The following is a 57,671-nucleotide window of genomic DNA, read 5'->3' as shown; positions in this document are numbered from 1 at the left end:
CCGGAGGGGACGGGGACCCGGATCGAGCCGGGCACCAGGCTGATCGTGCAGGTGCACTACAACACGCTCTCGGCGGGCAAGCTGCCCGATCGCTCCGCGATCGACATGACGCTCGAGAGCTCCGTGGAGCGGGAGGGCTCCACCCAGCCGTGGACCAACCCGGCCTGGCTCAACGGCGACGCCATGTTGATCCCCGCCTTCGAGGCCGACGTCGCCCACCGCTGGGGGATCGATCCCACCCGGCCGCTCTCGGACGGCGCGCCGATCGAGCTCCACATCGCGGGCCTCCACATGCACACGCTCGGCCGTCGCGCGCGCCTCGAGATCGAGCGCGCCGACGGAAGCTCGGAGTGCGTGCTCGATATCCCACGCTGGGATTTCCACTGGCAAGGTAGTTATACGCTCGCCGCGCCCAAGGTGCTCAATCCAGGCGATAAGCTCTCGATCGAGTGTCACTGGGACAATACGCCGGAGAACCAGCCGTTCATCGACGGACAGCCGCGGGTGCCGACGGATGTGGTGTGGGGAGAAGGCACGAACGACGAGATGTGCCTCGCCGCCTTTTATATGACCGGGCTCTGAATCCCCGCCGCGCCGCGTCGCGTCTGGAATCCACCCCACGCGCGCGAATCGACGCCTCGCCACGGCGGCGACACCCCACATCTCAGGACATATGGACATTTGCCGCGCATCGCGCGTTTCATGCGTCCCCGTCGATTTCGACGCGGAACGTCTCCCCGCGAGGCGGGTATAGTCGTCCGGCATTAACGGGCGCGTCACGTCACCGTGAAACACAGCTCAGCCCCCACCCTCACGCAGGCCGCCCTCCGGCCCGGCGGCGCCGACACGCGGCCGCGGGCGGCGGACGCGTCGCCCCCGCCCAGCCTGGGCCCGGAGAGCCTGAGCCCGCCGAGCTTCGTCCCGCCGGCCCGCGTCGAGGAGTACCGGCTCGTCCAGAAGCTCGGCAGCGGCGGTATGGGGGACGTCTACCTCGCGCACGACGCGCTGCTCGACCGGATGGTCGCGGTGAAGTTCATCCGCGCGGCGACGGCGGACGCCGGGGTGCGCGCGCGGCTGCTCGCCGAGGCGCGCGCGGCCGCCCGCATCCAGCACCCCAACGTCGTCGCCGTCTACCGCGTCGGCGAGCTCCGCGGCCAGATGTTCATCGTCTCGGAGTTCGTCCGCGGCCAGAGCCTCGATTGCGTCGACATCCCGATGCCCTGGCACCGCGTGCTCGAGCTCGCCGCGGGGCTCGCGCGCGGCCTCGCCGCCGCCCACCGCCGCGGGGTGCTGCACCTCGACATCAAGCCGGGCAACGCGGTGCTCACCGAGGAAGGCGAGGCGAAGCTCCTCGACTTCGGCCTCGCGAAGCTCCTCGACCCGGTCGCGCGGCCGGAGCCCGCCGAGGCGCTCGACGGCGAGATCGTCCGGGAGGCCGAGATGGCGGCGCGGCTGCTCGACGGGACGAAGCACGTCAGCGGCGGCACGCCCCATTACCTGCCGCCCGAGCTGTGGCGCGGCGATCTGCCGACGCGCCGCTCGGACGTGTACTCGCTCGGCGCGCTGCTCTTCGAGCTCTGCGCCGGCTCGCCGCCGCACGGCGACGTGGCGCCGCAGGATCTCCCGCGCGTCGCCGTGACCTTCAAGCCGATGCCCCTCGCCGCGCTCGCGCCGGGCGTCGACGCGCGGCTCGCGGCCGTCATCGAGCGGTGCCTCGAGATCGACCCCGCCGCCCGCTTCGCCTCGGGCGACGAGCTGCGCGACGCGCTGGAGGAGCTGCTCGCGAGGAGCCGGCACGCCTCGATCGCCCCGGAGGGCAACCCGTACCGCGGGCTGCTCGTCTTCGACCTCGAGCACCGCGCGATGTTCTACGGGCGCAGCTCCGAGACCGGGACGATCCTCGACAGGCTGCGCTCCGAGCCCATGATCGTCGTCGCGGGCGACTCGGGCTCGGGCAAGTCGTCGCTCTGCCGCGCCGGCGTGCTCTCGCGCGTGCTCGAGGGCGCCCTCGGCGGCGGGCGCGACTTCCAGGCGGCCATGATGGTCCCCGGCCGTCACCCGCTCGCCGCCCTGGCCGCCGCGCTGGAGCCCGTGCTCGGCGCCCCCGCCGAGCGCATCGCCGACGGGGTGCGCGCGGCCCCGGGATCGCTCGTCCGCGACCTCCGCGCGCGCCTCGGCGAGCGCGGCGGGCTCGCGCTGTTCGTCGACCAGATGGAGGAGCTCGCGACGCTGAGCAACCCGGGCGAGGCGGCGCTCGTCGGCGAGGTCCTGAGCGCGTTCGCGGCGCGCTCGCCCTCGCTGCGCCTGCTCGCCACGGTGCGCGGCGACTTCCTCGCGCGCGTCGCCGGCATCTCGGGCCTCGGCGACGAGATCGAGCGCGCGCTCTACCTGCTCCGCCCGATGTCGGCGGACAAGCTCCGCGAGGCCATCACCGGGCCGGCGCGGGCCAAGGGCGTCGCGTTCGAGTCGGACGCGGTCATCGACGCGCTCGTCGAGTCGACCGCGCGCGCCGAGGGCGGGCTGCCGCTGCTCCAGTTCGCGCTCGCCGAGCTGTGGGACGCCCGCGCCGCGCCCGACGCGCCGCTCAGCAGCGCCGATCTCGCGCAGATCGGCGGCGTCGAGGGCGCGCTCGCCCGCCACGCCGATCGCGTGCTCGGCCGCATGGCGCCGGCCGTGCACGCGGCCGCGCGGCGGCTGCTCGGCGCGCTCATCACCCCGCAGGGCACGCGGGCGCGGCGCGTCGAGGGCGAGCTCGCGCAGCCGGGCGGCGACGAGGCGGCGCGCGCGGCGCTCGACGCGCTCGTGCAGGGGCGCCTCGTGTTCGCCCGCGAGGGCGAGCAGGGGACGGTCTACGAGATCGCCCACGAGGCGCTGATCCACGGCTGGGGGACGCTGCGCCACTGGCTGGAGGAGCAGCGCGAGCAGCGCGCGACGCGCCAGCGCCTCGAGGCGTCCGCCGCCGAGTGGGAGCGGCTCGGCCGGCGCCGCGACGCGCTCTTCAGCGCGCGCCAGCTCAAGGAGGCGAAGGGCCTCGATCCGGGCGATCTGCCGCCGCGCGAGGCGGCGTTCCTGAGGGCGTCGCGGCGCGCCGTCCTGACGCAGCGGGCGATCCGGTGGGCGCTCGTCGTGGGCGTGCCGCTCGTCGCCGCGCTGCTCTACGGCGCGCTGGAGCTCAGGGCGTCGCGCCAGCTCGCCGCGCGCGCGGACCGGAAGATCCAGGAGGCGTCCGTCACCACGGCCGCCGCGGCGCGCGAGAGCGCCGCGGCCGAGGCGCTCGCCGCGGAGGCGCTCGCGGCGTTCGACGACCGGCGCCGCGAGGAGGGCGAGGCGCTCTGGGACCGCGCGCGCCGGCGCGCCGCCGAGGCCGAGGGGCTCTACCTGCAGGCCAGCCAGAAGCTGGAGGCGGCGCTCACGCTCGACGGCGCGCGCCGCGACGCCCGCGACCGGCTCGGCGACATCCTCTACGAGCGCGCGCTCGCCGCCGACCGGCGGGGCCACACCTCGCTGCGCGACGAGCTGCTCCAGCGCATGAGCACCTACGATCCCGACGGCGCGCGCCAGCAGCGGTGGAACGCGCCCGCCGAGGTCGCCATCGAGACCGATCCTCCCGGCGCGGAGATCACGATCGAGCGGTACGAGGGCGACGCGGACGGGCGCCGGCTGCTGGTCGACCGGCGGCTCCTCGGCGCGACGCCCCTGTCGCGCATCGCGCTCGCGCAGGGCTCTTACCTGCTCACCTGCGAGGCGCGAAACCGCACCATCGTCCGCTATCCGTTCCTGGTCCGCCGCGGGGAGTCGCTGCGGTTCTCCTTCCCGCTGCCGCACGCCGGCGACGTCCCCCCCGGGTTCATCTACGTCCCGCCGGGACGGTTCCTGTTCGGCGCCTCGCTGGACGACATGTACCGGTGGGCGTTCCTCTCCACCGTCCCGCTCCACGAGATCAGCACGGGCGCTTACCTCATCGCGCGTCACGAGACGACGTTCCAGGAGTGGCTCGACTACATCGAGGCGCTCCCGAGAGAGCCCCGCGGGCGCCCCTCGATCCAGGCGGGCAACGGCGCCATGACGGGCGCCCTCGGGCTGCGCCAGCTCCCCAGCGGGGTCTGGCAGCTGACGATCCAGCCCACGGTGCAATCCTACACGGCGCGCGCCGGGGAGCCGCTCGTCTATGCCTCCCGGGAGGCGCGGGCGCAGCAGGACTGGCTCCGTTTTCCGGTCACGGGCATCTCCTTCGCTCAGGCCACCGAGTACGCCGCGTGGCTCCACCGGACAGGCCGCGTCCGCGGGGCCCGCCTCTGCACCGACCACGAGTGGGAGCGCGCGGCGCGCGGCGCCGACAGCCGCATCTTCCCGCACGGGGACAGCCTCTCTCCCGGCGACGCCAACTTCGATGAGACCTACGGCAAGGAGAGCTCCACGATGGGCCCAGATGAGGTGGGCTCGCACCCCGCCTCACGTAGTCCCTTCGGGGTCGACGACATGGCGGGCAACGTCCTCGAGTGGGCGATTTCGTCGATCGAGGTTGATAAAGTACTTTTACGAGGCGGCGCTTACCTCTACGATCAAACATCGGTCCGGAGTGACAATCGGACCGTCGTTGACGGTACCTTCCTCGACCCGGTGATCGGTCTCCGCATCTGCGCCTCGTTCCCTCCGCCGCCGTGAGGGGCGAGGAGGCCCCGCGGCGCCAGGCGCCGCCGCAGCCCTCGTTCCTCACGCGGCCGGGGCCCGACCGCCGGAGGGGAGATCGTCAACGCAGCGACGTCACCGTTTCAGCGCTGGCTTCGGAGGCGATCATGGTGCAGCGAGGGTTCCTGGCAGTGGCGATGGTCGGGCTCTTGTCCCTGGGTGTCGGGTGCGCCGCGGAGAGCGGCGGCGGCGAGGGCGAGGAGGAGCCGGCGGAGAGCGCGCTCGCGCTGAGCGCGCTCAACAACCTCACCCTCAACGGCACGCGCCTGAACGGCACCCAGCTCAACGGGGTCCGCTTCAATGGGGTCCGCTTCAATGGGGTCCGCTTCAACGGGGTCTCGCTGAGCGCGACGACGCTGGTCGGGACGCGCGCGACCGACGGCCGGCGCTTCCAGGGGGCCGATTTCATCGGGGTGGACATCGAGGCGGTCCTGGACGACCTGTCGACCATGACGGTCCGCATCACGGACATCGTCGAGCGCGGCGGGCTCTCCTATTATACGGTGAAGTACGACGTCGGCGGCGGCCTCTGGGCGAACATCTGCGGTGAGGGCCTCGAGGCGATCCCGGTGCGTGGGACGTGGGACGCGGCGACCGGCGACCACTCGGACGACGGGAGCAGCTTCACCTTCGGCTGCCAGGGCGCGGCGATCGGGAAATGCGCCGAGTGGGGTTACAACGGGTGGGCGCCCCGGGCGGAGTGCAACGGGACCGTCTGCGCGAGCCGGGACCTCTCGTATCTTCATCAGGCGTGCGTCCGCCTCGTGCGCGCGGACTACTGCGGCGACGGCGTGCCGCACACGAGGGCCGGGACGGCGATCGACGTATGGGACGCGCTCGGCATCCAGACGGAGACGGTAGGCTCCGGTATGGGCATCGAGGCGGAGTGGACCGTGGACGGCGCCGCGTGCGTCCGGCACACGCGGTGGAAGGGTGTCGGGAGCAGCAACCCGGACCGCGACTACATCATGACGCATTGCCCGGAGCGGTGGGCCGGGAACGACATGATCTGCGGCGGGGGCACATCGACGTTCCACAAGGCGAACGGGTTCGCGACGCCGCTCGGCCAGCGGCGCCTCCTGCGGAACGCGTCGTTCACGACCAACGTGAGCCTGCTGTAGGCCCGCGCCGCGCCGCCGGGCGCGATGACGCCCGCGCCCGGGCGGGAGTGCCGGAGTGTGTCAGCGCCGCGCGCGAGGGACGATGGGAGTGCGCCGCTCGCCGCGCAGAGCCGGTCGGCCTCGACGTGCTGGAGCCCCGGTCCGCGTGGCACATGGCTTGCGATGGGATCTGGCACAAGCCGCCATGTCGCGAGCTGCTCGCTGTGCTCACGAGGCAGCGGGCATGGGGCTGGAGGTGCACGCCATGCTGCTCGACCGATCTTTTCGACGAACGCTCATCGCCCGTCTCTTGCTGAGCGCCGGCCCCTCCACGGCGGCCGCGCTGCTGGTCGCGGCCCCGGGCTGCGGGGGGGAGCCCGAGGCCGCCGAGGCGGCCGCCGCGATCCGCTGCTTCGCTTGGTTTGACGAGCTCGGAGCGTGCCTGAACCGCGAGCAGGCGCTCGATGAGTTCAGGACCCTCTACCAACCTTGCGACGGCATGAACAGGGAGCTGGAGAAAGAGACGATCGTGTCGGTGGAGGGCGACGCGACGCAGCGTGACGACGCGTGTTGTTACGAGGTGGTCGTCGAGGAGAACACCCTGGACTGCGCCGCGGTGGGCCGGCCTTTCACGCTCGAGGGGCACCGTCTCACGGCGGCCCCGCGACCGGCCGAGGCGGGGTGGCTCGCGCGCGGGAAGGCGGCCGGTCCCGGCGAGATGAAGCCTTCGCTCGCGGATCTGACGGACGAGGAGCGGGAGACGCTCGCGGAGGGCTGGCTCCGGAGCGCGCTCGGGGAGCACGCGTCGGTGGCCTCTTTTGCGCGCTTCGCGCTGGATCTGATGGCGCTCGGGGCGCCGTCGGCGCTCGTGGAGGCGGCGCACATCGCGGCGCTCGACGAGGTCGGCCACGCCCGGCTCGGCTTCTCGCTCGCGTCCGCGTACCGTGGCGAGCCCGTCGGCCCCGCCGCGCTGCCGATGCCGGGCGGGGTGCCGGTCGCCGCGGACCTCGTGTCGCTGGCGCGCGCCGCCGCCGAGGAGGGCTGTGTGGGCGAGACGGTGGCGGCGCTGGTGGCGGCGGAGCAGCGCGCCCGCGCCGGGGACCCCGCGGTGCGCGCGGCGCTCGAGGCCATCGCGGACGATGAGGCGCGGCACGCGGAGCTCGCGTGGCTGACGGTGGCGTGGGCGATCGGGGCCGGGGGCGAGCCGGTCCGCCGCGCGGTGGAGGAGGTGTTCGAGGCGGCGGCGGTATCGCTCGGGCGGCCGCATCCGGCTGCGGCCGAGCCGCCGCGGGGCCGCGCGGCGGCGCTGGCGGCGCACGGCCACCTCGGCGGGGCCGAGCTGCGCGCGCTGCCCCGCGCGGCGCTCGCCCAGGTGGTGCTGCCGTGCGCGCGCGCGCTCGGGCTCTGGAGGCCCACGGCCGACGGAGGGGCGGTGGCGCCGACGGCGAGCGCCTAGGGCCGACTCGCCTCGATCTGCGCCGTGGCCTCGCGAGGCGAGGTGCAGGAATTCAGGTCGTCGCCGGCTTGTGGGTGGCGAAGAAGAGGCCCGGTAATACCAGCGCCGCGCCGAGCCAGTGGTAGAGGGCAAACGCCTCGCCGAGGAGCAGCCAGGCCATCACGGCGGTATAGACCGGCGACAGGTAGAGCAGCAGCCCGGTGCGGCCGGGGCCGAGATGCTGGGTGATATAGCCGTAGGTCGCGTAGGCGCCGACGCCCGGCACGAGGACCAGCGTCAGCACGGCCGCGATGGTGCGTAGATCGAAATCCGGCGGACCGCGGCTGGCCAGCTCCCAGCCGAGCGCCGGCAGCAGCAGGATCACCCCGGCGAGCGCGATCGCGGTGAGCCGCGCCGTGACCCCCAGCGGATCGGGCCAGCGCTTCAGCAGCACGGTGTACAGCGCCCAGGAGATCGCGGCGGCGAGGATGATCAGGTCTCCGGCGCTGAAGTCGAGCGCCAGCAGCGCCGCCGGGTCGCCGCGCAGCACGATGATCAGCACGCCGGTCAGCGCCAGCGCGGCGCCCAGGCCCTGGCGCCGGCTGAGCCGGTCGCCGAACATGGCCCGTGACAGCAGGATGATGATCACCGGCGAGACGGCGTAAATCAGGCCGATGTTGGTGGCCGTGGTGCTGGCGGCGCCCAGATAGACGCCGGCGCCGCAGATGCCCATGCCGAGCAGCCCGAGCAGGGCATATCGGGCCCAGTCGCGGCGCAGCGCGGCGCGGGCGCGCCACAGCTCGCGACCGCAGAAGGGCAGCAGCACCAGCACGACGCCCAGCCAGCGCAGCGCCGCCAGCGCCACCGGCGGGATGAAATCGGCCGTGGCGCGCGCCAGCACCATGTTGGCTGTGAACAGCGCCGGGGTGACGAACAGCAGGACGTGGGCGATGCGCTGGTCGCGGGGCTCGGCGGACCGGACAGGGGAAGATGCCACTGGCGGCGGAGACTAGGCAAGAACCGCTGCCATGGCCAGCGCTCGATCGTGACGTCACCGGGCCGCGAGCGCACGCCGTGCGCCGCTTCCACGAGGTCAAAGCACGTATCCGGATGTGGCCGAACCAACGGACACGTACCTTGACCCCCACCGGGGTCCGATCTATGCCGAAGGACCATGTCCAAGCGAAAGATCTTGCTCTTCGAGCTGAACGAGGTTCCGCTGCGGATCGTGAAGCAGTTCTGCGGAGCAGCGCCGGGCTCGGCGCTCGCGAAGAACCTGCATCGAATGCGGCAGATCCGGACGCAGGCCCCCGACTCGATCTTGAGCCCGTGGATCACGTGGCCGACGTTGCACCGAGGGGTCGACGACGCGCTCCACGGACTGAGGTTCTTCGGTCAAGATCTCACCGAGGTGGACGCGAAGTATCCGCCGATCTGGCGCATCCTCGCGGCTCACGGAATCAAGACGGGAGTGTTCGGGTCGCTACACAGCTATCCGATGCCGGAGGACGTCCGCTCCTACGCGTTCTACATGCCCGACACCTTCGCGCCCACGCCCGAGGCCCACCCGGACATCCTGGGGGTATTTCAGGATTTCAACCTGACGATGGCGCGCAAGTCGGCGCGGAACGTGTCGCGCGACGTGCCGGGCAAGGGTGCCTTCCAGCTGCTGCGCGCGATGCCTGGCCTCGGCATCCGCGTCTCGACCCTGGCGGACATCTCCAGGCAGCTCGTCTCGGAGCAAGTCCACGACTGGCAGCGCATCAGGCGCCGGACGTACCAGAGCGTCCTGGGCTTCGACGTCTTCATGAAGCAGATGGAGGACGCGCGCCCTGACTTCGCCACATTCTTCACCAACCATGTCGCCTCCGCGATGCACCGGTACTGGGCAGCGGCCTTCCCCGGGGACTTCACGGAGCTCCAGTACGACTGGAGCTGGGTAGGGAGGTATCGTCACGAGATCGAATTTGCGATGTCGAAATTCGATGGCTTCCTCTCGCGCGTGATCGCGTTCGTCGAGGCCAACCCTGACTACGTGCTCTGGATCGCCTCCAGCATGGGTCAGGGCGCGGCTTCGGGTCAGCCGATCAAGACGCAGCTCTACGTCACCGACCTCGCCAGGTTCATGGCCTGCTCCGGGCTCGGCAGCGACGACTGGTCCGAGCGCCCGGCCATGGCGCCCCGCACCTCCGTCTTCGTGCAGGAGGCGAAGCGCGAGGCGTTCCGGGCGACGCTGTCGAGCTTCAAGGTGAACGGCGCGGCGGTCGAGTGGGAAGAGCGGAACAACGGTTTCTTCGCCATCGCCATGGGCCAGGTGAACCTGGACCCCTCAGCGCGTGTCGAGATCAACGGCCAGTCGCGCTCGCTCTCGGAGGCCGGCCTGAGCAACGTGGAAATCGAGGATCAGGCAGGCTCCACGGCGTACCATGTGCCGGAAGGCATGTTGCTCGTCTTCGATCCTCGGGAGGCTCCGCCCCAGGCCGCGCCCGATCTCACCCTGGACACGCGGCAGATCGCCCCCACCTTGCTGCATCACTTCGGGGTCCCCGTGCCGTCGTACATGCGGGATCCGGCTCCTCTGGCCTGAACGCGGCGGCCTCCGCCGGTCGCGCGCCCCGGTCGCCGGGCCCGGCGCTCAGCTCTTCGCCGCGGCGAGGATCGCCGCGGTGTGCTCCTTGGGATCGACCTCGAGCCACACCTGCTTGATCTTGCCGTCCTTGCCGATGAGGAAGGACTGGCGCGTGGCGAAGTCGTTGCGCAGCGGCACGTGGAACGCCCTGGAGACCGCGCCGTCGGCGTCGACGACGAGCGGGAAGGGGAGCTCGTATTTCTCGATGAAGGCCTGGTGGCTCTGCGCGTCCTGGGTCGAGACGCCGTAGACCTCGAGCCCCGCGGCCTGGAGGTCGGCCCAGCCGTCGCGCAGGCCCTTGGCCTGGACGGTGCAGCCCGGCGTGTCGTCCTTGGGGTAGAAATAGACGAGCACCTGCTTGCCTTGCAGGCTCGAGAGCGACACTTCCCTGCCGTCGTGGAGCGTGAGCTTCACGTCGGGCGCGGCGTCGCCGGGCTTGAGCGGAGCGGCCTGGGAAGTCTCGGAGGCGCCTGTCTGGGCGGGCTTGTCGGCGGCAACGTCGGAAGGAGCGCCGGCGGGCTCGTTGCAGCCGGCGAGGAGGCCCAGCGCGGCGAGCGCAGCGCCGAGCGGGGAGGCGAGGTGCGTTCGGCTCTTCATGGCGCGCATGGTCCCACCGGCCTCCGGAGACCGCAAGCGATCCAGGCGAACACCGCACGGCGGACTCTGCCGCTGCCGAGGTGACAGCGCCACGCTGACATCACAGGTCGATCCAGGCGCGCTGCTGCCGTGTTGCCCAGGCTTCTGCCTGGTTCGTTATGAAGAAGAATTTGAACCACAGAGGCACAGAGGGCACAGAGGACAGAGAATTTTCTCTCTCTCTCTCTCTCTCTCTCTCTCTCTCTCTCATGAACCAGGGAGGAGCCTGGGCCGCCCGATGTCAACGGCCACGGAGCACGACAGGTCGATAGCCTCGTTGGTTCAGGACCGTTCGGTCCTACCTGCCGCCTCTCGGACGGTGCAAAACGTCCCGACCGAAAGCTAAGGCGCCACCTGACGCGTGGTCCACGCTATACATGCGGTTGCCATGCGATGGACACCCGGGAAACGCAGTGCGAACCTCCAAGACCTCCGCGGCGTCTCCGGCGGAGCGAAGATGGGCGTCGGCGGGACGGTGATCCTGCTCGTGCTCTCGCTCGTCTTCGGAAAGGATCTCCTCAACTCGGGGCTCGGCCAGGTCGTCAGCCCCCCCGGCGCGCAGACCGAGCGCGCGAGCTCGCCCGAAGAGGAGCGGCTCGTCGACTTCGTGTCCTTCGTCCTCGATGACACCGAGGCGGTGTGGAAGCAGGCGTTCAGCCGCGATGGGCAGACGTACCCGGCCCCCAAGCTCACGGTGTTCACCGACTCCGTGAGGTCGGGCTGCGGCGTCGGCGAGGCGGCGATGGGCCCGTTCTACTGCCCGGCGGACCGGACGGCGTACATCGACCTCGGCTTCTACCGCGAGCTCAAGGCGCGGTTCGGCGCGCCCGGCGACTTCGCCCAGGCGTACGTGCTCGCCCACGAGATCGGCCACCACGTGCAGAACGTGCTCGGGATCGAGCGCCGCGTGCGCCAGCAGCAGAGCGCGCGGCCGGGCGATCGAAACGCCCTCTCCGTGCGGATGGAGCTCCAGGCGGATTGCTTCGCCGGCGTGTGGGCCCACTCCACGGCGAAGCGCGACCTGCTCGAGACCGGCGACGTCGAGGAGGCGCTCCAGGCCGCGTCCGCGATCGGCGACGACCGGCTGCAGAAGAGCGCGACCGGCAGGGTCAACCCGGAGACGTGGACGCACGGCTCGTCCGCGCAGCGGGTCACCTGGTTCAAGCGCGGCATGCAGGGCGGCCGCGTCGAGGACTGCGACACGTTCGCGGAGGGCTCGCCCTGACGGCGACGCGCGCGCCCGAGACGGCCTGATCTGCCCGCGCGCGCATCGCCAGGTCGGCTCCGTCGCGGCGCGTGTGTTCAAGACGACCACGTAGAAGACCCGTCGACGTGCGCGACGCCGCCCTTCCGTCCGCCCCTCGTTCGAGGAGCGCAGCCGCGTGAAGAGCGGCTCGCGACAGCTCCGGCCGACGGTGTACCCTGCTCGCCCGCCGATGCTCTCGCTGTACGGTGTCCTTCGCTCCCCGCCGCAAGGCCGTCCCCTTCGCGATCGTCGTCGCGCGGAGGCGCCGTGAGCGCGCGCCTGCCGACCGACGGCTGGACCGCCGCGCCGCGGTCGATGGCGGAGGTCATCGAGGACAGCCTCCCGCAGATCGAGGTGCGCCTGCGCCCGCGCGCCATCGCCACGGTCGTCGCGCGCGTCACCGCCGATCTCGGCGACGAGGAGCACCCGCCGCCGGCGCTCCTCGCCGCGCTGGCCCGGTGCGCCGACGGCGCGGCCGCCGAGGTCGACAGGCTGCGCAGCGCCGAGTCCGCGCTCGTGGTCGCCTATCAATCGGCCGCGACACCCGCCGAGCGGCGCGAGCTCCTCGCCAGGCAGCTCCGCGTCTGGGCGCGCGAGCGCAAGAAGGGCGGCCTCTCGCTGCTCGGCTGGGCCACCGGGCGCGTCGAGCAGGCCGGCGATCTGTCGGCGCTCGGCCGCAACCTCGACCTCGAGGCCGCCCAGGAGCGCTTCGCCACGGCCATCGCCGATCGCCTCGACGAGATCGAGGTCGCCTACCACGCGCTCACCCACCTCGCGCAGCACCTCGACGACCCGGCCGACGCGCTGCACGTCGTCCGCGACGGCGGCGTCCTCCGGCTCGCGATCGCGCACGCCGAGCCGAGCCGCCCCCCGCCCGTCCGCCGCGCCGCGATGCTCGCCGCCGTCGCCCTCCTGCACCGCATCCCGGCGCGCGAGCGGCTCGGCCACCTCGGGCTCGACGCCGCCCGCTCCGTGCTGGCTTGGTCGCGCGGCGTGGGCGCGTCCCGCTGGGTGCAGATCGCCGCGCTCGAGATCGGCGTCCTGCTCTTCCCGGACGAGGCGTACTCGCTGCTCGCCGAGCGCATCCGCGCGCGCGATCGCGCGGACAAGGACGGCCCCATCCTGCGCCGCAACGCCCTGCGCCTCCTCGGCGCGGCCGCGCGCCCCTCGGCCCCGGTGATCCCGCTCGACGGCGCGCGCGGGGGGCGCCGCGCCGGCGCAGCCGAGGACGCGTCCCGCTGGAACGGCGCGCAGGCTGGCCACGGCGGCAAGCCGGGCGCTGCCGCCGCGGAGGCCCCCGCGCGCGCGGGCAGCAGCAGCGGCGACCACGAGATCCCCGAGGGCGCCGACGTCCCCGAGAGCTCCGACGAGCCCGCGCCCGACTCGGCGCCCCGGCTCAGCGCGGTGCCCGCGGTCAGCGCGCCCCCGGCCCGCGCGCCCGCGAGCGCGGACCCGCTGCAGATCGCGCTCATCGCCCGCGACGACCCGAGCGAGCACGTCCGCCAGGAGCTCGTGCGCCAGCTCGTCGCGCTCGGCAGCGCCGAGGCCCTCACGGCGCTCGTCGAGATCGCCGAGGGCGACGGGTCGCCGCGCGTCCGCGGCTACGCGATGCGGGAGCTCTCCCGCCACGCGACCGAGCACGCGGAGGCCGCCCCGTTCGCCGAGCGCGCCGTCCGCCACGCCCTCGTGAACCCCGGCCCGCCGCTCGCGTCCCGCGCGGCGCTCGAGGGGGTCCGCACGCTCTGCGCCGGGCCGTACGCCCCGCTGCCGCCGACGACGTTCGTCGACCTGCTCGCCGAGTTCGCGAGCCGCCCGGCGATCGCGCCGGATCTCTCCGACGAGGCGGCCGCGGCGCTCCGGCTGCTCGAGGTCGAGAGCCGCCCGGTCGCCGAGCACATCCGCCAGACGCTCGTCGCGGCGGCCTCGGAGCTGCTCGAGGGCGAGAGCGCGCCGGTCGAGATCCCGAAGGACGCCGAGCCGCGGGACATCGAGCGCGCCCTCGCGGTCGCCTCCCGCGGGGACATGACGTACACGCTGCGGCGCCGGGGCCGGGGCCGGTACGTGCTCACGCGCGGCGAGCCGCGCGGCTTCCGCCTCTGGCGGCTCGTGCACGAGCTGCGCACGCCGATGCCGGACAAGCGCAAGGGGTGGATCCACACGAGCGGCCGCCTGTTCGCCGGCGAGCTCGTCGCGCCGCCGGTCGGCATGGCGGAGGTCACGCCCACGCGCGTGCCGGGCGAGCGCCACGTCTACCCGCCGGTCGGCGGCTGGGGGCCGTTCGTGCCCCGCATCGACGACCTGCTCGCCGCCGCGAGCCTGACCCAGCGCGAGATCCGCCTGATCACGGCGCGCGGCACGGTCACGGTGCGCGCGCCGGCGAAGCTCGCGCACCGGCTGCGCGCCCGCGCCCTGCTCACGCTGCGCTACGACCGCTACGCGCAGGCGCGCATGCGCGCGCTCGTGGCGCAGGAGCCGGCCGAGCAGAAGAAATTCACGCTGATGACCGGCGAGCTCGGCTTCACGGTCTCGTTCGGCGACGCCGGCGGCGACGTCGGCGGGCGCCCGTACGCGATCGAGCCGCACCTGCCGAGCAAGTACCTCGCCGTCGCGCTGCCCTCGGCGCTCCAGATCGGCCGCGACTGGCTCGCCGGCCCGTCGGTGCCCGTCTGGATCGACAGCTTCTTCTCGTACCTCGTCTCGCCGGCGGGCAACGTCCCGACGCAGCTCGCGTGGATCGTGTTCCTCGTCCTCTCGTACATGGTGCTGCGCGCCGCGTGGATCATGACGCAGATCGAGCGCGCGCGGCGGGGCATCCCGCTCACGATCGGCGGCTGGGGGACGCGGGGCAAGAGCGGCTCGGAGCGGCTCAAGGCCGCGCTCTTCCACGCGCTCCGCTACGACGTCGTGGTGAAGACGACCGGCTGCGAGGCGATGTTCATCCACGCCATGCGCGACCTGCCGGCGCAGGAGATCTTCATCTACCGCCCGTACGACAAGGCGACGATCTGGGAGCAGCGGAACATCCTCGCCGCCGGGAGGAACCTCCGCGCGCAGGTGTTCCTCTGGGAGTGCATGGCGCTCCAGCCGCTGTTCGTCGACACGCTCTGCTCCGAGTGGATGCGCGACGAGATCACGACGCTGACGAACGCCTACCCGGATCACGAGGACATCCAGGGCCCCGGGGGCGAGGACGTGGCGCGGGTGATCGCGCGGTTCATGCCGACGGACGGGCTGTCCTTCACGACGGAGGAGCAGATGCTCCCGCTGCTGAAGGACCAGGCGCAGCGCAAGGGGACGAACCTCGTGGCGATCCCGCCGATCGACGCGGATCTCTTGCCGGTCGATCTCCTGGACCGGCTCCCCTACCAGGAGCACCCGCGCAACGTGGCGCTGGTGCTGGCGCTCGCGGACCATTTCGGCGTCGATCGCGAGTTCGCGCTGGTCGAGATCGCCGATCACGTGATCCTCGATCTCGGCGTCTTGAAGACGTATCCCACGGTGCAGTACCGGGGGAGGAAGCTGACGTTCTCGAACGGGATGAGCGCGAACGAGCGCGCCGGGTTCATGTCGAACTGGACGCGGCTCGCGTTCGACAAGCACGACATGGACGCGACGCCCGGCAAGGCGACGGTGATGGTGGTGAACAACCGCGCCGACCGGGTCGCGCGGTCGCGCGTGTTCGCGCAGATCGTCGTGGAGGACATCGGGGTCGATCACGTGGTGCTGATCAACTCGAACCTCGGCGGGATGATGCAGTTCATCACGGAGGGGCTCGACGCGCGGCTGCGCGACATGGTGATCACGGGCGACGGGGGCAAGGAGCGCGCGCTGGAGCGCTTCGACGAGCAGATGAAGAAGGTGGGCGTCCCGGCGCGCGCGGGCGCGTTCGAGGACGATCTCACCCGGATGCTGCGCGCGCTGCCGTCGATCGACGAGGCGGCGGCGGCGGCGATCGTGGGCGGCCCCGACGTGGCGGGGAAGAAGGCCGAGCCCGAGGCGATCGAGGCGGCGGTGAAGAAGGCGCTGGAGGCGCACGCGCCGCCGGCGGGGGAGGACGACATCCGCCCGGACATCGTCCACCACGCGGCGCGGCTGTCGCGGCGGCTGGCCCGGCGCGACAAGGCGCGGGCCGAGGTGGAGGCGGCGCTGTCGCGGGGCGCGGACGCCGAGGCGAACCAGGCGTTCCGCGCGGCGTTCCGCGAGCTGTTCCTCGAGCGGATCGCGGTCTTGTGGAACGCGGACGCGAAGGGCGACAAGGTGATCGACTTCATCACGCGCGAGATCCCGCCGGGGTTCGACGCGCGGCTGATGGGGTCGCAGAACATCAAGGGGACGGGGCTCGACTTCGTGTACCGGTGGCTCTCGATGGACCGGGTGCGGACGGCGATCGAGCGGATGCAGAGCAACCCGTCGGCGCGGCGCGAGGTGCTGACGTTCTTCCTGTCGTACTCGGACTTCGGCTTGATCGACCTGCGCGAGGCGCTCGCGGCGGTGCGCGCGGCCAAGGAGCAGGGCGGCGCCGAGTGGGCGGAGCACGCGAACCTGATCGACGGGGCGATCCGCAGGCTGGAGGCGCTCGACAAGGAGAAGACGGCGGCGCTCGTGGTGACGGGCAAGACGGGGTTCGGGACGAAGGTGCTCCTGCGGATCGAGCAGTTCGTGGATCACATGGACTCGGTGCGCCGGACGCGGTGGGCGAAGATCGTGATGGACGACCTGTTCGCGATGCGCATCGGCCACGGGCAGGCGGCGCTGCTGCTGCGGGAGATCGTGGGGCGGCAGAAGGGCGGATGGCTGGCGAAGGATCTCGCCAAGTGGGTCGAGAAGCGCCGCGCGTGGCTGGAGAGCCGGCGAAAGAAGAAGAAGGCCGAGGCGGCCGCGCCGCCGCCGGGGGCGGCGCCGGCGGAGCAGGGGTGAGCGGGCGGCGGGCGAGGGCGGGGCGCGCCGGGGCGCCGAGGCGGGGGCGGAGCCGGTTCGTGCTATCCTCGAGGCCGTGATGGCCGGTGCTGCCGTTGCCCTCGACAGTTCAGTCCGCCTCGGCGAGGACCTGGACGCGCTGTGGGGCGAGCTCGATCGGCTCGGGGAAGAGGAGCCGGCGGAGTAGCGGCCGGCGTGGTGCGGGGCGAAGCGGAGGGCCGCGCCGGAGCGGCGGGCAGGCGCCTCGCGCCCGGCGTGCGGATGCCGTAGGCTGTCCGCGATGGGACAGGCTGCCGCACGCACCGGGCTCTCTCCTGCGGAGTACCTCGCGTACGAGCGGGCCTCCGAGCAGAAGCACGAGTACGCGAACGGCGAGATCTTCGCGATGTCGGGCTGCACCCGGGAGCACAGCCTCCTCGCGGGGAACATCCAGCGTGAGCTCGGCAATGCGCTGCTCGAGCGTGCCTGCGAGGTTCACACCTCCGACATGCGCGTCAAGATCACGTCCACGGGGCGCTATGTGTATCCCGACGCGTCTGTCGTCTGCGGCGATCCCGTGTTCGAGGATGCGGAGGTCGACACGCTCCTCAACCCCAACGTGATTGTCGAGGTGCTCTCGGATTCGTCGGAGGCCTACGATCGCGGCGACAAGTTCGCGCAGTACCGGAGCGTTCCCTCGATCATGGAGTACGTGTTGGTCTCCCCGAAGGAGGTGCGCCTCGAGCACTTCCAGCGGCAGCCGGACGGCCGGTGGCTGCTCTCGATCCTGGGCTCTGGCATGCAGCTTGAACTCGAGTCGATCGGCGTTGTCATCGACGTCGATCGCGTCTACCGCAAGGTGCCGCTCGCGCCCGCTGCGAACGAATGAGCTGAGCGGCTCCGGGCGCGATTCACCAGGCGCCCGTCACGGCGCCGGCCGGCAGTACTCGTCCTGCGAGGTGACGGACTCCACGACGACGATCGTGTCTTTCCTGACCACGAACTCGCTCTCACCGACCTCGTTGCCCTCGGGGCTCCAGTCGTACGTGTAGCCCAGGCGCGTCCACGGGTAGCCATTCTCGCCATAGGACGTCGCTTTCAGAGCGTCGACCCAGTCCACGTGCTCTTGCGGCGTATCGGCCGGGAAATCGAGCTCGGCGACCGAGTCGTCGATCTCCAGATCCGGGCTCGGGCGGAACATCGACTCGGCCGGTACCCAGAGCTGAACGATCCGGTCCTTGCCGTTGTCCGGCGGCAGGCCGAGCCGCTGCTCCAGGCGCAGCGAGAGCGCGGCTCCTTCGAGCCCGCTCGCGCGGCAGAACGCCTGGAGCTCGGGCGCCGGCGTGAGCCAGACCTCGACGCCGAGCGTCGTCTCCTCGCCCACCAGCTCGTCATAGCCCGGGTAGGACGTCCAGGTGACCATCAGCACACGATCGTCGGCGTCACGGAGGAGAGCGCTGTTCTGGTCGTCGATCGCCGCCAGGGTGTCCACGCGTTCGCTCTCCTCGGCGACCTCGGCGTCGGCGACGGCCGCCTGGTACAGCGCGAGCAAGCCTGGCTCTCCGCCTGCGCCGCCGCCCCCGTCTGCGCCGCCGCTGCCGCCTGCGCCGCCACCCCCGTCTGCGCCGCCGCCGCCGCTGCCGCCCGCGCCGCCGCTGCCGCCTGCGTCATCCCCGCCGCAGGCGGCGAGCAACACGCACGCGCAAGCCCCCACCAGCAGAACGTATTGGCTCCTCATTCCTTCGATGCCTCCCGTCTGTCCCGTCGGCTCCGCGAGCGCCGATCGGCGACCAGCCGTCGCAGGCTACAGCAACGAGGTCCCCGTACGTGGCCTCATGGCATGCGCGGCGCGGCGATCGCCTCGGTCGCGCCGCGCGCGCCCTCACGTCGCGTCATGAAAGATGATACCCAGCGTGTGACGGCGCCCCGATCGCACGCGGCTGACCCCATGCCGCATGTTGACCCGGTACACCCCGCGCGCGCCCTGCACCGGCCGGTGACGGACGGCGAACACCGCCGCATCGCCCTGGCGCAGCGGCACCACCATCGGTCGAGACTGCATCCGCGGGCGCTGCTCCGTCATCACGAATTCACCGCCCGTGAAGTCGCGCTCGGGCTCGGACAGGAGGATCGCGACCTGGAGCGGAAACACATGTTCGCCGTAGAGGTCCTGGTGCAGGCAGTTGTAGTCGCCCTCTCCGTACTGCAGCAGCAGCGGTGTCGGCTGGACCTGACCCGCGGCATGGCAGCGCTCGACGAAGCGCGCGTGCTCCTCCGGGTACTGCACCTCGAGACCCATGGCCTCGCTCCACCGGTTGGCGATGGGCACGAGGCGCGGGTAAACGCTGGTGCGCAGGGCCGCGACGAGCCCGGGCAACGGGCGCGCGAAGTACCTGTACTCCCCGCGCCCGAACCCGTGACGGCTCATCACCACCCGGCTGCGAAAGAGCTCGTCGCGCGCGTACAGCGCGGCGATCTCGCCGCACTCGGCCCGGGTGATGAGCCCCTCGACCACCGCGCAGCCCTGCGCGTCCAGCTCCTGCGACACGCGCGCCCAGTCGACCGACGCCACCCGCTCCTCGACGCCTGTCGCGGTGGGGGCGACCTCGCCACGCGCGCTCACGCGCTCGCCTCCCGATCGAGCAGCGCGCGCTTGCGCTCGACCCCCCACCGATAGCCCGACAGGTCGCCGTCGTTCCGCACGACGCGGTGGCAGGGGATCGCCACCGCCAGCGCGTTCGCCGCGCACGCCTTCGCCACGGCCCTGGCCGCCCCCGGCGCGCCGATGGCGCTGGCGATCTCCGCGTAGCTCGCGGTCGCGCCCGCCGGGATGTTCCGCAACGCCTGCCAGACGCGCTGCTGGAACGCCGTGCCGCGGACGTCGAGCGGCAGCTCCACGCCGACGCGGGGGCTCTCCACGAGCCCCACCACCTTCGCGACGAGCTGCTCGAACGCGGCGTCGCCGCCGATCAGGCGCGCCCGCGGGAACCGGCGCTCCAGATCGTGCGCCAGCTCGTCCGGATCGTCGCCCAGCAGGATGGCGCACACGCCCCGCGCGGTGGCGGCGACAAGGATCGACCCCAGCGAGCACTCCCCGATCGCGAACCGGACATCCATGTTCGCGCCGCCGGCGCGGTACCTCGTGGGCGTCATGCCCAGCACCTGGTTCGCCTCCTCGTAGAAGCGCCCGCCCGAGCCGTACCCGGCCGCGTAGATCGCCTCCGTCACGGTGCCGTTCTTGCCGAGCTCGGCCCTCACCCGCCTGGCGCGGTGCGCCGCCGCGTACGCCTTCGGCGTCACCCCGGTCACGGCCTTGAAGAGGCGATGGGTGTGGAAGACGCTCAGTCCAGCGTGGCGCGCCAGCTCCTCGAGGCTCGGCACCTCGGCGCTGCGCTCGATGAGCCGGCACAGCTCGGCCACCTGGGCCGCCTGACGCTCGGCCAGGGGCGGCTGGTCCGGCTTGCAGCGCATGCACGGCCGGAACCCCGCGCGCTCGGCGGCGGCCGCGCTCGGATGGAACCCGACGTTCTCGGGCCTCGCAGGGCGCGCGCCGCAGGAAGGGCGGCAGTAGACGCCCGTCGTCTTGACCGAGTAGAAGAACTTGCCATCGGCGCTCGCGTCGCGCGCCACCACGGCCGCCCAGCGCGGGTCGCTCTCCACCACGGCGGCGCGCGAGGGGGCCTTCTTCGACGTGTCGTCTGCTGGCTGCCGGTGATTCTTGCGGTTCACACGACGACCTTAACCCCCGCTGGGAAGCCCGGCACTCCGGGTCTTGCTCTCGAATTCGTCCATGCGGCCGGTCGCCGGGCCCGGCCGGGCGTCGCTCATGGTCACCTCGGGCTCGGGGCTACCTGGACAAGCGTCGCCTGCGCGCGCCCTGCGAAGGCCCTCGACTACGGGCGACCTGAAACGGGCGGTCGGGACGTCGAGGGCCGTCGCCAGGCTGGACCGGCGCGAGGCGCTTCTCCCGCGCGCTCATCGCGTGTGTCGGCGGGCGCGTCGAGACGGCGCTCGCCGCGGCGCTCGCGGCCGCGGTTCACATGCTCTTGCCGTCGAACTTCATGGTCTTGAGCCCGTCGAGATCGACATCGTCCAGGCAGCGGACGTTGATGGCGCACATCTCTTTCCCGTCGGGCCCCGTCCCCCGCGCGAACGACTGGATGCCGCACGCCGAGCAGAACAGGTGATGAATGGTCTTCTGGTTGAACTGGTAGTCGGTGAGGGAGTCTCCACCCTGCTTGAGCGTGAACTGGTCCACCGGCGCGAAGGCCAGCATCACGCCCAGCTTCGAGCAGCGCGAGCAGTTGCACACGCCGACCGGAGCGCTCAGGTCCACCTTCACCTCGTAACGAACCTTCCCGCAGTGACAGCCACCCGTATACGTCTTGAGCTCGGTCATGCGCGCATGGTGCCACAGGGCGCCGGCCGCGTACCGCAAAAACACGATGCCATGCGCCCCGCGCAGGCCCCGGGGGCGCCCGCTCGGTGCATCGCGGCGGCAGGCCGGTGGGGCCCGGCGCATTGCCTCCCGTCGAGGATTCTTCTCTGTGTCAGGTCTAGCCCGCCGACCCCGCGTTCGTGCAGCGCGATCGGCGGGACCGGCGGCGCGCCACCTGATGCGCCCGCTGTTATTGCTCCTCGTAGTCCCAGGTCAGCCCGCCATCGACGAAGTACGTCGAGCCCGTCACGTAATCGGCGTCTGCCGAGGCGAGGAACGTGGCGAGCCCGGCCACGTCTTCCGGCTTGCCCAGGCGGCCGAGCGGGATCTGCCCGAGCAGCGCGTTCAGCTTGTCGCGGTCCTTGAGCAAGTCGGCGTTGATCTCCGTCTCGATCGCGCCCGGCGCGATCGCATTCACGGTGATCCCGGTGCCGCGCAGCTCCACGGCCAGCGTGCGGGTGAGCATGCGCACGCCGCCCTTGCTGGCGCAGTACGCGGCGAAGTTGGGGAACGGCAGATCCTCGTGCACGGAGCTGATGTTGATGATCTTGCCGGGGCGCCCGGTCTCGCGCAGGTGCCGGACCATCGCCTGGCTCCCGAAGAACACCGCCTTGAGGTTGGTGTTCACCACCTGATCGTAGTCCTCCTCGGTCACCTCCCAGAACGGCGCCCGCTTCTCCATCCCCGCGTTGTTGACCAGCACGTCGAGCCGGCCGAAGTGCGCGACCGCGTCCTTGATCATCGCCTGCACGCTCTGGACGGAGGCGACATCGACGGAGATCAGATGACCTCGCCGGCCGGCGGCCTCGACCTCGGCCAGGGCCTCCTCGGCGCCCTCTTTGCTCTTGTGGTACGTGATCCCCACGTCCGCCCCCTCGCGGGCGAAGCGGACGGCGATGCTGCGGCCGATCCCTCGGCTGCTGCCTGTGACGAGCGCGATCTTGCCTTGCAATCTCATGGTGGCCTCTCGTCTCTGCTCTAGCACACCCGCTCCGATCGCAAGATCGAGGTGGCGGAGCTCGCCGGGAGGGGACAGCGGCTGAGCTCGAGGCTGTCCGTCGCGCAGGTTTCGCGTATCCTCGTCGGCCGCGGGCCCGACGCGAGCCGCACCAAGGAGACACTCTTGGCTCATATCAACTGGCTGCACCTGTCGGATCTGCGGATGGGGGTGAGCGGATCGAGGCTCTTCGATCCGGAGATCCTTGAGGAGCTCGAGCGCGATCTCCGGCGCCTGCACGCCAAGACCGGGCCATGGGACGCGCTGATCCTCACCGGGGACCTGACGCAGCACGGCTTACCGAAGGAGTTCGAGCTCGTCGACGTGTTTCTCGACTCGCTGCTCGCTTACCTGGCGGAGCTCGGGTCGCGACCGGTGGTGCTGGCAGTTCCAGGCGGCCACGATGCCCTCTGGCCGCGATCAGGCGAGCACGTGGCAGCGTGGCGCGATCCGGTCCTCCGCGTATCGCTCCGCGCCGCGCGCGATGGGAAGCCGCACATCCGGCAACCGTTCTGGGATGCTGTTGCGTCTGCTTTTGAGCCGTTTCTTGCGTGGCAAAGGCGGCGCTGCCCGCCGCGCACCGGCGGCCCGGAGCCTACCGTGCCAGGCGATTTCGCCCATGTTCTCGAGAAGGACGGCCTTCGGCTGGGCGTGCTCGGCCTGAACTCGGCCTACCCGCAGCTCGGTCCCGGCGGCTGGGCGGGGCTGCATGACGTGGACACGCGCTTCGCCGGCGACGTGATCGAAACACTCGTCGGTGATGAAGGAAGCGGCCCATGGCTTGTGCTCTCGCATCACCCGCCCCATCAGATGCTCGACGTGACGCGCCTCGAGCTGAGCGCGCTCGCCAAGGGCCGTTTCTTTCTCTACCTCTCGGGGCACGGGCGGACCTCGAGGCCGATCGAGGGCCCGTTCTTTCAAACGCGCTCCCTCTTCGGCATGAGCGACCCCGACGGGCACGAGCCCGGGTACGAGCCCGGGTATGCGGCGGGAGGGGTCGACGTCGCGGGGGAGCGCTTCCACCTCTGGCCGAGGCTCTTCGTCTCCTCGGCGTCGAGGCGCCTGATTGCAGAAGCGGATGTCCATAGGTTCGATCTCACTTCCGAGGGCTCTTTCGCGATCTCCAGGTATCCTGAGTTCGAATCGTTCACGCAGCCCGTGGCCGCGTTGTTCCCCGCGCGCTTCTCGGCTGAGGTACCTCCGCTTCCCGTCGGCGTCACCCTGCGCCGGTCGATCGGCGCAGGGAAGGCGATCGCCCTGCGGCCTGCATGGTCGCCCGACGGAGCGCGCCTCGCATCCGGCCACGCGGATGGCAGGGTGATCGTCTGGGATCTCGTGAGGGGCATATCCGTGTGGTCGGAGCAAGCCCACCAGAGCTACGTGCTCGATGTGGCCTGGTCGCACGACGGGCGGTTCCTCGCCTCCATCTCGGAGGACTGTCTCCTCGTCTGGGACGCGGCGCACGGCGGCACGCCGATGCGCGTGCGCGGTCACCTGTTCACGGGCGGCCGTGCCGTCGCGTGGGAGCCTCGCGAAAACGTCGTCACGTGGCAAGGGCGATTCGACACGGTGGAGCAGTTCCAGGTGGGGGCGGCGTTCGCGTCCACGTTCGGCCATACGACGCATACGCACGCCCACGCCTGGTCACCGGACGGAGCGTGCCTCGCGACCGCGTCGTTCCGCGAGTGGACCATCGACCTGTGGAGTGCCGCGACGCGGACCATCGAGCGAACGATGAAGGGCCCCTCCAACGGCGTGCTCGACCTCGCCTGGGCGCCGACTGGCCGTCTCCTCACCGCCGCATCCTGGGATGGCACCGTGGCCGTCTACGACACCGAACGAGAGAGCCCGCAGCCCGCCGTCACCCTCGTCGCCCACGCCGACGCGGTGACGAGCGTCTCGTTCTCGCACGACGGCCGGCTCCTCGCCACGAAGTCGCACGACGGGACCGTGAAGCTCTGGCGCACGGACACCTGGGACGCTGTCGCCACCATCATCGAGGCCACCTCGCGCCAGTTCCACGGCGGTGTCGCCTTCTCGCCGGTCGCGCCCGCGCTCGCCACGCTCGGCGGCTGGAATCTCCGCGTGTGGGACATCGACATCGATGCATTGCTCAAGAGCGCCTCCAGGGAGCCGCGCACCGCGCACTCCGTGAGCGCCAAGGTCGTCCTCGTGGGCGAGGGGAGCGCCGGCAAATCGTGCCTCGCGCTTCGCCTCGCCGAGGACCGTTACGAGGAGCTCGGCTCGACCCACGGCATGCACTTCTGGTCCCTGCCCGCCGAGCGCCTCGGCGCCGTCCTGCCCGAGGACGCGGCGCATCGCTCGCCGCCGCACGGCGAGAAGCGCGAGATCGTCCTCTGGGACCTCGGCGGCCAGAGCGAGTACCGGCTGGTCCACCAGCTCTTCCTCGGCGATACCTCGGTGGCGCTCATGGCGATCGAGCCCCGCCGCGGGCAGGCGGCGCTCGACGAGATCGAGGCGTGGGACAGACGCCTGGAGCGACATCACCAGGCGCGCTCCATCCGGAAGATCCTTGTCGGCACCAAGCTCGACGACGAGCTCGCCCCGGTCGATCGCGAGGCCATCGAGCACCTCGTCCGCCGCCTGGGGTTCCAGGAATACGTGCCGACGAGCGCGAAGGAGGGCCTGGGGCTCGGCGCCCTGCGGCAGGCCATCGCGCGCGGCATCGACTGGTCCGAGCTCGGCAGGATCAGCCAGCCCGAGCTCTTCCGCCGGATCCGCAGCGCGATCGAGGCCCAGGCCGCCGCGAAGCGCGTCGTCCTGCCGCTCGGTGAGCTCGAGCAGATCCTCCGCGACGAGGACCCGGGGAGCTACGATCCCGAGGCCATCCGCGCCGTGGTCCAGCAGCTCGCGCGCCGGGGCGCCCTCGCCGACAGCCGGCTCGCCGACGGCACGCGGGCGCTCGTCCTCCAGGTCGAGCAGATCGAGCGCTACGCCGGCTCGCTCATCGTCCTCGCGCGGAGCCACCCCCGCGGCATCGCCGCCATCGACCTCGCCACGCTCTTCTCGCCGGCGGTGAAGCTGCCGCGCCTCGCCGACGGCGAGCGTCTCCGCCGCGACCAGGAGCTCGTGGTCCTCGATTGCGTGGTGGAGCTCCTCCTCCAGCACGGCATCTGCATCCGACACGAAGGCTTGCTCGTGTTCCCCTCGCTCTTCCAGCCGAACGAACACAACCCACCTTCCCCTCACCCCGTGGCGCTGTATTACGAGTTCTCCGGCGCCGTCGACAACATCTATGCCTCCGTCGTCACGTCGCTCGCCGTGGGCCGCGCCTTCGGCCCGATGCGCCTCTGGGACGACCGCGCCGAGTTCTCGCGCGCCGGCCAGGGCACCGCGGGCGTGCGCCGCTCGCAGCGCGGCGGGGCCGGCGCGCGGGGAATCGCGCGGCTCGACGTGTATTTCGACGAGGGCGCTTCCGAGACGACGCGACAGCTCTTCGTGGGCTATGTCGAGGACCACCTCCGCGAGCACGGGGTCGACATCGTGGAGCAGCTCACGATGACGTGCGCGTGCGGCTGCGAGATGCCCGAGAAGGCAGTGCGCGCGCGGCTCGAGAAGGGGCTCGGCGACATCGGCTGCCCCGAGTGCGAGGCGCGCTTGCCGCTGACCTTCGGCGCGGCCGAGGCTCGGGCGCGGAGCCACGAGCTCGATCGCCGGATCCAGGCCTTGAAGACGACAGCGTCGGACGAACGAAAGAAGACCGTCACGGAGACGAAGGTGAGCTTGAACCAGATCCAGCGCGCGCAGACCGCGGCCAGCGGCGCGCCCGAGCAGCCCATCCGCATCTTGCACCTGTCCGACCTGCACGTGCGCGCCGACGCCGACCCTGTCGCGCTCCTCCAGCCGCTCGCGGCCGACCTCGAGGACCGAGTCGACGGCCTCGGCCTCGACAAGCTCGATTTCCTCGTCGTCTCGGGCGACGTCACCAACCGCGCCTCACCGTCGGAGTTCGAGAAGGCGCGCGAGCTCATCTCCGGCATCATCGCGCGCTTCGACCTCACGGCCGAGCGCTGCATCCTCGCGCCCGGGAACCACGACCTCGACTGGAACGAGCCCGTCTACCGCACCGTCAAGAGGCGCCTGGTCGACTCGAAGGAGCTCGTCCCGGGCCGGTACAAGGAACAGGGCGATCTCTACGAGGTGCGCGACGAGGCGCTGTATCCGAACCGCTTCCGGAACTTCTCGCAGTATCTCTATCATCCGCTGCTCCAGCAGCCCTATCCGCTCGCGCCCGAGCAGCAGTGCGTCCCGCTCATGTTCCCGGACGCGGGGCTCCAGTTCTTCGCGATGAACTCGGCCTGGGAGATCGACGAGTACTGGCCGGAGCGCTCCGGCATCTCCCCGGGCGCGCTCGCGCGCGGGATCGCGGACGCCGATCTCCAGCAGAAGCGGGCTCGGCAGGAGGGTCGGCTCGCGCCGGACGCCGCGGTGCTGCGCATCGCGGTGTGGCACCACCCCGTCACCGGGAACGAGAAGATCCAGGACGACGCCTTCGTCGGCAGCCTCCAGAAGGCGGGTGTCCGCCTGTGCCTGCACGGCCATGTGCACGAGGACCGCGCCGATCACATCGGTTATCTGCACCCGACGCGGAGCGTGTATGTCACGGGCGCCGGCTCGTTCGGCGCCTCGATGCGCGAGCGCCCGGAGTCGATCCCGCGCCTCTACAACGTCGTCGAGCTGTGGCGAGACCACTCGAGGCTCCGGGTGCACACGCGCTGCTTGAAGAAGCAAACGGGCGCCTGGGAGGGCTGGGCCGTGTGGCCGGGCGCGGGCCCCGGCGAGCGGCGCACCTACTATGACGTGCCGCTCGTCGCCTCACCAGCGGACGGGCCGGCCGCGCGGCGCCCGGGGGCCTCGAGGTAGGGGCGCGGGGCGATCTTCCCCGGGTTCTTCCGCAGCATAGAATCCCTGCATGCGCATCGCCTCCCTGCTGCCGTCCGCGACCGAGATCGTCTGCGCGCTGGGCGCGAAAGGCGAGCTCGTCGGCATCTCTCACGAGTGCGACTTCCCCGAGGGGCTCGAGGGCCTCCCGGTGCTCACGCGCCCGCGGCTCAGGCCGGCGCGCTCCAGCCGGGAGATCGACACTGCGGTCCGCGACGTCCTCCGGGACGCGCTCGCGGTCTACGACATCGACGTGGACGCCCTCCGCAAGGCGCGGCCGGACGTGATCGTGACGCAGGACCTCTGCGACGTCTGCGCCGTCTCGCTCGACGACGTGCGCGCCGCGGTCGCCCGGCTGGCGTGGGGCGACGTGCACCTCGTCAACCTGCACCCGACGCGGCTCGACGACATCTGGGCGGACATCCGCCGCGTCGCCGAGGCCATCGGCCGCGCGGCCGAGGGCGAGGCGCTCCTCGAGCGACTGCACGCGCGCGTCGCCGCCGTCGCCGCGCGCGCGGCCGCGGCGCCGGACCGGCCGCGCGTGCTCGCGGTCGAGTGGATCGATCCGGTCATGATCGGCGGCGTGTGGATGCCGGAGCTCATCGCCCTCTCGGGCGGGGAGCCGCTCGTGGCCCGCCCCGGCGACCACGCGCCCACGCTCTCCCCGGACGACCTCGCCGCGCTCGACCCGGACGTCGTGCTGATCAAGCCGTGCGGCTTCCCCCTCGAGCGCACGCTCGAGGAACTCGACCTCCTTCCGCGCGCCCTCCCGTGGGCGAGCTACCGCGCCGTTGCGCAAGGCCGCGTGTACATCGCCGACGGCAACGCCTTCTTCAACCGCCCTGGCCCGCGCATCGTCGAGTCGCTCGAGATCCTCGCGGGCTGCGTGCACCCGGCCCTGTCCGCCGCCGAGCGCCGCGCGCATGCCCGGTCCGTGGTGCGGCTGGACGCGGAGCTCCGGCGGCACGCGTTCGACAAGGATTGATCCTCGCCTTCAACGAACAGCCGATCTGACCGAGCGGCCCACCAGCCCTCCGCCGCGCGGGCGCGCTCCTGCACGGCCAACTGCACCGCTCGCCACATGTCCTGTCGCAAATTGCCACGCGCCCGGCGCCGCTCGCGCGGTTGACGCGCCGCTCTCGGCCTGCGCTGCGTGGCAGACCGTTTGCAGGGCGCGGGAGCACAGGGACCGCCGCTCGGCAGGGCGGCTCGCCACGACCGGGAGGCCTCAATGACGGATCGAGCATACGATAAGGACACTGCATGGACCCACGCAGTGCTCCCGCCCATCGCTCCGCTCGCGACCGAGCACAGGACGACGGTGTGCGTCGTCGGCGCGGGGATCGCCGGGCTCACGACCGCGTACATGCTGGCCAAGGAGGGCAGGGGCGTCATCGTCCTCGACGACGGCGTGATCGGCGGCGGTGAGAGCGGGTTCACGACAGCGCACATCGTGAACGCGCTCGACCGCCGCTGGACCGAGCTCGCGAAGCTCCACGCGCCGGAGCGCCTCCGCCTCGCCGCCGCGAGCCACACGACCGCCATCGACACCATCGAGCGGATCGTGCAGGAAGAGGGGATCGACTGCGACTTCCGCAGGGTGTCGGGGTACCTGTTCGCCGCGCCGGGGCAGCCGTCGAGCACGATCGAGGACGAGATCAAGGCCGCTCACCAGGCCGGCCTCGACCGCGTACACGGGGTCGAGCGCGCGCCGATCGAGGCGTTCAACACCGGCATCGCGGCGGCGTTCCCGGAGCAGGGTCAGTTCCACATCCTCCGCTACCTCGCCGGCCTCGCCCGCGCCGTCGAGCGCCACGGGGGCAAGATCTACACGAGGGCGCACGTCGTCGACGTCGACGAGCAGGCCGAGCCAGAGCACGTGGTCGTCAAGACGGACCGGGGCGTGAACATCATCGCCAACGAGGTCGTGCTCGCCACGAACTCACCCTTCTTGCCCTGGATCTCCGTGCACCTGAAGCAGGCGGGGTACAGGACGTACGTCATCGCCGTGCGCGTGCCGCGCGGCACCATCCCTCCTGGCCTCTACTGGGACACCGAGGATCCGTTCCACTACGTCCGGCTCAGCAACCTCGACGGCGCCGACGGGCCGGACGAGCTCCTCATCGTGGGCGGCGAGGACCACAAGACCGGCCAGGCCGACGACGCGGATCAGCGCCACGCGCGGCTCGAGGCGTGGGCGCGCGAGCGCTTCCCCCAGGCGGGCCCGGTCGTCCACCGCTGGTCCGGAGAGGTCATGGAGACCGCCGACGGCCTCGCGTTCATCGGCCGCCTCAAGAAGGAGTCTCGCATCCTCATCGTGACCGGCGACTGCGGCAACGGCATGACCCACGGGACGATCGCGGGCCTGCTCGTGAACGACCTCGTCCACGGCCGCGAGAACGCGTGGGCCGGGCTCTACGACCCGACCCGCGTGAACCTCACCCTGCACTCCGCGTCGGAGTACCTCAAGGAGAACCTGAACACGGCGGCGCAGTACACCGACTGGCTGACGGGCGGCGATCTCGACGACGTGGAGAAGCTCGCCCCGGGGACAGGCGCGATCATGAGGCGGGGGCTCACGAAGCTCGCCGTCTACCGCGACCCGCAGGGCCATGTCCACGAGCGATCGGCCGTGTGCACCCACCTCGGCTGTATCGTGGCGTGGAACCCGGCCGAGCGGACCTGGGACTGCCCCTGCCACGGCTCGCGCTTCGAGTGCACGGGCCGCGTGATCCGCGGGCCGGCGACGAGCGACCTGAAGCCTGTCGACACCGCCGCCCCGGGCGAGGCCGAGTCGCCCGCGGACAAGGAGCTCGCCCGGACCGGATGAGCACGCCGCCACGACGCCCCACGACCACGAAAGGATGAGACGCGCCTCCTCACGCCCTCTCACGATAGAGCGCGGGCGAGCGGCGGCTCAGCCAGGTCGCGCGGGCGGGCGGGCTGCCCAGACGTTCCCCGGCTCGGCGCGGCGGGGCGCGAAATGTGACAGCGCCGCTGCACCATGTACAGATATACGGGAGAGCCATGCAGGAGAGCCACCACCCCGGGGCCGCGGCCAGGCCCATCGACGCGCCGTTCCTCGCCGGCGACGGCGAGATGGCGCAGCTCATGCGCGATCACGACTGGTCGCGCACCCCTGTCGGACCCGTGGAGACCTGGCCGCAGAGCCTGCGCACCGCCGTCAGCATCTGCCTCGCTTCCCGTCACCCCATCGAGATCTGGTGGGGACCCGAGTACGCCCGCTTCTACAACGACGCGTACCGCCCGATCCTCGGCGCCACGAAGCACCCGCAGTTCCTCGGCCGCCCGGGGCGCGAGTGCTGGAGCGAGATCTGGGACGTCATCGGCCCGATGCTCGACGGGGTGCGCGCCACCGGGCAGGCGACGTGGTCCGAAGACTTCCAGCTGATCCTCTCGCGCAATGACTATCTCGAGGAGACATACTTCACGTTCTCCTATGCTCCTGTCCTGATCGAGGACGGCACCATCGGGGGCATCTTCTGCGCGTGCGCCGAGACGACCGCGCGCGTCCTCAGCGATCGCCGCCTCCGGGCGCTCCGCGCGCTCGGCGCCCAGTCGGCCGCGGCGGCGATGGTCTCCGTGGAAGAGACGTGCGCGCGCTCCGTGAGCACGCTCGTCGAGCGCTCCGCGGACGTGCCGTTCGCGCTGCTCTACCTGATCGAGCCCGGCGGCGCGGAGGCCCGCCTCGCCGCCGCCGAGGGCCTCGCTCCCGGCGGCCGCGCGAGCCCCGAGCGCGTCTCGCTCGCGGACGAGGGCGCCGTGTGGCCGCTCTCGCACGTCGCGCGGACCCGCCAGTGCCTGCGCCTCGACACCCCCGCCGGGCGGTTCGGCGAGCTCCCCGGCGGCCAGTGGCCCGAGCCGGCCCGCGAGGCGGTCGTTCTGCCGCTCGCGCGCGCCGGGCAGCCCGCGCTCCAGGGCTTCCTCGTGGTCGGCGTCAGCCCGCGCCGCGCGCTGGACGCCGCCTACAGCGACTTCTTCGAGCTCGCGGCCAGCCACATCGCGACCACCATCTCCGGCGCCCGGGCCTACCAGGACGAGCGCCTCCGCGCCGAGGAGCGCGCCGAGCTCCTCGCGCGCGAGCAGGCCGCGCTCGCCGAGGCCGAGCGGCACCGGTCGCGCCTCGAGACGCTGTTCATGCAGGCCCCGGCCGGCATCTGCGTCCTGCGCGGGCCCGAGCACGTCTTCGAGCTCGCGAACCCGCGGTATCTCGAGCTCATCGGCAACCGCGATCTCCTCGGCAAGCGCCTCTGTGACGCCTTGCCCGAGACCGCGCCGGCTGTCGTCCCGCTGCTCGACCGGGTGTATGCGACGGGCGAGCCGTTCTTCGGCAACGAGTTCCCCGCGTCGCTCGAGCGCGGCGGCGAGATCGAGGAGTGCTTCTTCAACTTCATCTACCAGCCCATCTACGACGCCGCCGCCCGGGTCGAGGGCATCGCCGTGCTCGCCTTCGAGGTCACCGACCAGGTGCGCGCGCGCCGGCGCGCCGAGCAGCTCGCCCACGCGCTCGCGATCACCAACCAGGATCTCGACCAGTTCGCCTACGTGGCTTCCCACGATCTCAAGGCCCCTCTCCGGGGCATCGCGAGCCTGTCCGAGTGGATCGAGGAGGGGCTCGCCGACAAGATGAACGACGAGGCGCGCCACCAGATGCGCATGCTCCGTGGCCGCGTGCACCGCCTCGAGGCGCTCATCGAGGGCATCCTCAGCTACTCGCGCGCCGGCCGCGTCCGCGACAAGCTCTCTCCCGTGGACGTCGGCGCGGTCGTCGCGGAGTGCCTCGAGCTCCTCGCGCCCCCGCCCGAGGCGACCATCGTCGTCGGCGACGGCATGCCGACGCTCCTCGCCGAGCGCGTCCCGGTGCAGCAGGTGTTCATGCACCTCATCGGCAACGCGCTGAAGCACGCGCGCCGCGCGGACGCCGTGATCGAGATCGCGTGCGTCGACGCGGGCGACTTCCACGACTTCACGGTGAAGGACAACGGCCCCGGGATCCCGCCGCAGTTCCAGGAGCGCATCTGGGGCATCTTCCAGACCCTCGAGGCGCGCGACAAGCTCGAGGGCACCGGGATCGGCCTGTCGGTCGTGAAGAAGATCGTCGAGACGCGCGGCGGCAAGGTGGCGCTCGAGTCCGAGCCTTACGCCGGCGCGACCTTCCACGTGTACTGGCCGAAGCGCCAGAAGACGGCCTCGTGACGTCCCCCGGCGGGCGGCCCCGTTCATGGCGCCATGCCGCGCCATCCGGGAGCTCGGCGCGCGCGAGACTCAGTGTTTGCCGAGGCGCTTGACCTCTTGCCCGGCGAGCAGCGCGTGCGCCTCCACCAGCGCCTCGGCGATGCGGTGCCGCTGCGGCGCCTCGGCGAGGGCCTGCGCGAGGTCGAGCTCCCGCGCGCGCTCGGCGCGGTTGCCGGGGAACCAGTGATCGCCGTTGCCGAGCAGGTTGTACCGCACCTTGCCGTAGGCCGTCATGTCGAACGCCTTGGCGAGGTTGTAGAGCCGCAGGATCTCGCGGATGTTGATCTGCCCCGGGACGGCCTCCCACTCGGGCAGGCCGACGTGCCATGTGTCGACCCACGTGCGGCCGAGCACTCGCGCGAGCTCCTCGTCGAGCCTGCGCAGGATCGGCGCGAGCGCGGCCTGCGCGGCGCCTTCGCCCTCGCCCTCGAGCAGCGGCAGGACCTTCATGTGCTCGTCGAAGTCGGACGGGCGCGCCGCCCCGACGCTGATCGTGTGGATCTCGGGGCGCGCGAGGCAGAACATGTCGTTGAACACGATCGGAGAGAGCGGGTCGCAGAGCCGCACCAGCTTGTCGGTCGGCTCGTAAAGCCGGCCCCCCTTGTCGGTGGGGCTGATGATGAACACCCCCATGTCGCGCTCGGCGGCAGCCTGGATGGCCGGCCATGCGAACTGGTTCACGTAATACCAGTGCAGGTTGACGTAATCGAGGCGACCGTCCTTCACCATCGCCGTGATCACGCGCGGCGACCCGTGCGTCGAGAACCCCACCGCGCGCGCGCGCCCCTGCCGCTTCAGCTCGAGCGCGGCGTCGACGCAGCCCCCTTCGCGCAGCGACCACGCGAGGCGCGTCTCGTCGTTGACGCCATGGATCCCGAGCAGGTCGACGTGATCGAGGCGAAGGAGCTTCATCGATCGCTCGAACGTCTCGAGGAACTTCCGAGGATCCGCGTCCGGGCTGACCTTCGTCTGGACGATGATCCGGTCGCGCGGCAGCTTCGGCAGGATCTGCCCGAGCTGCTCCTCGCTCGTGCCGTATCCCCGCGCGGTCTCGATGTGGTTGATGCCGAGCTCGAGCGCCCGCGCGATGCACGCCTCGACATTGCGCTGGCTCTCGGGCGAGACGCGGTCGCGGTCGTTCCAGGACTGCTGGTACCGCATCCCTCCGCACGAGAGGACGGGCATCTTGATCTCGGTACGACCGAACCGGCGGTAGAGCATGCGTGTGACCTCGAGCCAGGGAGGGGGGATCTACCGCACCCTGCCAGCTCGCCGCAGGCGCCGCAACGCGAGGAACGCGAGCGGCGAGAGGAGGGGGACGAGCCGCCATGGAGACCCTCCCTGGGGGTCGATCGCGCAGCCGCCGGACTGCCCGCCGCCGCCCTCCTCCGCGGGCGCGCCGCTCCCCGAGGAGCCCGGGGTCCCCGCGCCGGAGCTCCCGGACGCGCCGCCGCTGCTCGCGCCGCCGCTGCTCGCGCTGCCGCTCCCGCCCGGCCCGCAGATGCCCGGGTCCTCGTCGACCTGGCCGTCGCAGTCGTCGTCGAGCCCGTTGCAGACCTCTGCCGTCGGCTCGCCGGGCGTGCACGACCCGGCGGTGCACGTGCTCGCCTCCCGCGCGCACATGCCGACGCCGCACACCTCGCGCATGCCCTCGTCGATCCGCTCGTCGCAATCGTCGTCGATCAGATTGCATATCTCGACAGCGTCCGGGTGGACGCTCGGAGACCTGTCGTTGCAGTCGTTCGAGCTCGGCGCGAACCCCTCCGGGGGGCACTTCGCCATGACCGTCGCGCCGAAGAACGACCCGTACCCGTCGCCGTCCGAGTCCTCGTAATGGGTCGTGACCTCGAGGTCCTCGTCGATCTCACCGTTGCAGTTGTCGTCGCGCCCGTTGCAGACCTCGGCCTGGTCCGGATGGATGTTGATGCTGTAGTCGTCGCAGTCGTCGCCGACGGCGGCATGATCCGGAGGCTGGGTGCAATCGACCCTGGGCATGCCGGGGTCACCGTGGCCGTCTCCGTCGCGATCGAGGTAATACGTCTCTCCGGCGCACCCGTACGCGAACGCGGCGCTGGCGGACTGCGCGCCGTCTCCACGCGAGAAGTTATCGCCGTTGGCCGAGACGGCCCACACCTCGAAGACGACGCCGCCCGGCGTCGGCGGCGCCGTCCACCGCGCGTCGAAGCGCACGACGCCGCCGCTCGCCCGCTTCGGCGTGTCGTGGACGAGCTGGTGATCGTCGATGAGCTTCGTGCTCTGACCGTCGATGGCGGCGAACCTTCCTACGCCGGTGCGCACATAGAGCCCGCCGACGTTGATGTTCGCGGCCGAGATCGCGACTTGCAGAGTCACCGCCTCGCCGGCCGCCGGGTTCTTCGGGTTCATGTCGACGGTGATGCTCGGCGTCGCGCCGCCGTTATGGCACCCGTTGCACCCGTCCACCGCCACCCCGTTGCGGCGCGCGTGGGCCTGCGACGCGGCCAGCGTGGTGAGCAGGGCCAGACCCACCGGCAGGACCGGTGAATGGAGCGATGTTCTTCGCATGCGCCTCGGTGCGCAGCCCGGGCTCGCGGGCTCCGCGCGCTCCGCTGCGACGCTCAGGGATAGCCTTACTCGATGGGCGCGACAAGCGCATACGCGCAGAGCGCAACATTGTAGCGCGACCATCCAGCGCGGCAGTCGAGGGCGTGCTTTGCCGTCGCTGACGTTTCCGGAGCAGCGGTGTCGTGAGGTGCCTTGCCGTTCGGCGCGGCGCGTTACCCGAGCCGGACGTGCTGCGGCCGCGTCACGTCGCAGACCACGCCGTGGTACTTGAGGAGCCCCTCATCGAGCGTCACCACGGTCGCCTCCGCGCCGTGCGCGGCCCACAGGTACACGAGGTCGGTCGCGTTCGCGAACGGCCTGCGGCCGCGCATGCGCCGCGTCAGCAGACCGAGGAAGTCCGTGAGCGCGTCCTCACCCGCGGGCGCGACCAGCTCGACCGCGAGGCCCGCCAGCGCGGCCAGAGGGCTCGCGCTCGCCGCCGGGGCGCGCCGGGGCGACGGGCGCGGCGCGGCGAGCCGTTGCTCGGCCACGTACACCTCCAGCCACAGCTCGGGCGGCGCCAGCACGCGTGCCGCGCCCGCCGCGACGGCTGCGCGGGCGCGCTCGAGGAAGGCGAGCGCGTCCGCGTGCCCCGGCTCGGCGGGCTTCATCGAGGCGATGGCGACGGAGCTGTCGAGCACGATCCGCATCGCGGCCTCACCGCTCCTTGACGCTCTCCGCGGCGAGCAGCGCGCATGGCTGCCGCGGAGAACGTGATGGCACATGTTGGCACGTCGGCGCGATCGTGGCGACCGGAAACACGGTTGTTCGCGCGGTACATGCCTTGCTTTGTCGCGGGCCATGAGAGCTTTTCTGGTCCGCATCCTCCTCGCATCCCAGTGGGGCGCGAGCCTCGCTCTGGCGTCTGGCTGTGGCCCGCAGGTCGAGTCCGGCTCCAGCTCCAATCCTCCTGAAGGCGCAACCTCGGAGTCCGGCGGAGGCGGCGAGACCGATCCTCCGGACGCCTCGGCGCCGCTCGATCCCACGCCGGAGCCGACCTGCGTCGGGCCGTTTCATGACGGCGGCTATTACGGGCAGTGCTGTTACGAGGTGCACTGCGCGGCGCCGGTCGACGGCGCCTGTCCTGCGGCCTCCGAGGCTGCCCCGCACCTCGACGGCCTGCCGCCCGGCTCGGGATCGTGCCTGTGCGACGGCGACGGCGAGGGCGGGGCCCGGTCGATCCAGGGCCCGTACGCGAACCGCGCCGCGTCCGACCCGGCGAGCTGCTGCTATCTCGTCGGGCATATCAGCTGCGAGGGGCGCCCGCTCCTGGTCCGGGGCGAGCCGCGCGTCGCCCCGCTCTCCCGCGCTCCGAGCGCCTGGTCCCGGACCGACTGGCGGCGCTTCGAGCGCGCGCTCGCGGACACCGACCTGCGCGCGCTCCCGCCGGTTGCGCGCCGCGAGCTCGCCCGGCGCTGGGCCGAGCGCGGCCAGAGCGAGCACGCCTCGGTCGCCTCCTTCGGCCGCTTCGCGCTCGGGCTGATGGCGCTCGGCGCGCCGCCTGCGCTGCTCGAGGCCGCGCACCGCGCGGCGATCGACGAGGTGCGGCACGCCCGCCTCGCGCTCGCGGTCGCCTCGGCGTACGCCGGCGAGCCGGTGGGCGTCGGCCCGCTGCCCCTGCGCGGCGCGCTCGACGACGTCGGATCGCTCGAGGCCCTCACCCTCGCCACGGTGGTCGAGGGCTGCGTGGGAGAGACCCTGTCCGCCATCGAGGCGGAGGTCGCGGCCCAGACCGCGGAGGCCCCCGCGGTGCGCATGGCGCTCCAGGCGATCGCCCGCGACGAGGCGCGTCACGCCGAGCTCGCCTGGGCGTTCGTCCGCTGGGCCGTCACGGTGGGCGGCGCGGGCTTGCGGGAGCGCGTCGCCGCGACCTTCGCGCGCGCGCTCGACCAGGTGGGCTCCGCGCCGACCCCTGCTGGCGGCGACATCCCGCCCACCCACGGATTCGTGCCCCCGGCCGAGCTCCGCCTGCTGCGCCGGCAGGCGATCGCCGACGTGCTCCGCCCTGCGGCCGCCGCGCTCGTCGCCTCGCACCTCTCGACGACGGACCGCGAGTTCAGCGGCGACCGTGGACATGCCCTCCTGAGCGGCGGCGTGACGTACCTGTCGACGTGAGCCCGCGGCGGCGCCGCGGCCGTCATGCGCCGGTGGAGGCCGACGTGGCGGGCGCGCCGCTGCCCAGGCCGTGCGGCGCGCCGCTGTCGCGCTCCGGCGCGAGCGCCTCGGCTGCGGCCACCGTGATCGGCGCTCCTCTGTCGAATCCGCGCGTCGGCTCGCCGTCGCCCGCCGGCGCGACCGCCCCGGGCGCGGCCGAACCCTCGCGCCGCTCCCGCCAGAGCAGGACCATGCCGAGCGCGTAGATCGCGAGCAGCACATACAGGTTCACCGAGAGCGCGAGGGGCGGCAAAGGCGCCTTGAAGCGCTCGTAGACATACGGAAAGTCGATGGTGGCGAGCGAGATCAGGACCACCAGCGCGCCCGTCTCGAGCCGGCGCTCGTCCTCCACCGCCCGGTCGAGCGCGTAGAGCGCGGCCGGGAAGAGGTAGAGCACGTGGTGCACGTAGGTGAACGGGCTCGCGACCACCATCGCGACGAGCAGCGGCAGGAGCAGCCGGAGCGAGCGTTCGGGCGTGGCGGCGCGGCCGCCCAGCGCGAGCGCCGCGCCGACGAGGAGCAGGACGGTGATCACCGACGCGACCTTGATCGTGGCGGCGTCCTGGCCGAAGAGCCGCGCGTAGAAGCCGGCGAGCGAGAAGTTCGCCGCCGTGCCCGGATCGAAGAGGCCCGGGATCCTGGCGCCGTGCGACATGCGCGGCAGCCGCCTCAGGAACTCGACCCACGCGGGCGCCGCGCCGAACGGCAGGCTGATCACGACGAGGGCGGCGAGCCCGGCGGCGAGCCCGGCGAGCGCGCGGAAACGCCGCTGGATCACCCAGGGAACCGCGAGCAGGATGGGCGTGACCTTGATCCCTGCGGCGACCGCGAGGGCGAGCCCCGCGGGGGTGTCCTTGCCCGAGAGCGAGAGCGCGAGCGCCGCGCAGATGAACGCGAGCACCAGCGGGTTGACCTGCCCCATCGCCAGGCTGTTGCGCAGGTTGAGCGCCCACGCGAGGAAGGCGATGAGCGCGAGCAGGACCGTGGGGATCGCGGGCCCGCGCGCGGCGTCGTCGCGATCCGGCGCGCCCCGCGTCGCGCGCCGGATCGCGACGACGGCGAACGTCGCGGCGAGGCCGTAGCTGACGACGGCCACGGTCGACCAAACCTCCTGGGCGACGTTCGGCCGCAGGCGCGCGAGCCACGAGAAGGTGTGCGCGAAGAACGGCGGATAGAGATAGGGGAACGTCAGCTCGTGCGGGAGCTGCAGCTCCCTGGCGATCGACTCGAGGACGGTGACGTCGTAGACGTCGAGCCCCCGGCTGGCCGCGACGGCGGCCGTATAGAACGACTTGAAGTCGATCGCGACTGGCTGCTTGAGGGCGATATCGAGGACGCAGAGCCAGGCGGCGCCCGCGGAGAACGCGAAGACCGCGAGGTAACCCAGGTGCTTGTCCGAGATACGCGCCCTGACGGCGGCGAGGATCGATGTCACGGCGCGGGCGATCTGGCGTGGAGCGTCATGGGGTCAAGTGTCATGGCAGGGTGATTGTCTCCTCTTCTTCTGTTCCTGTCGCTCACGCCGTGGCGCCTCAGGCGCTCCGGGCCGCCTGCTTCTCGCGCTCGAGCTCGTAGAAGAGCGTCCCGTCGTACATCCGACGGAGCTGCTCGCGCGTCAGCTTCCCTCCTTTGCCGGCGAGCGCGTAGAGCACCGCCCACTCGCCTGCTGACGCCAGGAAGCCGAGCACGTCGAGGAAGTCGCGATCTCCCAGCGTGCGCGCCACGAGCTCGCGCGCGTTCAAGGCGCCGTCGCGGTCCCTGTCCCAGCGCGCGAACAGCTCGTCGAACTTCACCGGGTCGAACCTGCCGTCTTTGTCGTAAACGCCCGTGTCGCTCGCGTGCTTGCCGCGGTGGATGTTCGCGAGGGTGATCGAGAGCGTGGGGACGAACGATCGGGCCGTCGGGGGCCCGAGCACCCCGTTGATGACGAGCGCGAACCACGCGGAGAGCACGCGTCCGATCCCGATCGCGCGGAGCCCTTCGTAGGTCTCGCGGAGCGTGATGATCCCGTCGTTGTTCCTGTCGAAGAAGGCCGAGTGCGCCTCGAGCGCCGTCTTCTCCCCGAGCGCCGCCGGCCGCGCGCCGTACACGTCGCTGGTCGCCGACGCGGACACGAACGTCTCCGGACCGCGCCCCTCGCCCCGGGCCGCGCGGTTCCGCGCCCCACGCTCCGCGCTCGCGCCGTCCGAGCTCCCGGAGATCCCGGATGCGCCCGTGGGCTCGAGGGCCCTCCGCCCATCGTTCAGCTCGCTCATGGTGCTCCTGCGGCTCGCGCGACCTGCCCGCGCGCGTCCTGGCCGGGCGCGAAAGCACGACGCGGGCCGACGCTGTGCAGCACGAAGACGGCGCGGTCCGCAGCGTTCGCGTGCCCGGCGCGCCGAGCAGGACGCGGCAGCGCATGAGACAAACTGCCTCGCAGGGGCCGATGGTCACAGTGGCGCCCGGCTGCCCGGGGCGCGCTGCTCCGGGCGTCTCTCCAGCCCGCTTCTCTATCCTCCTGGTGACATGGCGGCCTCAGCCCGCCTCGCCTCGACGGGCTTTTCGACGGGCTTTCACGCACGCGCCATGCCGGCGCCATCATCGCGCGCGTCCGGCCGAGCCGGCGCGCCTGCGACGACCTGGATCACGGAGCGCGGTCCGGCGCTGGGCACGATCTTGCTTGGGGCGTCGCGACGAGGTGGAACAACATGGCTACACTCTCGACGTCCGCGTGGGTATTGCATGAGCTCGGTCTGGCCGCGGGGTTCGGCGGCCCTCTCTTTGGCCGTCTGGCATTGCATCAGGCGGTCAAGGATATCCATTCCGAGGCCGAGCGCGGCAAGGTGCTCGCCGACGCGTGGCAACGTTACAACCTCGTCAATGCGATCTCGCTCGGCACCGCCGCGGCCACCTGGTTCATCGGGCGGACGATGATCTCGGGCCGGTCGATCGACGAGGAGACGCGCACCCTGGTGCACCTGAAGGACATCCTGCTCGGCGCGACGCTCGCGACGAGCGTCGTCAACATGGTGAGCGGGAGGCAGATGAGCGAGCAGGCGCCCGCCCGCGCCGTGCCCGTCCACGACGGCGACACGCCGTCGCCGCGCACGCCCTCGAAGGCCGCGGCGCTGCAGCAGCTCCTCAACGTGATGGGGCCGCTCAACATCGCCCTCACGGCCGGCGTCATCGGCGTGACGACGGTCCTGGCCATGAAGTCCGGCCGCTCGACGAAGTGGAGCTTCATCTCCCGGCTCCTTCCCTGATCCGGGCCCTCGCCCGCTCGCGCGCCCGGCGCCCCTCTCATGGTACGATGACCCGATGAAGGTCATTGCAAGGATGGGGCTCGCCGCGCTCTCCCTCGTCGCCCTGAGCTGCGACAGCGGCCACGGCGAGGAGGAGGGGTGTCCCGAGCTCTGCGAGCGACAGGTGGAGTGCCCGGGCGACGCCACGACCGAGGAGAGCTGCCTCGACACCTGCAGCGCCGACACCGAGGAGGCGGAGGAGGCTGGCTGTGACGGCGCGTGGGAGTCGTACCTCGAGTGCCGCAACCACGCCGAGGACAACTGTGATCCAGCGAAGTACCTCGAGGAGTGCAGCATCCAGTGGGAGTCGCTGAGGACCTGCCTGGAGCGCCCCTGAGCCGCCCCTGAGGGGAGGGTCGCCGGTGAGCACCGGCTGCCCACGCCGTGGTTACTCGAAGTCGTGGAGCGCGCGGCCGCTCGGGAGCTCCGCCGGGATGAGCGCCTCGAGCCGCTTCGGGGTCGCGCGCGGGTCGAGCAGCGCCTCGCCCACGAAGGCGCAGAGCCAGCCGATCTCTTCCTCGGTCAGATCGATCGGCTCCTGCAGCAGCGGGTCGACGGCGGCGAGGACGGGGGCGAGCGGGCCCATCTTGCCCTGGAGGTCCGGCGCGAGGTGATCGTTCGTGTACTCCGTGGCCGACCTGTACACGTCGAGGTGGTGGCGGATGGCCCCCTCCAGCGATGTGAACGCGCCGTTGTGGAAGAACGTGGGCTGGAGGGCGACGTTGCGCAGCGGCGACGTCCTGAACTTGTACCGGTCGGCCGGGTCGCCCGTGACCTGCTCCAGCCCGAAGTCCTCGTCGGCGTTCTGGCCGTCGAAGACCACGTTGGAGAGCGCCGGATCGTCGGTCGGCGCGATCTGCGGCACGCCGATGGCGTGCTGCTGGAAATCGCTGAACATCTCGTTCGACTCTCCCGACACGGCGTGGCAGCCGACGCACCCCGCCTCGCCGAAGAAGAGCAGCGCGCCGCGCTTCTGGGCCAGGGTCATCGCGTTCCGGCGGCCGCGGGCGAACCTGTCGATCGGCGCGTCGGCGAACGTGAGCGACATCTCGAACTCGGCGATGGCGATCGCGATCATCTCGTAGGTGATCGGCTTCCCCCGCTTCACCGCGTCGAAGCTCCGGCCGAACCGGCGGCGGTACGCCTGCACCCCGTTCACGCGCTCCGCGACCTCCTCGCGCACCACGTCGTGCGACGTCGGCGCCTTGTACCCGGTCATCTCCGGGATCTCGGTCGGCGGGATGAACGCCTGCGCGACGAGCAGGTGCGGCAACGACGAGAGCGACGTCCCCTCCGGGGAGGTGAACGAGAAGCCCTGGCCGTTGTCGAACGGGTCGCCGGACACCGCGAAGAACCGCGAGTTCCACATCAGCGCGGGATAGAACGCCGAGTTGATGACCGTGGGCGCCCGGCGCTGATTGCGCGGCCCCTCGCGGCCCGGCCCGACCACGCCGTTGTTCTCGATGCCGATCGAGATCGACTGCGTGTCGGCGAAGCCCGTCGTGGGCGAGTGGCAACCTGAGCACGAGTTGTCCTCGTTCAGGCCGAGGATGCTGTCGTAGAACAGCTCACGCCCGAGCTTCGCCAGCTGCTTGTCGATCTTCCGCCCCAGCCGCGACTCCAGCGTCGACTCGATCTCTCCGGTGAACCCGTGCCGGGCGAGCGTCTTCGCGAGCTCCTCGTCGATGGGAGAGACCTTGGCGCGCGCCGCGGGCGCGAAGAGGAGCGTGAGAGCCAGGCATGCCGCCAGGGCGACGAGCGTCCGCCCGATCCATCGCAGGGTCATGGTGCCTCGAGGTCCCCCGGCGGGGGATGCGCACATCGCTGTGCGTCCGTGAGATCAACCAGTCCTGCCCAGAACCTGGCCGAGCGGCGGTGAATCGGATGATGGGAATCTAGTGTCGCGCGTTGCCAACCGGCAAGACAAATCTATCGTGATTCAACAGGTTTACCTCGTGTCCGCACGTGTCCTCGCGTCTCCTCACGTGTCCTCGCGTCTCCTCACGTACCATTACGTCTCCGCGCGTGACCCTGCGTAGCCGTTCGTCGCCGCGGTCCGGTCACCGCGCTATCTGCGGTTGTCGCGCCTACATCGAGGCGGCGGCTCGGCCTCCGCGCCGCGCGCGTCTCGCGCGCCGCGTCGCGCCGAAATGGCGTCGTTGTAGGTGCGTGGTCGGCGCTCCGCGTCGCCTGCGGCGCTCGGGCGCAGCGCGCCTCCGAGGTCGCCTGAGACTCATGCTTTGTGGGGCGCGAGGGGCCGTCGTATGCTTGACGTGATGGGGCGGACAGCACATCTCACGGATCCGACCGCGCTCGTGGGGGGCGCGCTCACGGGTGGGTATCGGATCGTCCGCGTCCTCTCCTCGCAGGGGTTCGGTGTCGTGTTCGAGGCCCGGGGCCCCTCCGGCCGCCGCGTCGCGCTGAAGGTGCTGCGGCCCGAGGTCGTCACCGAGGACACGCTCTCGCGGCTCAGCCGCGAGGCGAGCGTCACGTCGAAGCTCGACAACGCCCACGTCGTCCCGATCGTCGACGCCGGTCACGATCTCGAGCGGGATCTCGCCTACCTCGTGATGCCGCTGCTCGACGGCACCGACGTCGCCGCCCTGCTCGCCGAGACCGGGCCGCTCTCGCCCGACGTCGCCGTGCGGATCGCGCTCCAGGCCGCCGCCGGGCTCTCCGCGGTCCACGCCGCGGGCCTCGTCTACCGCGACGTCCGCCCGGCGCGCATCTTCCTCGAGCACCTCTCGACCGGCGAGGTCCTGGTCCGCGTCTTCGGTTTCGGCCTCTCGAAGGGCCACGACACGGCCGCCTCGAGCTCCGGAAAGGCGCGGAGCTCCGGTCACCACCGCGAGGCGTCGGGGCCGCGGGACCGCGCGGCGGACGTCCGGGGCGACGTCTTCGGCCTGGCGGCGACGCTCTACGAGATGCTGTGCGGCGTCTCCCCGTGGGCCGAGCTCGACGTCACCCCCGACACCGCCGATCTCGGCCCCGCCGACACGGCCGCCGACGGGCCGCTGGCGTCGCTCGCGCAGCTCCCCTCGATCCAGGATCGCGCCCCGTGGATCGAGGCGCGCCTCGCGACCGCGCTCTCGCTCGCGCTGCACAGCGACGTGGACCGGCGCTACCCGTCGATCGAGGCGTTCGCCGAGGCGCTGCGCGCCGCCTCGGGCGGCGAGGAGCGGCTCACCGTCGACATGCTGAGGCCGCTCGACCCCGAGCTGCGCGAGGCCATCGCCGAGCGCGCCGGCGCCGACACCGATCCGCTGGTCGGCCGCGAGCTCGGCGGCCGGTACGCGGTGCGCCGCCTGATCGGGCGCGGCGGGATGGGCGCCGTCTACGAGGCGGAGTCGCCCGAGGGGCGGCGGGTCGCGGCCAAGGTCATCTTCAAGAGCGCCGTCGGGCAGGACGATCACGCCGTGCGCCGGTTCATCCGCGAGGCGCGCGCGGTGACCGCGATCCACAGCCCGCACGTCGTGAAGACGTTCGAGCTCGGGACGGATCTCACGCTCGCGACGCCGTTCATCATCATGGAGCTGCTTCACGGCGTCGACCTCGCCAAGCTCCTCCGGATGCGCGGGCCGCTGGAGCCGGCGCCGGTCGTGCGCGTGTTCATCCAGGCGGCGCGCGGGCTCGCCGCCGCGCACGCCGAGGGCATCGTGCACCGCGACATCAAGCCCGCGAACCTCTTCCTGCACGCGCCCTTCGACGCCGCGGCGCACCGCGGATCGAGCTCGATGGCGCCGCCGCCGTCCCGGCGCAGCGCCGGCTCGGTCCGGCCGCCGCCGCCCTCCGGCCAGCGCCGGTCGGGCTCGATGCGCCCGCCGCCGTCCGTCCGCCGCCCGTCCGGCTCGATGCGCCCGCCGTCCTCGAGCGATCGCCGCATCGTCGTCAAGGTCTGCGACTTCGGCATCGCGAAGCGCACCGGCGACGGCGTCTCGCACGAGCTCACGCGCGCCGGCGGCGTGCTCGGGTCGCCGATCTACATGTCGCCCGAGCAGGCGAAGATGGCGCGGGACGTCGACGGCCGCTCCGACGTCTGGAGCCTCTGCGTCTCGCTCTACCAGGCGCTCTGCGGCAGCTGCCCCTGGGATCCGAACGCCTCGCTCGCCGAGCTCCTGGTCTCGATCTGCACCGAGCGCGTGCCGCCGCTCGGCGAGGCCGCGCCGTGGCTCGACCCGGCGCTCGCCGCCGTCGTGCACCGCGGCCTGCACCGGGATCCCGCCGAGCGCTGGCAGAGCATGGACGAGCTGATCGCCGCGCTCGAGCCGCACGCGGACGGCGCGGAGATCGTCACGCTCGATCAGCTCCGCGGCGTCGACGCGGAGCGCCGCGCCCGCGCCACGCCGATCGCCGAGCTGCGCCGCGAGTCCCGGCTCTCCCGCTCCGTCGAGGGCGAGGAGCGCTCGATCGGCGGCAGCTCCTTCACGGCGGCGCAGGCGGCCGGCGGCGCGGCGCGGCGGCGCTTCGTCGGGGCGGCGGTCACGGCGGCCGCCCTCGCCGCGCTCGGCGGCGGCCTCGCCCTGCGCGCCTCGACGGCCGACGACGGGCGCGCCGCGCCGGCCAGCGCGAGCGAGCCCCCGCCGCCCGCCGCGCCCGAGCCCGCGCCTCCGCCGGCGCCGACCGCGGCGTCCTTCACCGCGGTCGTGACGCTCCCGGAGGAGGCGACGGTGCGGGTCAACGGCGCCGCGCGCCCGGTGAGCGAGGGCCGGCTCGACCTGACGGGCAAGGCCGGCGACATGTTCGAGGTCGAGGTGAGCCGCGGCGGCGCCACCGTCAAGCAGACGGTGTTCATGCTGAGCGACGGCAAGCTGCGCCCCGATCGCATCGATCTCCAGCCGCCCGCGCCGGCCTCCGCCTCGGCCGCCGCCGCGCCGCCGCCGCGCCGCGAGAAGCCGCAGCGTACCCCGCGCGGCGCCTCCGACGCGGCCGGCGCGTCGGCGTCCCCCGCCGCGCCGCCGGCCCCGACCGCGGTGATGCCGGTCGACCGGTGGTGACGCAGTCGCCGCGCGCGCCTCGCTCCCCGCGGCTCTCCTGCGCCGCGTGCGCGCTCGCCGCCGCGCTCGCGGCGCCCCCGGCGCGCGCGCAGGCCGAGCCGCCCGCGCCGGCCGCTCCCCCCGAGCCGCCCGCTGCGGCGCCGCCGGCCGAGCCCGCGCCGCCCGCGTCCCCTGCGTCTCCCGCGTCTCCCGACGAGGCGCTCGCCCGGGCCAAGGAGCTCTTCCAGGCGGGCAACGAGCTGCGCAAGATCGGCGACTGCCAGCGCGCGCTCGAGCTCTACCTCCGCTCGCGCCAGGTGGTCGCGTCGGTCCCCAATACCCTCAACGCCGCGTTCTGCCTCGATCAGCTCGGTCGTTACGACGAGGCGCTCCAGCTCTACGAGGCGCTGCTCACCGAGTTCCGCGCGGAGCTCGGCGAGCCGGAGCGCCGTGGCGTCGTGTCCACGATCGCCGTCCTGCGCGGGCGCATCGGCAGCGTGCTCGTCTCGTCGAACGTCGACGGCCTGGTGCTCATCGACGGCAGGCCGCGCGGCCGGCTCCCCCTCGCCGGCCCGATCCGGCTGCTCCCCGGGGGCCACACGCTCCGCGTCGTCAAGGACGGCTGGCGCACGTTCGAGGCGATCCTGACCGTCAAGATCGCCGAGACCGCGACGGTCGACGCGAAGCTCGAGCCGCTCGCCAGCACGGGACGCCTCAAGATCGAGGACGAGCGGCTCGTCGGCGCCGACCTCTTCGTCGACGGCACGCTGATCGGGCAGCTCCCGTGGGAGGGCACGCTCGCGCCTGGCCCGCATTTCTACTCGGTGCGCAAGGGCAACCTCGGCTCCGCGCCGCGCGAGGCCAACGTCGTCGCGGGGCAGCTCGCCGTCGCCACGGTCGAGGCCGGCCCGCTCGGGGAGGAGGTCCGCGTCGTCGCCCAGCCGCTGAGCGCGGCGCTGACCATCAACGGCGTCCCGGTCGGCCACGGGCAGTGGCGCGGGGCGCTCCCGCTCGGGCGCCACACCTTCGAGGCGCACGAGCCCGGCTACTTCGCGCGCACGCTCCGCACGACGATCGACAGGAAGACCACGGGCGATATCGTCCTGCCGCTCGCCATCGACGAGGGCCACCCGCGCTGGGGTCGCAGGGTCGGGTTCTTCCGGCTGGCGGCGGTCGCCGGCTACGCCTTCGCCTCGTCGCTCGAGAGCGACGCCGAGCGGAGCTGCAGCAGCTACCGCTGCTCCGGCGTCTCGCGCCCGTCCGGCGTCCTGGCCGGCCTGCGCGGCAGCTATCAGTTCCCGAGCGGCGCCGCCATCGAGCTCACGGCCGGGTACCTGCACCTCCGCACCGAGCTCGTGCGCTCGGTGGACACGACGTACGTCGACCCGCGCGGGGGCGAGGAGAGGCTCCCGATCCGGTACACCTTCCACGACGACCTCCGGATGGCGGGCGTGACCGTGATGGTCGGCGGCAGCTACCACCACGAGCTCTCGTCGTGGTTCGACGTCGGCGGCGCGCTCGGGCTCGGCGTCGTGCTCGCCGAGTCCAGCGACGAGGTGACCGGCTCGGCGTCCGACGATCGCAGGACCATCGGCGTGGCCGTGACCAACGGGGGCAACGCGGTCCGCCACGCCGCCCCGTTCGCGATGCCCGAGCTCCGGCTGCGCCTCAAGCTCGGGCGGCTCAGCGCCACGGCGGCCATGGGCGTCGGCTTCTTCCTCGTCGACGGCCCCCCGTTCGAGACGGGCAACACCTACGTGGTCGGCGCCGATTGCGACCCGCAGGACCCGACCGTCGAGTGCGCGCCGGGCAAGAAGGTCGTGTTCGAGGAGCGCGCCCACGGCACGTTCACGATGTTCTTCCCGAGCGTCGCCGTGGGATACCGGTTCTGATCGCCGCCGCCCGCGCGGCGATCAGCGGTTCGCCTGGTCCCTCGCGACGCGCGCCTGCTCGCGCACCATGTCGAAGAGGCGCGCCGCGTCGAGCAGCGAGGTCGTGAGCCGGCCGAACTGGATCACGTCGCCCACCGCGACCGCGTGCGGCTCGCTCTCGGTGAGCAGCTTGCCGTTCACGCGGGTGCCGTTCTGTGAGCCGTTGTCGATGATCACGAGCTGCCCCTGCGCGTCCAGCCGGAAGTGCGCGTGCAGCTTCGACACCGACGGGTTGCGCAGCACCACATCGCAGTTGCGCGTGCGGCCCACCGAGATCTGATCGGGATAAGGGTTGCCCTTCGCCTTGACGATCTCGAACACCTCGCTCGCCGGACCGGGCGGGGGCGGCGGCTTCCGGTGCGCCGCCGGCGAGGCCGCGACGGTCCGGAAGGCGATCTGCTGGCCGTCGGCGCCGACCTCCGACACCACGAGGAGCAGGTTCGTCACCCTGCGGACGAAGCGGTCCCGAGGCATCACACGCGCCAGCTCGATGATGTCCCCTGAGTCTTCCACGATGGGCCGAGTATAAGCCGATCCGGAGCGGCGGATCCGTGGGAGGGAGCACCTTTGCTGCCTCGCGGCGCGCCCGCGAGGTGGGTCTCACAGTGTCTGTTGTGTGTCGGCGTCTCGCGCACATCGCGTCTGCGCGAGCGTCGCGCGAGGCGCCTTGAAGCGCGTTGTTCCCGCGGTCGATCGCGCCGTGCTGCGGTGTCGCGCCACCTCCGAACTTTGCCGCTTCACGGTAATCTCCTCGGTGGCGCCGTGGCCGTCCGCCGGACGATGGCGCTCGAAAATGCCAGGACCTGGCGTACCTTCGGCGCCCATGAACGGACAGGTTCGTGGACGCATCTCGGTCAACCCGCGCGGCTTCGGGTTTCTGAACATCGAGGCCTCGCCGGAGCCGGGCAAGCCCGGCGGGGCTGCCGCGGGCCCGGTGACCGCCTTCGTGACGCCGCCCGATCTCAACCCGTTCCTCGACGGCGACGTCGTCGACGCGACGGTCGTGGAGGCGGAGCCGGGCCGCTACAGCGCGTCGCAGCTCGTCCTGGTCCAGCGCGACCGCTCCGAGCTCTTCGGGACGGTCGTCTCGCACGCGAAGCGGCCGCACCTCCGGGTCGATCGCCTGGTGTCCAACACCGACTGGCCGTTCAAGCCGGGCAGCGCCGACGACCTCGCCGAGGGCACGGCGGTGGTCGCGACCCTCGAGGGCGCGGCGGTCGTCCCGGCGCGCGTCGTCGCGCCGGGCGCCGATCTCGGCATCGAGCGCTGCCTCGCCCGCAACGGCGTGCGCGCCGTGTTCCCGGCCGACGTCGTCGAGGCGTCGCGCGCCGCGGCGGCGGCGGTGTCGATCGAGCGCGAGCTCGCGCGCGGCCGCCGCGACCTGCGCGAGCTCACCACGATCACGATCGACGCGCCGGTCACCACGGACATCGACGACGCCGTCTCCGTGCTGCCGGCCGGCCCGGACGGCGCGCTCCGCGTCTTCGTCTCCATCGCCGACGTGGACGCGCTCGTCCCGGAGGGCTCGCCGCTCGATCAGGAGGCCCGCGCCCGCGGCACGAGCGTCTACCTGGCGGGCCGCGTCATCCCGATGATCCCGGACGCGATCTCGAGCGAGGCGGCGAGCCTGCTCCCGGGCGTCGATCGGCTCGCCGTCACGGCCGAGCTGCGCATCGACCCCGAGGGCGGCGTCACCTCGATCGACCTCCACGAGAGCGTGATCCGCTCGCACGCGCGCCTCTCGTACGACGCCGTCGAGGAGTTCCTGAGCACCGGCCGCTCCGCCGACGTGCCCGCGTCGGTCGCGCCGGTCGTGCGCTGGCTCCGCACCGCGGCCGCGCGGCTGTCGACGGTCCGCGCGGCGCGCGGCGGCGTCGAGCTCGACCGCGAGGAGGCGTACGTGACGCTGGACTCCGAGACGCGCGAGCCGACCGGCGTCGCGCCGCGCTCCGACACGGGCGCGCACCGCCTCATCGAGCGGCTGATGGTCGCGGCGAACGAGGCCGTGGCCACCTGGCTGGTGGCGCGCGGCCTCCCGTGCGTCTTCCGCGTCCACGACGAGCCCACGGAGGAGCGCGTCCGGACGCTCGAGCACTTCGCGCACAACTTCGGCGTCGAGGCCGGCTTCGGCCCGCACCTGAGCCCCCGCGGCCTCGCGGCGTTCGAGGCGCAGTTCCGGGGCTCCGGGCTCGCGCCGGCGATCCGCACCGTGCTCGGCAAGGCGCTCGGCCCTGCCCGCTACACGGCCGCGGCGGGCCTGCATTTCGGCCTGGGCGCCCCGCTGTACCTGCACTTCACCTCGCCCATCCGCCGCTACGCCGACCTCGCGGCGCACCGCGTCGTCAAGCGCTACCTCCAGGGCCACCGCGATCAGCTCGAGGACGTCGAGGCGCTCGCGTCGCTCTCGCATCACCTGAACGCGCGCGCGCGCAGCGCCGCCAAGGCCGAGACGGAGCGGCACCGCATGCTCGTCGCGCGGCTGTTCGCCTCGCGCATCGGCGAGGAGATCGAGGGCAACATCGTCGCCATCAAGCCGTTCGGCCTCGTCGTCCAGATGCTCCAGTCCGGCGCGACGGGCACGATCGCGCTGGAGGCGCTGCCGGGCGGCCCGTACCGCATCGACGTCGCCGCCCAGGCGCTGGTCGGCGCGGACCGCCGCTATGGAGTCGGCGAGCCGATCCGCGCTGCCATCGCGTCGACCAACGAGGAGCTCGGCCGCGTCGACCTGATCCCCGCCGGCGCCCGCGGCGCCGCCGCCTGAGCGGAGACGGACCGCGTCGGCGTGATCCCCGCGGGCGCCCGCGGCGCGCCCTGGCGGAGCGCCGCGGCGTCCTCAGGCAGCGCCTACGGCGACAGGATCACGGCGAACATGTCGGTCCCGTTCGCCGCGTGCGCGCCGAGGCCGAAATCGATCGACCCTTCGGCCGCGCCGCAGAGCAGGATGACCCCTGTGTCCGCCGCGATCGCCGCGGCGTTCGACTTCTGGTTGCCGGCGGCGCCGAGCACCTTGCCCCAGAGGTGCTCGCCCTCGGCGTCGAGCTTCGCGACGAAGGCGTCGAAGCCGCCGCCGCCCGGGAGCGGCCCGCCGCCGAGGTCGACCACGCCCTGCACCGAGCCGGTCACCACGACGTTGTTCTTCGCGTCCACGGCGACCGACGCGCTCTCCTGCGGTCCATCGCCGGCGAACCAGCGCGCCCACACGGGCGTGCCGTCGGGGGCGAGCGACGCCACGAACGCTGACTGCACGTCGTTGGTGGGGAGCGCGCCTGCCGGGCCGAAGTCGAGCGAGCCCGTGTACGTGCCCGTCACGAGCACCGCGCCCGACGGGGCGGCGTCGATCCCGGTGCCGGCCTGCGACAGCGTGTCGCCGTAGTCCGAGAGCCAGACGCCGTTGCCGTTGCTGTCGAGCTTCGCGACGAACAGGTTCGTCCCGAGCCCGCTGTTCCTCACCTGGCGGGGCCCGATGGTCAGGGTGCCGAAGTACCTGCCGGTGAGGAATACGCTGCCCTCGGCGTCGACGGCGACGCTCATCGCGAACTGGTTCGAGTTGTCTCCGTAGATCCTGGTCCACAGGACAGCGCCGGACGGATCGTATTTGCGCACGAAGATGTCGGTGCCGCCTGAGCTGGTGGCGCAGGCCGAGACCGGCGGCGCGGAGCAGACCAGCGAGCCGCTGAAATAACCGGCGATCACGATGTTTCCCGCCGTGTCGACCGCGATGGATTTCAGCGTCTGGTCCGCGGCGTCCCCGATCTGGCGCGCCCAGCCGGGGTGGCCGTCCTTGTCCAGCGTGACGACGAAGCTGTCGAGCGCGTTGGTGCTGCGCAGCGTCGCGTCCCCGAACATGAACGAGCCGTAGAACGTCCCGCCGAGCACGACGTCATCGGTGGGCGTCAGGGCGAGCCCGTTGAGCGTCTCGGCGCCGCTGCCGCCGAGCCTCGCGCTCCAGCGGTGGGCTCCGGAAGGGTCGAAGCTCGCGATGTACACGTCGGCGGTGCCGATGCTCACCAGGGTCTCACCGCCGAGGTTGATGCTCCCCGAGAAGGTGCCGCCGACGTAGAGGTTGCCCTGCGTGTCGATGCCGGCGCCGGTCGCGCTCTGGATGTTCGGGTCGCCGAAGAGATCGGCCCAGAGCGGGGCGCTGCAGGCGAAGCCGTCGCAGTCCTCGTCGATGTCGTCCGTGCAGGTCTCCCGCGCGGGGGTGACCTGGCCGCTGCATGGCCGCCACGACGTCCCCGAGATGTCGCACACGCGCAGCCCCGCGGCGCAGAGCCCGACGCCGTCGGTCCCCTCGGGCCCGCTGTAGCAGGCCTCGATCTGCCCCGGCGTGCACACGCACCCGGCGTCGGGCTCGTTCGTCTCCCCGTCGCAGTCGTCGTCCACGGTGCTGCCGCAGTCTTCGGGCCGGGGGACCACGGCGCCCTCGCACTCGCCGAAGCTCTGGCCATCAGGCTGGCACCTCCGCACGCCCGACTTGCACACGCCGACGCCCTCCGTGTCCGCCGCGCCGGGGTAGCAAGGCTGCTCCTCGCCGAGGCTGCAGAGCGGCGCGCCGCCGCTGCCGCCGCTGCCGCCGCTGCCGCCGCTGCCGCCGCTGCCGCCGGCGCTGCTGCTCGCGTCAGGTCCCGGTTCGAACGGCGGCACCGGGTCCGAGCACGCTCCCGACAGCGCGAGCACGAGCGCAGACCCGACGAGCATCGATCGAGCGCGCAGGCATGTCCTCGTGACCATGAGGGGGCGGAGCTCCATGTTCGGCGATTCTGCCTTCAGTCGTCGCGTGATTTTCTCGTCCGCTGCCTGTTCTCTGGGAACTTGATGATGAACGTGGCGGGGGGCGCAGGGCTCGCCGCGGGGCTCGGCTGGTCCGGGCGTATCGCCTCCGGCTCCTCTCCATCGTCGCGCCGCAGCTCATGGGTGCTCTCCGAGGGAGCGAGCGGGGTCGGCCTGGCGCTCGCGCTCTGCGCGGGCAAGAGGTCGCGCTGCATCGCATCGTCCTGCGACCCGTTGCCGAGCGCCATCCACACCGCGATCGCGCTCGCGATCACGAGCGCCGCGCTGCTGACCGCGACAAGGATCACGAGCTTCGACGGCTGCTTCGGCGGAGCGGGGCGCGGAGCCCAGCCGGCCGCCGCCTGCTCGCCGTACGGCGCGCTGGCGCTGTGCGCGGCCGGCGCGCCGTAGGACGCGCCGGTGTTGTGGAGCGACGCGGGCGCGCCGTAGGACACGCCGCTGTTGTGCAGGGGCGCGCCGGTGTTGTGCAGCGAGGCGCCGGTGTTGTGCAGCGAGGCGGGCGCGCCGTAGGGCACGCCGCTGTTGTGCAGGGGCGCGCCGGTGTTGTGCAGCGATGCGCCGGTGTTGTGCAGCGAGGCGGGCGCGCCGTAGGGCACGCCGCTGTTGTGCAGGGGCGCGCCGGTGTTGTGGAGCGACGCAGGCGCGCTGTGGGGCATGCTGGCGCCGTGCGGCGGGGCGGGCGCGCCGTAGGACACGCCGCTGTTGTGCAGCGCCGCGGGCGCGCTGTGGGGCATGCTGGCGCCGTGCCGCGAGGCGGGCGCGCCGAGCGCTCCCGCCTGACCTGCTCCCGTGTTGTACAGGGCCGACGGCGGTCCATTCGGCGCCCCGGCGATGCCCTGCGGCATGCCGGGGTGGCCTCCGTGCGCCTGGGCGGCATCCATCGCGCCGCCGGGGCCGGGCGCGGCCATCGTGGGCGCGTCCCACGACGCCGTCGCGCCGCGGCTGCCCGGGTTCGGCTCCGACCCGATCGCGGGCGCCGAGCCCCCCTCGTTCCAGCGCGGGCCCGACGCGGCCGCCGGCCGCGGCTCGGCCGGCGTTTCCTGCGCGGCGGCGGCGGCCGCGAGCATCGGGGAGAGCTGCGGCGCGCCCGTCGACGGCGCGTCGCCCGCCGCGAGGCGCGCCGTCGCGTAGGGCGGCGCCTCCCCGCGCAGGAGCGCCCGGATGTCCGCCTGCATCGTGCGGGCGTCCGGGTAGCGCCGCTCGCGATCGAACGCGAGCGCCCTGTCCACGAGGGCGCACAGCCCCTGCGGCGCCTCCGGCGCGACGCTCGCGAGCGCCGGCGCCGCCATGGTCGCCATCTTCACGAGCAGCTCGGACTCCGTGCGCGCCTCGTGGATGCGCCGCTTCGCGATCACCCGGAACATCGTCGCGCCCACCGCGAAGAGGTCTGCCCTGTGATCGACCGAGATGCCGCGCACCTGCTCCGGGGCCATGTACGACACGGTCCCGAGCGTCGCGCCGGTGCGGGTCCGCATCGCGGTCTTCACGCCGTCCCGCATGCGCGCGATGCCGAAATCGAGCACCTTGAGGCGCCCTGTCGTCTCGGCGAAGAGGTTGTCGAGCTTGATGTCGCGGTGGATGATCCCCCGCTCGTGCGCCGCGCCGAGCACGTCGAGGAGCTCGTCCATGAACCGCAGCATCTCGCCTGTCTCGATGTTGCCGAGCCGCTGGAGCCGGTCGGCGAGCGACTCGCCTTCGAGCAGCTCCATCACGAGGAACGGCGCGCCGTCCTCGGTCATGTCGATGTCGCGGATCTCGACCACGCCGGGGTGCTGGAACTGGTTGACCGCCTGCGCCTCGCGCTCGAACCGGGCGCGCAGGTCCTTCGAGCGCGCCACCTCGGGGTGGAGGATCTTGATCGCCTCGCGCCGCCCGATCTTGTGGGTCGCGGCATAGACGGCGGCCATCCCGCCGATCCCGAGGAGGCGATCGATCGTCCATTTGCCCCGCAGGGTGGTCCCCACGCGCCTTTCGCAGGCCGCCCTCTCGTCGTCCATGCCCCGATCGAATGTCACAGCGCGCGGGATCGAGGTCAAGTTGAGAGCCACGGCGGAGGCGACATCGCCGGCTCGCCCGTGCCGACGAGGCTGCCTGCGGCCCGGCTCAATCGGGGACCGGGTACAGGCCGTCGCGCACCCACGGATCGACGGTCCGCCGGAACGCGGCCTGGGTGCGGAGCCCTGCCAGCACGGAGGCGAGCCCCCACTGCAGCCGATTCACGAACGTGAAGTCCTGCGGCATCTTCGGCACGTGGGGGATGGTGGGCATATTCGCTCCCTGCTTGAAGGCGAGCCCCCGGATGCCGCGCGTCAGGTACGCCACCGTCTCGCGCGCCTTCTCCGGGGAGCACGTCCAGGTCCCCTGCGTGCAGAACGGGACCATGAGCTCCATCGTGTAGCTCCGGTAGAGGTCCCAGCTCTCGTCGTTCGGGTCGTAGCCGAGCACCTCCACGCAGGCCCGGTCGAACTCCTTCCAATCCGCGTCCATGGCGGCGCGCATGTAGCGCTTCATGCCGTCCACGAGGTCGGGCGGGAGCTCCTTCACGCACCCGAAATCGAGGATCGTGACCCGTCCATCCTCGTGGAAGCGGTAGTTGCCCGGGTGCGGATCGGCGTAGAGCCAGCCGTACCGGAGCATGGAGCGGAAGGTGAAGCGCCAGATGGCGAGCCCCGCGCGGTTCCTGGCCTCCTGGCTCCCGCGCTCGCAGAACTCCGCGTAGCTCATGCCGTCGACGAGCTCGAGCGTGAGGACGCGCCGCGTGGTGAGGCTGTGGTGGATCCGGGGGATGGAGATGTCCTCGTCCCCCGCGTTCATGCGGCGGAACAGGTCGGCCATCTCGGCCTCGCGCGCGTAGTCGAGCTCGGACAGGAACACCTTGCGGAGCTCGTCGACGGTCTGCCGCGCGTTCAGCTTCTTCGCGATCGGCGCCATCATCGTCTCGAGCATCGAGATGCTCTTCAGGTCGTTCTCGATCGCCCTGTCCATGCCGGGGTACTGCACCTTGACGGCGACCCGCTCCCGCGACCTCGTCGTGGCCCGGTGCACCTGCCCGATGCTCGCCGCGGCGAACGGCTCGCGCTCCCACGCCGCGAACACCTCGTGGGGCGGGGCGCCGAGCTCCTGGACGACCATCTGCTCCGCGGCCTCGGGCGACAGGGGCGGCGCCCTGTCGAGCAGCTTCTTCAGCGTGGCCTGGAACTTCTCCTCGTACCCAGGCGGCGCGAGCCCGTCGATGTAGCTCGCCATCTGGCCGAACTTGAGCGGCAGGCCCTTCATCTCGCCGAGCGTCTTCAGCATCGCCTCGGCGGTCTTCTTCACCTCCTGGGTCATCCTCCGCCGCGCCTCGGCTTCTTCCTCCTCGGTCCGCGGCGCGCCGAGGGCGCGCTTCGCGCCCTCGATCGCGAACGGGATCGTGCGGGGCGCGAGGCCGGCGAGGCGCGCGAGGCGCCCGAGCTTCGATGTCGGGGGTTTGTCTCTGGGTTGGTCGTCGGCCATGCGGGACTGACTCGTGAGGATAGCGGTGTCGGGCGCGGAGGGGTCACCCGCCCGTGCGGCGCTTCGGGGCCGCGCGGATCTTCGGAACCGGCCAGAGCGACACGGTGTTCCTGAGCTGCTGAGCTTGCTCCGGGGAGATGTCCCCCTCGACGTGGACCCGGGGCCGCCGGTCCTCGACCACGACCCGGACCGCGCCGCGCCCGACCGGCGCGGCGCGGAGCACGTCGACGATGTCGTCGAGCAGCCGTTGCGGCAGCCGGCCCCGGAGCAGCCGGACGTTCTGCCCCTCGACGCGCACGTAAAATAGCTCGTTGGCCCGGAGGAGGGCCACGATGAGCGGCACGGCCACGGCGAGCAGGGCGAGGGGGATCAAGAGAGACATGCGTGGCCGCCCACGGCGAGCGCGCCTTTGCCGGGCCCGCCGCGGGCCTGGATCGTGGACCGGTGCGGGCCGTTGTCAACGCTGGGCGCGGCGGGCTCCGGGGAGCCGCGGCGGACGCCGCGCTGGCCGTGAGCCCTGGTCATCGCGGCGCGCGGTGCCTACCTTATCGTTCATGACGAGCGCCGCGCCCCAGCCTGCCGCCATCGACCCGCGCCTGGATCTGCACGATGAGATCAGCCGCCTGAAGCGGGAGAGGAACGCCGTCCTCCTGGCCCACTATTACCAGGACGGCGAGATCCAGGATCTTGCAGACTTCCTCGGCGACTCGTTGCAGCTCGCCCAGCAGGCCAAGAAGACGACCGCGGATGTCATCCTGTTCGCCGGTGTGCACTTCATGGCCGAGACGGCGAAGATCCTGAACCCCGACCGCATCGTCGTCGTCCCCGACATGCAGGCCGGCTGCTCGCTCGCCGACGGCTGCCCCGTCGACCGTTACCGCGCCTGGCGCGCGCGCCACCCCGGCGCGGTCGCGATCTCCTACATCAACTGCTCCGCCGACGTGAAGGCGGAGAGCGACTACATCTGCACCTCGTCGAACGCGGAGAAGATCGTCCGCGCGATCCCCGAGGGGCAGGAGATCCTCTTCGCGCCCGACCGGAACCTCGGGCGCTGGCTCATCGAGCGGACGGGTCGCCCGATGCGCCTGTGGCAGGGGAGCTGCGTCGTGCACGAGACGTTCAGCCTGCGCAAGATCGTCGCGCTGCGCGAGCGCCACCCGGACGCGAAGCTCATCGCGCACCCGGAGTGCGAGGAGCCGATCCTGCGGATGGCCGAGTACATCGGATCGACGACCGCGCTGCTCAAGTACACGATCGCGGACGACGCGACGAAGTACATCGTCGCGACGGAGAGCGGCATCGTGCACCAGATGCGGAAGGCGTCTCCGCAGAAGGAGTTCATCGAGGGGCCGCCCGAGGGCAACTGCGCCTGCAACGAGTGCCCCTTCATGCGGCTGAACACGCTCGAGAAGGTCTATCTCGCGCTGCGCGATCTCACCCCGCGCCTCGAGATGGAGCCCGAGCTGCGCGAGCGCGCGCGCGTGCCGATCGATCGCATGCTGGCCCTGAGCTGAGCTCGCCCCGCGGCGCCGCTCACCGCGCCGGGCACGCGTGGCGGCGCAGGGTGCAGATGTTCGTCCGCTCGCACGTCGTCGACAGCGTGAGGTCGCGGCAGGGTCGCCCCTTCTCGTGGGGGCGCTCGCGGGTCGCGCGGACGGGGTGCGGGCGCGGCTCGTGGGCCACGGCGCAGTCGTGGTCCCCCTCGCACGGCACCGGCAGCACGCGGAGCATCGCGCACGCGCCGGCGTCGCAGTAGCAGACGATCCCCTGGTCCGTGACGGGCGGCTGCCGGTTCAGCCGGGGGTCGCCCCCACAGCGCTCGCTCGCGGGGTCGTACCCGCAACCCGCGTCGTTCGCGCAGGCGGTCGGGAGCGCCTGCATCGCGGTTCCCTGTGCTGCGGTCGCGTCCGGCCCGGCGCGGCTCGGGCCCTCGTCGTCTGCGTCGGCGCCGCCGGTGGGGTCCGCGCCGCGCGGCGTTCCGCGACCGCCGTGCCCCTCGACCGCCGCCTGCTCCGCGGGCGCGAGCGATCGCGGCGGCGCCGGCGAGCGTCGCGTCGCGGCCGCCTCACCGCACGCCGGCGAGGCTGCGGCGAGCGCGGCGGTGAGCGCCCACCGCCGGCCGCGCGCGCTCAGGGGGGCGATCACAGCACGAGGGACAGGCCGAGGGTCTGGATGAACGAGCCCCGCGCCTGCGGCAGCGGGCCGACGGCGCGCCGTCGCCCCTGGGCATCGATGGCCT

Annotated in this window: 39 protein-coding genes (2 of these 39 running past the window's edge); 19 read left to right on the top strand and 20 right to left on the bottom strand. The window is 72.2% G+C overall.

Features of this window, described 5'->3' with window-relative positions:
• The 4 genes from WME96_RS38630 to WME96_RS38615 form a co-directional block, all read left to right on the top strand.
• On the top strand, window positions 1-582 hold the final stretch of the coding sequence (locus WME96_RS38630) for a monooxygenase (protein WP_437286565.1). The gene continues 750 nt to the left of window position 1, outside the view; only the last 582 of its 1,332 coding nucleotides appear in the window; the start codon falls outside the window, past its left edge; its stop codon occupies window positions 580-582.
• A gap of 204 nt (window positions 583-786) precedes the next feature.
• Window positions 787-4,665, top strand: a complete 3,879-nt coding sequence (locus tag WME96_RS38625) for an nSTAND1 domain-containing NTPase (RefSeq protein ID WP_437286564.1) — start codon at window positions 787-789, stop codon at window positions 4,663-4,665.
• A 131-nt stretch (window positions 4,666-4,796) separates the two neighbouring features.
• Complete coding sequence (locus WME96_RS38620) at window positions 4,797-5,810, top strand: ADYC domain-containing protein (RefSeq protein WP_437286563.1); 1,014 nt, start codon at window positions 4,797-4,799, stop codon at window positions 5,808-5,810.
• 223 nt (window positions 5,811-6,033) lie between these two features.
• Window positions 6,034-7,245 (top strand): ferritin-like domain-containing protein, encoded by a 1,212-nt coding sequence (locus tag WME96_RS38615; protein ID WP_437286562.1) that lies wholly within the window; start codon window positions 6,034-6,036, stop codon window positions 7,243-7,245.
• A 52-nt stretch (window positions 7,246-7,297) separates the two neighbouring features.
• Here WME96_RS38615 and WME96_RS38610 read toward each other — a convergent pair whose 3' ends face one another.
• Entirely contained in the window at window positions 7,298-8,221 is a 924-nt protein-coding gene (locus tag WME96_RS38610) for a DMT family transporter (protein WP_437286561.1), read from the bottom strand.
• A 177-nt stretch (window positions 8,222-8,398) separates the two neighbouring features.
• On the opposite strand from WME96_RS38610, the gene WME96_RS38605 reads away from it, so the two are divergent.
• Window positions 8,399-9,811, top strand: coding sequence for a hypothetical protein (locus WME96_RS38605; protein WP_437286560.1), 1,413 nt, complete (start codon window positions 8,399-8,401; stop codon window positions 9,809-9,811).
• A 48-nt stretch (window positions 9,812-9,859) separates the two neighbouring features.
• On the opposite strand, the gene WME96_RS38600 is transcribed toward WME96_RS38605, so the two are convergent.
• Window positions 9,860-10,450, bottom strand: coding sequence for a peroxiredoxin (locus tag WME96_RS38600; protein WP_437286559.1), 591 nt, complete (start codon window positions 10,448-10,450; stop codon window positions 9,860-9,862).
• Window positions 10,451-10,877: 427 nt separating this feature from the next.
• Between WME96_RS38600 and ypfJ the strand changes: the two genes are divergently transcribed.
• The 3 genes from ypfJ to WME96_RS38585 all read left to right on the top strand — a co-directional run bounded on the left by ypfJ (window position 10,878) and on the right by WME96_RS38585 (window position 17,520).
• Window positions 10,878-11,714: a KPN_02809 family neutral zinc metallopeptidase gene (gene ypfJ, locus WME96_RS38595; protein ID WP_437286558.1), complete on the top strand. Its 837-nt coding sequence runs from the start codon at window positions 10,878-10,880 to the stop codon at window positions 11,712-11,714.
• Window positions 11,715-12,002: 288 nt separating this feature from the next.
• Window positions 12,003-16,652, top strand: coding sequence for a capsule biosynthesis protein CapB (locus WME96_RS38590; RefSeq protein ID WP_437286557.1), 4,650 nt, complete (start codon window positions 12,003-12,005; stop codon window positions 16,650-16,652).
• A 280-nt stretch (window positions 16,653-16,932) separates the two neighbouring features.
• Window positions 16,933-17,520 (top strand): Uma2 family endonuclease, encoded by a 588-nt coding sequence (locus tag WME96_RS38585; protein WP_437286556.1) that lies wholly within the window; start codon window positions 16,933-16,935, stop codon window positions 17,518-17,520.
• Window positions 17,521-17,556: 36 nt separating this feature from the next.
• On the opposite strand, the gene WME96_RS38580 is transcribed toward WME96_RS38585, so the two are convergent.
• The 5 genes from WME96_RS38580 to WME96_RS38560 all read right to left on the bottom strand — a co-directional run bounded on the left by WME96_RS38580 (window position 17,557) and on the right by WME96_RS38560 (window position 22,027).
• Window positions 17,557-18,369 carry a hypothetical protein gene (locus WME96_RS38580; protein ID WP_437286555.1) on the bottom strand — a complete coding sequence of 271 codons (813 nt, stop codon included), beginning with the start codon at window positions 18,367-18,369 and terminating at the stop codon, window positions 17,557-17,559.
• Window positions 18,370-18,513: 144 nt separating this feature from the next.
• Window positions 18,514-19,254: a 2OG-Fe(II) oxygenase gene (locus WME96_RS38575; RefSeq protein WP_437286554.1), complete on the bottom strand. Its 741-nt coding sequence runs from the start codon at window positions 19,252-19,254 to the stop codon at window positions 18,514-18,516.
• Window positions 19,251-20,294, bottom strand: a complete 1,044-nt coding sequence (gene ada, locus WME96_RS38570) for a bifunctional DNA-binding transcriptional regulator/O6-methylguanine-DNA methyltransferase Ada (protein ID WP_437292398.1) — start codon at window positions 20,292-20,294, stop codon at window positions 19,251-19,253. Before ada ends, WME96_RS38575 begins: the two co-directional genes overlap by 4 nt.
• 373 nt (window positions 20,295-20,667) lie before the next feature.
• Window positions 20,668-21,030, bottom strand: a complete 363-nt coding sequence (locus WME96_RS38565) for a GFA family protein (protein WP_437286553.1) — start codon at window positions 21,028-21,030, stop codon at window positions 20,668-20,670.
• Between the two features lie 229 nt (window positions 21,031-21,259).
• Entirely contained in the window at window positions 21,260-22,027 is a 768-nt protein-coding gene (locus WME96_RS38560; protein ID WP_437286552.1) for an SDR family NAD(P)-dependent oxidoreductase, read from the bottom strand.
• Window positions 22,028-22,192: 165 nt separating this feature from the next.
• Between WME96_RS38560 and WME96_RS38555 the strand changes: the two genes are divergently transcribed.
• From WME96_RS38555 to WME96_RS38540, 4 genes are all read left to right on the top strand, one after another.
• Window positions 22,193-26,950, top strand: a complete 4,758-nt coding sequence (locus WME96_RS38555) for a metallophosphoesterase (protein WP_437286551.1) — start codon at window positions 22,193-22,195, stop codon at window positions 26,948-26,950.
• Between the two features lie 49 nt (window positions 26,951-26,999).
• On the top strand, window positions 27,000-27,953 hold the full coding sequence (locus tag WME96_RS38550) for an ABC transporter substrate-binding protein (protein ID WP_437286550.1): 954 nt from the start codon (window positions 27,000-27,002) through the stop codon (window positions 27,951-27,953).
• Window positions 27,954-28,199: 246 nt separating this feature from the next.
• Window positions 28,200-29,798: an FAD-dependent oxidoreductase gene (locus WME96_RS38545; RefSeq protein ID WP_437286549.1), complete on the top strand. Its 1,599-nt coding sequence runs from the start codon at window positions 28,200-28,202 to the stop codon at window positions 29,796-29,798.
• Window positions 29,799-29,995: 197 nt separating this feature from the next.
• Window positions 29,996-32,185: a sensor histidine kinase gene (locus tag WME96_RS38540; RefSeq protein ID WP_437286548.1), complete on the top strand. Its 2,190-nt coding sequence runs from the start codon at window positions 29,996-29,998 to the stop codon at window positions 32,183-32,185.
• Window positions 32,186-32,254: 69 nt separating this feature from the next.
• Here the strand turns inward: WME96_RS38540 and WME96_RS38535 are convergent, their stop codons facing one another.
• The 3 genes from WME96_RS38535 to WME96_RS38525 all read right to left on the bottom strand — a co-directional run bounded on the left by WME96_RS38535 (window position 32,255) and on the right by WME96_RS38525 (window position 35,457).
• Window positions 32,255-33,445: an aldo/keto reductase gene (locus WME96_RS38535; protein WP_437286547.1), complete on the bottom strand. Its 1,191-nt coding sequence runs from the start codon at window positions 33,443-33,445 to the stop codon at window positions 32,255-32,257.
• Window positions 33,446-33,475: 30 nt separating this feature from the next.
• Window positions 33,476-34,768 (bottom strand): putative metal-binding motif-containing protein, encoded by a 1,293-nt coding sequence (locus WME96_RS38530; RefSeq protein WP_437286546.1) that lies wholly within the window; start codon window positions 34,766-34,768, stop codon window positions 33,476-33,478.
• 212 nt (window positions 34,769-34,980) lie between these two features.
• Window positions 34,981-35,457: a PIN domain-containing protein gene (locus WME96_RS38525; protein ID WP_437286545.1), complete on the bottom strand. Its 477-nt coding sequence runs from the start codon at window positions 35,455-35,457 to the stop codon at window positions 34,981-34,983.
• A 151-nt stretch (window positions 35,458-35,608) separates the two neighbouring features.
• Between WME96_RS38525 and WME96_RS38520 the strand changes: the two genes are divergently transcribed.
• Complete coding sequence (locus WME96_RS38520) at window positions 35,609-36,922, top strand: hypothetical protein (protein ID WP_437286544.1); 1,314 nt, start codon at window positions 35,609-35,611, stop codon at window positions 36,920-36,922.
• Window positions 36,923-36,944: 22 nt separating this feature from the next.
• Here WME96_RS38520 and WME96_RS38515 read toward each other — a convergent pair whose 3' ends face one another.
• Together WME96_RS38515 and WME96_RS38510 are read right to left on the bottom strand one after the other, a co-directional pair.
• A complete protein-coding gene (locus WME96_RS38515) occupies window positions 36,945-38,396 on the bottom strand; it encodes a glycosyltransferase family 87 protein (protein WP_437286543.1) in 1,452 nt (483 codons plus the stop codon).
• A 97-nt stretch (window positions 38,397-38,493) separates the two neighbouring features.
• Window positions 38,494-39,216, bottom strand: a complete 723-nt coding sequence (locus tag WME96_RS38510) for a caleosin family protein (RefSeq protein WP_437286542.1) — start codon at window positions 39,214-39,216, stop codon at window positions 38,494-38,496.
• Between the two features lie 432 nt (window positions 39,217-39,648).
• Between WME96_RS38510 and WME96_RS38505 the strand changes: the two genes are divergently transcribed.
• Entirely contained in the window at window positions 39,649-40,203 is a 555-nt protein-coding gene (locus WME96_RS38505; RefSeq protein WP_437286541.1) for a hypothetical protein, read from the top strand.
• Window positions 40,204-40,258: 55 nt separating this feature from the next.
• The gene (locus tag WME96_RS38500; protein ID WP_437286540.1) at window positions 40,259-40,579 is read left to right on the top strand and encodes a hypothetical protein; all 321 of its coding nucleotides are present in this window, start codon (window positions 40,259-40,261) and stop codon (window positions 40,577-40,579) included.
• 51 nt (window positions 40,580-40,630) lie between these two features.
• Here the strand turns inward: WME96_RS38500 and WME96_RS38495 are convergent, their stop codons facing one another.
• Window positions 40,631-42,028 (bottom strand): cytochrome-c peroxidase, encoded by a 1,398-nt coding sequence (locus WME96_RS38495; RefSeq protein ID WP_437286539.1) that lies wholly within the window; start codon window positions 42,026-42,028, stop codon window positions 40,631-40,633.
• A 490-nt stretch (window positions 42,029-42,518) separates the two neighbouring features.
• On the opposite strand from WME96_RS38495, the gene WME96_RS38490 reads away from it, so the two are divergent.
• Window positions 42,519-45,236: a serine/threonine-protein kinase gene (locus WME96_RS38490; protein ID WP_437286538.1), complete on the top strand. Its 2,718-nt coding sequence runs from the start codon at window positions 42,519-42,521 to the stop codon at window positions 45,234-45,236.
• Window positions 45,233-47,107, top strand: a complete 1,875-nt coding sequence (locus WME96_RS38485) for a PEGA domain-containing protein (RefSeq protein WP_437286537.1) — start codon at window positions 45,233-45,235, stop codon at window positions 47,105-47,107. The genes WME96_RS38490 and WME96_RS38485 overlap by 4 nt, the downstream gene beginning before the upstream one ends.
• A 21-nt stretch (window positions 47,108-47,128) precedes the next feature.
• Here WME96_RS38485 and WME96_RS38480 read toward each other — a convergent pair whose 3' ends face one another.
• Window positions 47,129-47,659, bottom strand: a complete 531-nt coding sequence (locus WME96_RS38480; protein ID WP_433929854.1) for an FHA domain-containing protein — start codon at window positions 47,657-47,659, stop codon at window positions 47,129-47,131.
• A gap of 310 nt (window positions 47,660-47,969) precedes the next feature.
• On the opposite strand from WME96_RS38480, the gene WME96_RS38475 reads away from it, so the two are divergent.
• Window positions 47,970-49,907, top strand: coding sequence for a ribonuclease R family protein (locus tag WME96_RS38475; RefSeq protein WP_437286536.1), 1,938 nt, complete (start codon window positions 47,970-47,972; stop codon window positions 49,905-49,907).
• An 83-nt stretch (window positions 49,908-49,990) separates the two neighbouring features.
• Here WME96_RS38475 and WME96_RS38470 read toward each other — a convergent pair whose 3' ends face one another.
• The 4 genes from WME96_RS38470 to WME96_RS38455 form a co-directional block, all read right to left on the bottom strand.
• On the bottom strand, window positions 49,991-51,895 hold the full coding sequence (locus WME96_RS38470; protein ID WP_437286535.1) for a hypothetical protein: 1,905 nt from the start codon (window positions 51,893-51,895) through the stop codon (window positions 49,991-49,993).
• Window positions 51,896-51,912: 17 nt separating this feature from the next.
• Window positions 51,913-53,934 carry a protein kinase domain-containing protein gene (locus tag WME96_RS38465; protein WP_437286534.1) on the bottom strand — a complete coding sequence of 674 codons (2,022 nt, stop codon included), beginning with the start codon at window positions 53,932-53,934 and terminating at the stop codon, window positions 51,913-51,915.
• A 106-nt stretch (window positions 53,935-54,040) separates the two neighbouring features.
• Window positions 54,041-55,432, bottom strand: coding sequence for an ABC1 kinase family protein (locus tag WME96_RS38460; RefSeq protein WP_437286533.1), 1,392 nt, complete (start codon window positions 55,430-55,432; stop codon window positions 54,041-54,043).
• Window positions 55,433-55,475: 43 nt separating this feature from the next.
• Window positions 55,476-55,814 (bottom strand): DUF3634 family protein, encoded by a 339-nt coding sequence (locus WME96_RS38455; protein WP_437286532.1) that lies wholly within the window; start codon window positions 55,812-55,814, stop codon window positions 55,476-55,478.
• 172 nt (window positions 55,815-55,986) lie between these two features.
• Between WME96_RS38455 and nadA the strand changes: the two genes are divergently transcribed.
• Window positions 55,987-56,946, top strand: a complete 960-nt coding sequence (gene nadA, locus WME96_RS38450) for a quinolinate synthase NadA (protein WP_437286531.1) — start codon at window positions 55,987-55,989, stop codon at window positions 56,944-56,946.
• 19 nt (window positions 56,947-56,965) lie between these two features.
• Here the strand turns inward: nadA and WME96_RS38445 are convergent, their stop codons facing one another.
• The gene (locus WME96_RS38445) at window positions 56,966-57,577 is read right to left on the bottom strand and encodes a hypothetical protein (RefSeq protein ID WP_437286530.1); all 612 of its coding nucleotides are present in this window, start codon (window positions 57,575-57,577) and stop codon (window positions 56,966-56,968) included.
• On the bottom strand, window positions 57,574-57,671 hold the end of the coding sequence (locus tag WME96_RS38440; RefSeq protein ID WP_437286529.1) for a hypothetical protein. 724 nt of this gene lie beyond the right edge of the window; the window shows 98 of its 822 coding nt (coding positions 725-822); the start codon falls outside the window, past its right edge; the stop codon is at window positions 57,574-57,576. The genes WME96_RS38445 and WME96_RS38440 overlap by 4 nt, the downstream gene beginning before the upstream one ends.

The sequence above is a fragment of the Sorangium sp. So ce406 genome (genome assembly GCF_051474675.1).
Classification (GTDB): Bacteria; Myxococcota_A; Polyangia; order Polyangiales; family Polyangiaceae; genus Sorangium; species Sorangium cellulosum_G.
This window is presented reverse-complemented; position numbering and strand designations above follow the sequence as displayed.

Bases quoted from the DNA above. Each gene is read 5' to 3' on its own strand.
- WME96_RS38490 (WP_437286538.1), top strand. From the start codon at position 42,519: ATGGGGCGGACAGCACATCTCACGGATCCGACCGCGCTCGTGGGGGGC.
- WME96_RS38525 (WP_437286545.1), bottom strand. From the start codon at position 35,457: ATGCGGATCGTGCTCGACAGCTCCGTCGCCATCGCCTCGATGAAGCCC.
- WME96_RS38510 (WP_437286542.1), bottom strand. From the start codon at position 39,216: ATGAGCGAGCTGAACGATGGGCGGAGGGCCCTCGAGCCCACGGGCGCA.
- WME96_RS38545 (WP_437286549.1), top strand. From the start codon at position 28,200: ATGACGGATCGAGCATACGATAAGGACACTGCATGGACCCACGCAGTG.
- WME96_RS38505 (WP_437286541.1), top strand. From the start codon at position 39,649: ATGGCTACACTCTCGACGTCCGCGTGGGTATTGCATGAGCTCGGTCTG.
- WME96_RS38455 (WP_437286532.1), bottom strand. From the start codon at position 55,814: ATGTCTCTCTTGATCCCCCTCGCCCTGCTCGCCGTGGCCGTGCCGCTC.
- WME96_RS38560 (WP_437286552.1), bottom strand. From the start codon at position 22,027: ATGAGATTGCAAGGCAAGATCGCGCTCGTCACAGGCAGCAGCCGAGGG.
- WME96_RS38580 (WP_437286555.1), bottom strand. From the start codon at position 18,369: ATGAGGAGCCAATACGTTCTGCTGGTGGGGGCTTGCGCGTGCGTGTTG.
- WME96_RS38475 (WP_437286536.1), top strand. From the start codon at position 47,970: ATGAACGGACAGGTTCGTGGACGCATCTCGGTCAACCCGCGCGGCTTC.
- nadA (WP_437286531.1), top strand. From the start codon at position 55,987: ATGACGAGCGCCGCGCCCCAGCCTGCCGCCATCGACCCGCGCCTGGAT.
- WME96_RS38540 (WP_437286548.1), top strand. From the start codon at position 29,996: ATGCAGGAGAGCCACCACCCCGGGGCCGCGGCCAGGCCCATCGACGCG.
- WME96_RS38550 (WP_437286550.1), top strand. From the start codon at position 27,000: ATGCGCATCGCCTCCCTGCTGCCGTCCGCGACCGAGATCGTCTGCGCG.
- WME96_RS38605 (WP_437286560.1), top strand. From the start codon at position 8,399: ATGTCCAAGCGAAAGATCTTGCTCTTCGAGCTGAACGAGGTTCCGCTG.
- WME96_RS38535 (WP_437286547.1), bottom strand. From the start codon at position 33,445: ATGCTCTACCGCCGGTTCGGTCGTACCGAGATCAAGATGCCCGTCCTC.
- WME96_RS38585 (WP_437286556.1), top strand. From the start codon at position 16,933: ATGGGACAGGCTGCCGCACGCACCGGGCTCTCTCCTGCGGAGTACCTC.
- ypfJ (WP_437286558.1), top strand. From the start codon at position 10,878: ATGCGATGGACACCCGGGAAACGCAGTGCGAACCTCCAAGACCTCCGC.
- WME96_RS38465 (WP_437286534.1), bottom strand. From the start codon at position 53,934: ATGGACGACGAGAGGGCGGCCTGCGAAAGGCGCGTGGGGACCACCCTG.
- WME96_RS38470 (WP_437286535.1), bottom strand. From the start codon at position 51,895: ATGGAGCTCCGCCCCCTCATGGTCACGAGGACATGCCTGCGCGCTCGA.
- WME96_RS38460 (WP_437286533.1), bottom strand. From the start codon at position 55,432: ATGGCCGACGACCAACCCAGAGACAAACCCCCGACATCGAAGCTCGGG.
- WME96_RS38620 (WP_437286563.1), top strand. From the start codon at position 4,797: ATGGTGCAGCGAGGGTTCCTGGCAGTGGCGATGGTCGGGCTCTTGTCC.
- WME96_RS38530 (WP_437286546.1), bottom strand. From the start codon at position 34,768: ATGCGAAGAACATCGCTCCATTCACCGGTCCTGCCGGTGGGTCTGGCC.
- WME96_RS38495 (WP_437286539.1), bottom strand. From the start codon at position 42,028: ATGACCCTGCGATGGATCGGGCGGACGCTCGTCGCCCTGGCGGCATGC.
- WME96_RS38565 (WP_437286553.1), bottom strand. From the start codon at position 21,030: ATGACCGAGCTCAAGACGTATACGGGTGGCTGTCACTGCGGGAAGGTT.
- WME96_RS38615 (WP_437286562.1), top strand. From the start codon at position 6,034: ATGGGGCTGGAGGTGCACGCCATGCTGCTCGACCGATCTTTTCGACGA.
- WME96_RS38500 (WP_437286540.1), top strand. From the start codon at position 40,259: ATGAAGGTCATTGCAAGGATGGGGCTCGCCGCGCTCTCCCTCGTCGCC.
- WME96_RS38600 (WP_437286559.1), bottom strand. From the start codon at position 10,450: ATGAAGAGCCGAACGCACCTCGCCTCCCCGCTCGGCGCTGCGCTCGCC.
- WME96_RS38520 (WP_437286544.1), top strand. From the start codon at position 35,609: ATGAGAGCTTTTCTGGTCCGCATCCTCCTCGCATCCCAGTGGGGCGCG.